The sequence below is a fragment of the Acaryochloris marina MBIC11017 genome, from assembly GCF_000018105.1.
Lineage (GTDB): Bacteria > Cyanobacteriota > Cyanobacteriia > Thermosynechococcales > Thermosynechococcaceae > Acaryochloris > Acaryochloris marina.
In genome coordinates this window covers 230,686-288,356 of record NC_009926.1, presented here as the reverse complement: position 1 = coordinate 288,356, position 57,671 = coordinate 230,686, and the positions used below count along the sequence as shown (strand labels likewise).

The window sequence follows — 57,671 nt, the reverse complement described above, 5'->3', positions numbered from 1 at the left end:
ATAAATTTACAGATGGTCTTTTTCTATATCTGCATTTATTGAACATTTCAAACAAAAAATTCGATAAAGACCTGAATAAACCTGAATATAACGAGATTTTATCTGCTGATGGATTTGCCGATAGTAGAGACATCAACGAAGCGACGACCGATATTCGCAGCTTCTAAGCACTTAACTCTTCAACCTGATTCACACAGGAAATCAATCATGACAACAACTCTCCGCGAAATCGCTCTAAAGCAAATCTTAGAAGCATCTGAAATAGAACTCTTAGTTCCCGTGAGCCATACAGCAGCCCCTGAACCCCCAGACTATGAAACCGTGCAATCTACATCTCTCAAATAACTGCTGATAGCGCAAGCATGATGCAACTTGGGGCAGAAAAGCGTGCAACACCTCAAGCTAAGCAGGATGGAAACCCCATTTCTCTTAGGGCGAGGTCATTCAAGTCACCCTCTCTATTAAAAGTATTTTAATATGAAACCCGCTCAGCCGATCATGGATAACACTGTTCAATCCGCTGAATTAATTCCTTTACTTGGGCAGTATCAGCTTCTCCCTCAGTTGCTGAAAGAACTGATCACTGACCAAGCCATTCAAGAGGTGCCATTAAGCTCAGAGGAAAGGGTGCAGGCAGTCGAGCAGTTCTACCACCAATATCAAATCGGGGATGATACCCAGCGCGAAGCTTGGTTAAAGCATTACTGCATGACGCTTCAACAGATGGCAGCACAAGCCCAACGGCAGTTCAAATTGCAAAAGTTCAAGCTCCAAACCTGGAATAACCAGGTGGAGTCTGATTTTCTCCAACACAAAGGACAGTTTGATCAATATGTTTATTCGCTGATCCGAGTGGCGAGTGCTGAAGTCGCTCAGGAATTGTACTTTCGCCTGCAAGGGGATGAACAAGCATTTTCGGATCTCGCCACCCAATATTCTCAAGGTCCCGAAGCCCAAACGGGGGGACTGATTGGCCCTGTGACGGCGACCCATATGCACCCGACCTTGGTGCAACTCCTCACCAATGCTCAACCTGGGCAAGTTCGCCCTCCCATTCGCCTCGGTGAATGGTTTGTGATTGTCCGTCTGCAAACCTTTATCTCAGCCCAACTGGATGCCCCGCTGCGACAACAGCTGTTGGAACAGCGTTTTAATGAGTGGCTCCAAACACAGATGGAATCGGTTGCAGTATCTGACACTTCTATTGCTGTTTCTGTGCAAACACCATGACTTTAACCCACTTATCCCTGGAATCCTTCCTCAAGGATCTCCCTGGCTTTGATCAACTTTCAGAAGCGGTTCTATCTTCGGTAGCGACAGAGTTCCAACCGCTGCGCTATCCCATGGGTCGTCCCCTCGTATCCAACCGGGCCATGCCCCAAGACTTGATCCTCATCTATCAAGGACAGGTGCGGCTATTGGGCTATGATCCTCGCACCGACACGCCAGTGACACTCAAACTATTGGGACCGGGGGCTGCAGTCGGGTGGATCAGTCTCGTGCGCCAAATCCCTTGCGAGACAGCCATTGCTTCAGTAGAAACCGTTGGTTTGAAGTTGCCTGCTGCGAACTTCCTAGAGCTGTTGAGCCATGAACCCAGTATGGCTCAAGTGTATGAGCAGCAGCCGAGTATCCTAGAAGTCTTTGATGTCCTCGGCCAACAGTTATTGCGCCGTGCGGATGGCTCTACGGACCTCAAAAATTTGGCAGAACGAGCGTTGCCAGAGAGCCTCGTTCAAACTCGTCCCCTACGAGATATCTCCATTGACCAGTTACAACCCCATTTGGAATGGTTTGTCAGTGGGGGGTCCATTCCTGATTTAGAGATAGGTCAACCTTTGGAAGCGTGCCTAGAACAAGTCAACGGCACCGTCTCCCGGTCTGAAACATTACGGCTGATTGGATTAACCCCGATCAAGGCGTTTCAATCCTCGATTGAGCCAGTCGCTGCAAGTCCTCAATCAGAGGTTTGGGATGAAATCCCAGAAGCGCCTACACTGCTGCCTGCAGTGGATGATGCCCCTGTTAAACATGGCAAATATCCGTTCAAGTCCGGTCGAGGTCCTGTAGATGCTCCCTTAGCTTGTTTCCAGATGTTGGCGCTGCATCTGAATTTGCCCTTTCGCAAGGATGTGCTTCGGCGGATTCTCAAGAATCACTCAGAGCGCAATGGTCCGGGGGTATCGCTGCCCGTCTATGGTGCAATCTCAGAATCGATGGGATTACGAGCCCAGTTAGTGGAAACCCCCGCCTCTGCGTTTTCTCGTCTGCCGACTCCAGCACTCGTTAACTGGCAGGACCGGATTGCCCTGGTGTATGAAACCAGCACCAAAGAAATTGTATTTGCAGTGCCAGAGCAGACCTTACTTCGCAAACATCCCGATGATTTCTTGGACGCCTTTGAAGACAAGGTACAGGTGCTGCTGCTAGAGCGCACCCATGAAACGCCTCAAAGTCGGTTTAACCTGAGCTGGTTTTGGCCGTCCATTAAGAAGCACCGCAAGGTTTTGACTGAGGTGTTAATTGCTTCCTTCTTTGTGCAACTGTTTGGCCTGGCGAATCCCCTGATTACCCAGGTCATCATTGATAAAGTCCTATCGCAAGGGGCACTCGGTACTCTGAATGTCCTGGGGTTGTTGTTAGTGGGGGTAGCTATATTTGAAGCCCTGCTCACCAGTTTTCGTACCTATTTATTTGTAGATACCACCAATCGAATTGATATGTCGCTGGGTGCGGAGGTGATTGATCACCTCGTGCGGTTACCCCTGCGCTATTTTGATAAACGTCCTGTGGGAGAACTGGCAACCCGAGTTAATGAGCTAGAAAACATCCGTAAGTTTCTAACGGGAACGGCCTTGACGGTAGTTTTAGATGCGGTGTTCTCGGTCGTGTACATCGTCGTCATGGTGTTTTACAGTTGGCTGCTGACGATTATCGCCCTAGGCACAGTGCCGTTGTTTGCCTTACTCACCTTTATTTTCGCTCCAATTATTCGCCGTCTGACCCGGACTAAAGCGGAAGAGAATGCCAAAACCCAGTCTTACTTGGTGGAGGTGGTATCGGGAATTCAAACGGTCAAGGCTCAAAACATTGAGTTGAAATCCCGCTGGCAATGGCAAGATCGCTATGCCCGGTATGTCAGCTCTGGGTTTAAGGCGGTGGTGGCCTCCACCACGGCAGGTTCTATCAGTGGCTTCTTGAATAAGCTATCCAGCTTACTCTTACTGTGGGTCGGGGCCTATCTATTTATTCAAGGGCAATTGACCGTGGGTGAACTGATTGCCTTTCGCATCATTGCGGGCTATACCACTGGTCCTTTGCTCCGATTGGTGCAGCTGTGGCAGAACTTCCAGGAAACAGCCCTATCCCTAGAGCGCTTGAGCGATATTCTGGACTATCCCCAAGAGGTGACTGAAGCGGATCGCGATTTGATTCCCATGCCGTTGATGCAAGGGGCGGTCAAGTTTGAAGATCTGTCCTTCCGATTCAAAGACAGTGGACCGATGCAGCTCCAGCAGGTGTCTCTGGAAGTGCCCGCTAAGACGTTTGTGGGGATTGTCGGCCAGAGCGGTTCGGGTAAGAGTACCTTGATGAAGCTGTTGATGCGCCTCTACAACGCCAACAGCGGTCGAATCTTGGTGGATCAGTACGACATTAGCAAGGTGGAACTGTACTCCCTCCGTCGTCAAATCGGCATGGTGTTACAGGACAGTTTACTGTTTGATGGCACGGTACAGGAAAACATTGCCCTTTCTGCCCCAGATGCAACGGCGGAGGAAATTGTGGCCGCGGCGAAAGTGGCCTATGCCCATGATTTCATTATGGAATTGCCCCAAGGGTATAACACCCGTGTGGGTGAGCGGGGTTCGGCCCTGTCGGGGGGACAACGGCAGCGGATTGCGATCGCCCGCATGGTCTTGCAGAATCCCCAACTGATTATTCTGGACGAGGCGACCAGCGCCCTCGACTACAACGCTGAACGCCAAGTCTGTCAAAACCTGGCAGAAGCCTTTGGCGACCGCACTGTCTTCTTTGTCACCCATCGCCTCAAGACCTTAGAGTCGGCAGACATGATTTTGATGATGGACCAGGGCCACCTGGTTGAACAAGGCACCCATGCCGAATTGATGCAGCAAAAAGGCCGTTATTACTGGCTATACCAGCAACAGGAGACTCAATCATGACCAGTATTCAAACCTTCGCGGGAGGCGACCCCAAACAACTGAATTCGACCCTCACCCCCGAATCAGATCAAAACGTACTACCCCTCACGAAAGCTCATCCCAAGAAAGAAAAACCCTTTGATCGGCCTGTGATTCTGCAGCAGTCCCCGGTCTGGTCAAGAGCGATTATCTGGGGAATTGTGGGGGCTGCATCCGCTGCACTGGCCTGGGCCTGTTTATTCCAAATCGAAGAAGCTATTCCGGCAACGGGACAGCTCGAACCCAAAGGGGCCGTCAAGGAGATTCAATCTCCCGTCGCTGGCGTGGTCAAGGAGATCAAGGTTGAAGAAGGGCAGCTCGTCAAAAAAGGAGAGGTTCTCCTCGTCCTGAATCGCCAAGGGACGCGGTCTGAGATTCAATCCCTTGAACACCAACGCCGCAATCTAGTACAAGTCAATGACTATTATCGTCAGCAGCTGCAGGGGCAATCTAATGCCCCCTTACCGGATGTGATTGATTCAGCATTGATCAATTCCACTCGGGATCGTCAGTCCCTCGTCGCTGAGAATAAACTTTATCGGGCTCAGCTCAATGGTGCACAGGAATGGAGGCATTTCTCAGCCGAAGAACGGCAGCGACTTCAATCTGGCCTCACTCAAGGTTCCAGCAGTGTGGCTGCAGCGCAAGCGCGGATAAACCAAGCTGATAAACAGCTTCGTCAAATAGAAGTCCAGCTGGAGCAGACCAAGATTCAATTAGCGAGCGCTCAACAGACCTTGGCCCTCAATCAAGAAATTGTCCAAGATATTGAAGAGGCTTATAGAAAAGGCGCGATTGCTCGGGTGCAATTCAAACAGCAACAGAATGAAGTGCAAACTGGCACGGCAGAAGTCTCACGCCTCCAGCAAGAGCAGATTCGATTGTTACGGCAATTGGAGCAAGTCGGCCAGGAAAAACAACAAGCCCAAGCCCAAGCCCTGAACACTGTTGCCACGAACCAGCGAGAATTACTGGATCGGATTGCTGCCAATAAAAAGCGGATTTCGGAAATCGACAGTCAGCTCACCAAAGCCATCGTGGATAATCAAAGAACGATTGCTGACTTAGAGAATCGGTTACAACAGGCGAAACTAACCCTAGATTATCAAGAGTTAAAAGCCCCCGTAGATGGTATGGTGTTTGATTTGAAGCCGAGCACACCGGGGTTTGTTGCGAATGCGAGTGAACCCGTCTTAAAAATTGTGCCTGCTGATAACCTGAAGGCAAAAGTCTATATCACCAACAAAGATATTGGTTTTATCCAGACTGGCATGGCCGCTGATGTGAGGATTGATTCGTTTAATTTCAGTGAATTTGGTGATATTAAAGGAACGGTTGAGTCCATTGGTTCAGATGCCCTACCCCCAACCGAAGTGCGGCAATTTTACAGCTTCCCCGCCGTCGTCAAATTAGACTCACAAACCTTGAAGACGAAGGAGCGGCAATTAGCCTTGCAATCAGGGATGTCGGTCAATGTCAATATCAAGGTGCGCAAGCGACCTGTCATCAGCTTGATCACGGATCGCTTTTCGAGAGAAGCTGACGGCATCAAACATTTACGGTAGTGAACTGTACTATTCGAATATATGCTCACCCCAAAACTGTGATCGTTGAGTTAGAAGTATTGATGTTAAAGGGTTGTAGGAGATAACGGGAAAGTCAGCTAAAGGATGGGCTTTATGATCAGGTCTCTTTTGTAAATAGCTGTTTGAATAGTTCTCGGCTTCTCGCTAGTCCTTCAGGTGTCAGAATTACAGATTTTGCCTTGGTGACAGGGTTACTGATCCATCCTTTTTGATGCAACCGATTAAGAGCCTCCCAATCGTAACCTTTCCAACTGCGTGCACCCTGCTCAGTTTCATCATGAATATTGAGGGCTAGTAATGCGAGAACGACATCATCGATTTTGTCATTGTCGGGCTGCATAACAATTTAACTAACATCGTTAGCTATCAATGGTGCTATTCAATATCCACTATAAACCGCCACTCTTCTGGAGCTACTTTCATTCAGTAGAATAACTGGAACGACGCAGAGTAATCTCGCCCTTTGAAAACAGATTCAATCTTCTATCGCATCTTCCAGGCAGATCCCGGCATCTTGTTCGAGCTGCTGGGACAATCCTCACATAGAGCTCAAGGCTATGAATTTAAGTCTGTTGAAATCAAGCAGGTTGCCTTCCGCATTGATGGCGTTTTCTTGCCTACTCCAGAGGCTGCAGACCAAACAGTCTGGTTTGTGGAAGTTCAGTTTCAACGAGACCCGGCGTTCTATCAACGGTTCTTCTCTGAGATTTATCTGTATCTCAATCTTCACCCTGACACGGTGGACTGGCAAGCCGTTGTTATCTACCCCAAACGCAGCATTGAACCAGACTATCACCATGTATTCCGGGCCAACCTGAATAGCGACCAAGTACATCGTATTTACTTGGAAGACTTGAATGAAGCCGTTGACTCTGTTGGTGTGGGTCTAATGCAGTTGATTGTGGCTGACTCAGCAAAGACCGTCACCCAGGCCCAAGCTTTGATTTCAAGGGTTCAGCCTCAAGAACAGACAAATCCAAGATTTGCCACGATAATAGAATTAATTGAGACAATTGTGGTCTACAAATTTCCACAACTGAGTCGGGAAGAGATAGAGAGTATGTTGGGCGTAAGCGAACTCAAGCAAACGAAAGTCTACCAGGAAGCCTTGGATGAAGGCCGCCAGGAAGGAAGGCAAGAAGGCAAGCTTGAAGGTGAACAATCGCTCATCCTTCGTCTACTCAATCGACGCATTGGTGACGTTGCTCTAGAATTGAGATCGCAAATCCAAGCCCTCTCCCTCGATCAACTCGAAACTTTGGGCGAGGCACTACTCGACTTTACGGAATCTGCTGATCTAGTGAACTGGCTCCAGAAAAATCGAGCATAGGCGGCAAGTCGGCATGTTGAGCCAAACGCGACATAAATTGCACCACAGAGCATGAACTTGCAGATTACTCTATAAGATCGGTGATTTTAATTCCAGATTTGTGGCCAAAAATCGGAATTAAAATGCTATTTGAATATCAAATTCTTGCTGTGTATTGTTTTGCACGAATCTCAAGGTCTGAAGATTTTGATGATTTAGTGTAATATCTGCTTGCTGCTTAGAGGGCAGGCCGAGGAGCAAATAGCACTCGCTTAAACGTCTTTCTCAAAATCAAATCGGTTGACGCTCTGCGGGGGAGCGGCCATACAACTGGGCTAATTGACTGTTGGAATATAATTTAAACAGCAGTTTTGGAAAGATTACTATCCGAGAACTCGCGTGAACTTGGCCCGATGACATTGTTCGCGCAGAGTCATGTCAAGGAAGTGCAGTCGTGAAAAAGCTCGTTCGTGGTCTGCAAGAGTTTAAGCAAAAATATGTTGCTCAACATCAAGAACTCTTAAAAGAACTCTCTCACGGTCAAAAACCTCGTGTATTATTCATCACCTGCTCTGATTCGCGGGTTGACCCCAACCTCATTACCCAGACAGATGTGGGGGAATTGTTTGTCATCCGTAATGCTGGGAATATCGTGCCCCCCTATGGGGCAGCAAATGGTGGTGAGGGCGGCACGATTGAATATGCCATTGCTGCTCTAGAGATTGAGCAAGTTGTCATCTGCGGCCATTCCCATTGTGGAGCAATGACAGGTCTGATGAAGCTGAACAAGCTGCAAGCAGATATGCCGTTGGTGTATGACTGGTTGCAACATGCTGAAACGACCCGGCGAGTAGTTTCAGAAAACTACCCAGAATCTCAAGGGGAAGAGCGGGTTGAAATTTTAGTCGCTGAAAATGTCTTAGTGCAGATTGATAATTTGAAGACTTATCCGATTGTGCGATCACGGATGCTGCAGGGCAAACTGCAAATTTACGGCTGGATTTACCATATCGAGACGGGTGAAGTCCTTGCCTATGATGAAAAGACCCATACCTACATTCCGCCGCAAAGCCAGCTTATAGAAAAGCCACCCAGCTTGCCCTCTCGTCTAGAGCAATATCTGATTAGCACCCATGCACCTCCTGTTGCTTGTGAATTGCCTGTTCCGCGACTACAGTCTGCGTCTTCGATTCCATCGACTTCACCCGTCAACGGTTCCACTGCCACGGATCGCATTCGATCTCAATTAAATGCCTTATTAAAGGCATCACCTGATTCATGGACGGATGTTGACGACTCGATGCGGTCTATGAGTAAGCTCCTTGAAGATGCCCAACATGAAGGGATGAGCGCTAATGAAGCAAATAATTATCATCATCAATTTTCAGAACAAATCCCTAAATGGCTTAGGCAACTGGAATAAACTCCATCAACAACAAATTAGAGAAGGTTACAATCGACTACACCAAAAATCTAGTGTTTATCAACGGCTGTTTCCGTACTCTTGGGTATACATACTGCAAATCAAATTTGGATCAGGTGGTGGCTAAGCGTTTGGAGAAAAAGCAGCAAATGCGATGGAGCAAGAAAGCGTATCTCCTATTGCAGGTCAGGACGAAGGTATTGGATGGCGACTGGCGTGAAACCTTTGAACGGTGGTATCCAGAACTGGCTGCTCCAGCGGCTTGAACGCTTGATCAAGGAGTTTCCAGGCTTTCCCACACTTGTTTTCGGTCTCACAGTTTTCATACTGCTAATCCCAATAGAGATGCACCATGTATTCTTATTTTTAACATTCCTTGATGCCTATCTCAGCAAAAATGCTCAAGATGGTACAACAATATAATTAAAAACAATTATCATTATCAAACCGTGCTAATTCTTTCCTGATGGCAACTCTGCAACTGACGCTCTCTTCTAGCAACCTCTATGAAATGCTGGCAGAATCCCAGCAGCAGATCGATGCTGACTATCAAATCCAAGCCGATCCCGTTACTTGGTCACTTCAGCAGTCCTTCGGAGACTGGCTAAACCATAGTTTCCAACTGCGAGAAGGATTAGATCTGGTGTTTACCCGAGCAAACTTACGAGAGAATCTGCATTTCACTGAAAGCTTTGAAAAGCTATCCATATGGGGACTTCGATTCCACTTAGCTGGCCATTCTCGACTACAACTTCACTCCAATCAAGCTGAGATTTTGACCCGCCCCCATACTAATATGCTGGGCTTTATGTCTGGAGAGATGCAGGTTAACACCACCTATCCAGCCCATCAATGTGTTGAGATGCTAACCCTGGTGATACACCCACAACTCTTTGCCACGTTTATCCCTGAAGATTGTCCTCTAGGTAGCATTGGTCATAATATAGCTAGACCCTTCTCAAGCGATTTCAATCTTGTGGGTCATACCTCTGCCAGTATGCTCACCCCGCTTCAGCAAATACTCCACTGTCCTTACCAAGGTGCTATCAAAAGAACTTATCTAGAGAGCAAAGCCCTAGAACTCATTGCTTTAAAACTAAATCAGGTCAGCGAATCACGTTTCTACCCTGAAGACATTAACTTAAAAACAGATGACATTGAGCGAATCTATTTGGCAAAAGAAATTTTGCTAGACAATATGGATAATCCTCTCTCGCTAGTCGCGTTAGCCAAGCAAGCAGGGATAAACGATTTCAAACTAAAGCGTGGGTTTCGCCAGATTTTTGGAACTACGGTTTTCGGTTGTCTGCGTCAACATAGGATGGAGCAGGCACAGCGACTGTTAGAGTCCTATGACCTTTCGATTTCCCAAATCTCTCAGGCAGTTGGCTATGCTAGTCCGAGTCAATTTTCAGCAGCCTTTAAAAAAACATTTGGCTATTCTCCTAGTAGCTACCGAGCACTGTAATTCCGATCCAATCATTCTTTCTAAGTGTAGATAATCAAAATAATCCGTTTAGAGACGAAAATAATCCGTCTCGACACAAGATCGTTATTACTTATTGAGTATAGTTATCAACTGTATTGTCTTTGTAGGTAATGGGGTGTCAAAAGCTTATAGTGCTATCGAAGTATCTGGGCATGAGATTACCCTGATACTTCTCTGTAGTGTATCGATAGTTCAACCTCAGCACGTTTTAGCAGCGCCAGAACAGCATCCAACTTTAGACCAACCCCAAGCTCATCCAGCTACTACTGTGACAGATTGGCTTACCCAGATAGAAGGAGACCTCGTTAAGGTCACGAACGTGCAGATTGAGACGACAGAAACAGGATTATCCGTGCAATTGAACACTTCAGCGGGACAGCTAGCAACACCTCAGATTCAGAGTATCGGCAATCGGCTGATAGCGGTAATTGATAATGCGATTCTCGAAGATCCCCAGGGCTTCCAATCAATTGATCCTGCATCTGATATTACTGAACTGACCGTGATTCAAGCTACTCCTACTCAAATTCGAGTGCTAGTGACCGGTGTAGAGTTGGCCCCTATTGCTCAAGTGACAGTGGGGACAGAAGGGTTAGCTTTAGTCGTTACTCCAATAACCGATGATGCTGAAACAGAGATTACTGTAACGGCAGAACGATCTCAAACAGGTTATTTTATCCCTAAAGCGACCACTGGAACGCGAACAGACACCGCCATACGCAATGTACCACAGTCGATTCAAGTACTGCCTAAAGAAGTGCTGAAAGATCAGCAAGTCACGCGTTTGGATGAGGCCCTTCGCAATGTCAGCGGCATTACTGGAGATACCACGGAAGGAGCGGGCTTTCAGTTTAGTTTGCGTGGGTTTTCGGCTGCCAAAGTATTACGAAATGGATTTAGCCTATCGGGATCAGATGCCCTCTCGAACACTGGCCTATTGACCTTGCCCGAAACTGCCAACCTAGAGCAGATTGAAGTTCTCAAGGGTCCTTCTTCCATCCTGTATGGAGAAATTAATCCAGGCGGTGTGATTAATTTAGTCACCAAAACACCCACCTCCCAGCCTTTATACGAAGCTGAAGTTCAGGTCGGCAGTCGTACCTTTTTTCGACCTCGGATCGATTTTTCAGATACATTAACTCAAGATGGTCAACTCCGCTATCGTCTTAATGCTCTGATTCAGCGTGATGAAGGGTTCCGAGACTATGACCAAAATATTCAGCGAGAGTTTGTCGCTCCTGTTCTGAGCTGGGATATCGGAGAAGAGACCAATCTAACCCTCGATTTTGAATATCTCCATGATCAACGCCCAAATGATAGTGGTTTGCTAGCCTTTGGACGAGGGGTTGTGGATGTGCCACGGGAGCGGATTGTAGGTGAACCGGATGATGTCATAGATCGAGATTTCATCACGACTGGTTATACCTTCAAGCACCAGTTCAACGAGAATTGGTCCGTTCGCAGTGCCTTTCGCTATAGCAAACAGGATTATTTATCCAACTTCTTTTTACCCCTAAACTTTAATGAAGCCACTGGTCTAGTGGCTCGCATTAACGGAAGTACAGACTGGTTTCAAGATTATCTCGGCTTGCAAACAGAGGTAACAGGTAAGTTTAAGACTGGCCCTATTCAGCACACGCTGCTATTTGGCGTTGACCTTAGCCAAGACCGCAGTGGTATTGACGCACGAGTCAATTTTGCCCCTTCACTGCTTGATATTTTTAATCCTGTTTACGGTACACCCACGCGCTTAAGCTTCAATGATTTTGCTACGGTAGCCCGAGCACAAGATGTCACCACCCGCAGGTTAGGAATTCTATTACAGGATCAGATTAAGGTGCTAGATAATCTGCAGTTTGTGGTCGGTGGTCGCTACGATACCGTTGACCAGCAAGTCACAAATTCTCCTTCTTTATTTGATCCAGCAGGTCGTCAGGGAGAACAGACCGTGGATGCCTTTACCCCTCGCGTTGGGGTAGTCTACCAGCTGATTCCTGAACTATCCTTATATTCCAGTTTTGCTCAATCCTTTACCCCTAGTGCCTCAACGACAGCAGCAGGAGATTTTTTAATCCCCGAAACGGGTGAAGGTTTTGAAGTAGGGTTCAAGGCTGAGGTGGTGCCGGATAAACTGTTTGCCACCCTAGCTTATTTTAATATCACGAAACAAAATGTTGCGACGCCTGATCCCAATGCTCTCGGTGTTTTCAATGCTTTTGTAGCGACAGGGGAACAGCAAAGTCAAGGAATTGAATTGGACCTATCCGGCGAAATTCTACCGGGCTGGAATGTGATCGCCTCCTATGCCTATACAGATGCTGAAATCACTCAGGATAATGTCATTCCTATTGGCAATCAACTGACTGGGATTCCCAAGCACAGCGCTAATTTATGGACAACCTACACCCTCCAACAGGGTGATCTCCAAGGGTTAGGATTTGGGATTGGTTTTACCTATGCCAGCGATCGCCAAGGTGATTTGAGCAATACCTTTGTCCTCAATGATTACTTCATTACCAATGCTGCTATCTTCTATCAGCGTCAGCGCCTCAGACTCGCCGTGAACTTCAAAAATATTTTTAACGTGAATTACATTCAGGGCACCCCTATTTCAAGAATTAGAGGCATTGAACCAGGTGAACCTTTCACTGTGATTGGCTCGATTACCTATCAATTTTGACTGAGCAAAGACAAATGAACATGATTTCAGCTCAAAGAATTCAGAAATTGAGCCTTTTGGCGAGTTTGTATGTCTCCCAATTCCTACCGTTTTGGTTTCTATTTGAAGCATTGCCAGTCATTCTCAGGCAAAGAGGGTTATCCTTAGCAGCTATTGGCTTATTGCCAATGCTACTGCTGCCCATTGCCTTCAAGTTTCTCTGGTCTCCCGTGATCGACTTTTACGGATTTACGCGGTGGGGACACTATCGTTTCTGGATTATTTGCTTTCAATCTGGGGTTATTGGTGTGACCGTTTTCTGTAGCTTTTTGAGTGTTGAGCACAACTTACCTGTCCTCTTGGTGGGACTAGCCTTGATGGCATTACTGTGCAGCAGCCAGGATATTGCTACGGATGCCCTGGCATTGGGCCTTTTATCTCCGAGAGAACGGGGAGTGGGCAACGCAGTCCAGGGGATTGGCGGCTCTCTAGGCAAAATGATTGGCGGAGGTGGCATGTTAATCTTGCTCAACAAGTGGGGATGGTCAAAAAGTTTATTGACTCTTGCTGCTTTGATGCTGCTGGCGTTGATGCCGCTCTTATGGCATAGAGAGACAATTAGACCTATGGGCCGAGTGACAGGCAAATCAATCAACCCTGCCTTGGACCCGCTCATTGCCTATTGCAAAATTTTTATCGAGTCTTGTCAGCGTCCAGGAATCAGAATATGGCTCTTGACACTGGCAGTGATCACGGCTGGCTACAATTTTTCAGCGGCAATGTTTCGTCCACTATTAGTCGATCTCGGTTTTTCCATCGCAGATATTGGCCGCATGATTGGTATTTTTGGCATTGCCATGACGATGCTGGGTTCAGCAGCGGCGGGTTTGCTAATGGCTAAGTTAGGCCGTCAGCGAGCGCTATTAATTGCAGCAAACACATTAGCAGTAGGCACCTTCAGCAATGTGCTACTAACCTACGGATTTACTCAGCTACCTGTGTTGAACACCATCATTGGTGTCACCTTCTTCGCTTTCGGAATACTGGGAACTACCGCATTCACAATTATGATGGATAAAAGTCGAATAGAGTTAGCTGGAACAGATTACACGTTGCAAACTTCTGTGATTGCTCTCTGTAGTATTCTTTCGGCAGCTTTAGGGGGTGTCATTGCTAGTATCGTAGGTTATCGAGGAATATTTATCCTTAGTACGGGAATTCTCCTGAACTGCAATTGGTTAATTGTTCAACATTTAGATCTCAATATCACCTCCTCAAAAAATTCTGAGACTTACGACTATGCTCACCATTGACCAATCTTCTTATCCCATTATCTCAGTGTATTTCGAGGGAGCGACGATAATGTCAGCAACGAAATCCTACCTTACACAATTTGAAGATTGGCTAATGAGATTACAGCCTTTTGGGATTATTTTGAGCCAAACCCAAAGCGAAGAAGTAGATCCTAAACAGATGCAGAGTATTCACCTGCTTACAGCACAGTGGGCCAAGCAATATCAATCTCTAATTACGGCTCACTGCCAAGGTATTGCGATAGGAGTGGAGACGGTGCAGGAACGAATAGCCCGCCAGACTAAAACCCCACAACTGATCAAAACGGTGTTTGGTTGTCCTGGTCAGATCTTTTTGCACTCGGAAGAGGCTAGACAATGGATACAGCAGCAGCTATCGCTTAAAACTTGAGTATTCCTGATGCATTATTGTGAACCTTATTAACTCAAGCAGGTGCAGTCTTGCGCTGAAGAACTCTATTCCTACTGGGATAAATGCAATCGATCTAGCTATTCAAGAATCACTAGCTAAGATTACGCAAAATCGAACAACTATTGTGATTGCCCATCGCCTTTCTACTATCCGCAATAGATCCTGGATCTATTGCGTCGATTTTCAGTTCCTATCAGAAAAGAGAAGATCCGTTTGGCGTCCAACAGATTCACTGTAGGTCATTTATAATTGAGCATATACAGTTGAGAAAATTTTTCATTAATTTATATCCTTGAACTCAACGGGGTAGTCCATCTATTTTTCGATAGCCAAACCTCTATGCTGTAGGAGAGGAAGAATGATCAGCCCTTCTGAGTCTAAACTGGCGGGTGTTCCCCGCACGATGCTGATGACCACTCGTGCCCGTGTTGAAGAGCATCAACGCCCTGATGCCATCTTGTATGACCCAAAAGTAATGGAATGGTGGTCTTCGCTCCAATGGGATCCTGAATTAGATATCTTCTATAGCGGTTCACTTGCGCAACTCACTTGGGCGGTACGTGCCCATCTATTTGACCAGATTACACAACGGTATCTAGCCAGTCATCAGGAAGCGATCGCCATTGAATTGGGAGCAGGGATGTCAACCCGCTACTACCGCGTGGGACAAGGCTATCGCTATTGGCTAGAGTTAGATTTACCGGAAATAACCACTCTCCGGCGTCAGCTAGATACAGAAACGGACCATCATCGATTCCTCGCTCAATCTGCACTTGACTTCACTTGGATGGACGAATTACCCGGAAATCCTGAAAATCTTCTGATCATCGCAGAAGGATTACTGATGTATTTCAAAGAAACCCAAGTACAGCAACTCATTGACCAATTGCACCACCGGCTTCCAGGAGCAACGCTAGTCTTTGATGCATTGGGTGGTTCTTCAAATAGCAAAGGAGCCAAACAGTTGGCTCAACTCGGTGCCCCCTTGAACTGGTTTATCAAAAATGAACAGGACATCGCAGCGATGGGATTGTCCCTCACAAGTGTACAATCCTTGATTCAAGCAAACTGCCGATATCCGCATCGCATCGGCTTTTTTCGCTGGGTCCCTTGGCTGAGTCAATTACCGCCCTTACGCAATGCTTGTTTGATTCTAGAAACAACCGTTTAGCCATAGCCCGCCCTAACTTTGTGATGGATCATGCTAACTATTGATGATAGCCGCTGGCCCCTTGTCTCAACTCGTTTTCAAGGACTTGGTACACCTGAAGAGATGGCACAATTCTATGCCTGCTTCGAGGAATGGTTGGCGAAGGAAGAACCGTTTGCCTTAGTGCTACAGCGGGATAATGCTGAAGCGGCAGAGAAACAAGGGAAATCACCTGAGGCCAAGCAACTCCGCAAAGAGGGCATTGCTTGGACCAAAAAACATAAGCCCTTGATTTCTGAATATTGTGCTGGTGTGGCTATGGTCCCCGATTCCGCTAAGCTCATTGCCCTGTGGGGGCCAATGGTGGCCAAGGTCACTCAAAATTTGTATGGCTGCCCTGGTAGAGTCTTTAGCTCTCTAGGAGAAGCCAATCTTTGGGCGACCAAACAGTTGGGTGTGCCTGTGCAGATAGAGACAGCTGCTCCCCCATCTCTAGCCATCAGCCGATTGATCTTCCAACAACGCTGGATCCTGGTATTGTTAGGGATTTTGGCAGCGATCGGGGTTGCTTTAAGACTTATTCTCCACTAATGCCGCGTTTTACAAGTAGGACCGGCAGGGGCATTCGCCCAATAAGTTACGGTTTTGGATTTAAGGCATCCTCACTTTCAGTATTCCTCAGCATTGCGCATCAAGTCATCTGCTGATTACGACGATGCCGAATATCAGAAATAAAACACCACCTATGGCAGTGAGTAAACGCTCTGAAATCCGTCCGGCAATCAATTTACCACAGACGACTGCAATTGCGGCACAAATAGCATGACCCAAAATAGCTCCTAGAAAAACTCCATAGGGATTTTGAGCAGTTGCTAGAGTAATCGTCGCGACCTGGGTCCGGTCCCCCCACTCCGCCATAAAAGTCAAAGTAAAAGCTTCCATCCATATCGCTCTGCCTGACCAAGCGGTAACACCCTTCTCTCGACATTCGACAGCCTCTAATGCATCAGCTTGCTCATGAACCATCCCCTCATTACCTGACATTCGCATCGCATCGTTGAGCAGTTTGAGACCAAAGCCGATAAACAAGACCACCGTTACCCCTTTGACATACTGCTGAGGAAAGACTGTTGCTACCTGCCCAATCCAGACCGACAAGGCCGTCATTGTAGCTAGAGCGACGGTTACTCCCCCATAAACCCAGCGACGCGGATGACGCATCGCTAGAATGGCACCTATAAAAAAAGTTTTGTCACCCAATTCTGAAAGCGTAATTAGTAACAATCCGGCTGTAAATCCAGGCAAGAGGTTCATTTGCTGCTCCAGTACTGTATTGCATGAGCAGGCATGACAGGCATTTCCAAAGACCCCATCAAGCCCACTCTTGTTGTGGACTTAATGAAGGTCTCGCTTGCAAGCTAGAAAATTCTAAATTGCCGTCTGAACCAGGTTAAACACCAGTATGTTGACTCAGACGATGGGCCTTGTGCGGCTAAAGCTACTCCCCTTCGTTCAGGACGATAGTAGCATTATTTTGATGAATTAAGATCATCAAAAAATCAATAAATAGTATTAATAATAATTCAGTATTTTCATAATCATCTCATTTTTATAATCAACAGATTTTCATTTTTAATTCACTTTTTAATTAAGATTCTTCTAATCCATCTGACTTATTAATTACAATCCATCACAGAAACATGAGCCTAGATCATCGGAAAATTCTCATGATGGTGATGACTTCCTTTCCTCGCTTCAAACAATTTCCGTGCCATTCAACTCATTCGTTGGAACTAGCAAAATGTTCTAAGCCAGCAGAACTGAAAACTCGATATTCTGAGTTAATAAATTGGAAGTTTCGTTGTGTTATTTCTAAGATGAAGATCTGACAAAAGCAAGGCAAGCTTCTAAACGCATACTGGTCTAATCAACTTTGTGTAACTGACCGTTGACAGCTTGGACAAAGTGCATGAATGGTGAGCTGACAATCTAGGAGGTGAAATCCGGCTTCCTTGGCTTGACGTTTGCCTATTCTGAGGATCGAACTATTTTTGAATTCAATGGTCTGATTGCACTTGACACAGATGAGGTGGTGATGACGATGATGATAGGGTGGATTTAGCTCATAGAGTTTTCGGTCTGGGGGAAGCTCTAGCTCACGCAATACTCCCATCTGCGACATCAGCTTAAGGTTGCGATAAATCGTCGGCAGACCGATGGAATAGTCTTGTTTAACGAGTAATTGGTGTAGCTTCGCAGCACTTATGTGTTGCCCCTCGGGTAAAGCTTGGAAAGCATTCAGAATCATCTCACGTTGCGAAGAGATCCGCCCACCTAGCGCATTCAGTTCAGCTTTAAGCGTGTTAGCCGAATACATCAGTAGCCCAGTTCATCCTTGGTCGTCATTATCATCAAGCAATGAGTGTATGGATAACTACAATCAGAATACGTTCTCAATAATCAATTGTCTAGCAGTGGTCTTTGACGATTTCACTCCCGTATTTTGTTATGACGATATCGATGTTTATAGCATTAATATCAATCCATGACTAGGATTCAGCTCAATGGAGCCCTTCGATTCCCCGAGAAACGGGTGAAGCAACCCCAATCGATTATTGAGTTAACAGTTTAGATTTATTCTCAATAGCTTTTTAATTAGCTCCCTTAGATATGGGCTGGTTCCACGGTTCATTGCCAGCAGGTATTACTTTGTAATTTCGAATGGATTGACCTGATCTCAAACCAATGACATCAAACAGTGAGAGGGTCTTTGATGTGCCTTTCAGTCTAAGCCGCGAGAGACGGTAGGTGTATAGATGCTCTGCCAAGCCTTAACGGTTTTTTGACCAATTTTGCTATCCACCGAAGCCCCACTTTCCGTGACCAAGCGAATTTGTATCTCCTGTTCCGGGGCACTACGAAGGGCATTGGCTAATTCTGTACTCACGGGGAAGGTGTTTTGCTGGCCTGATACTTGATAGATTTGCTCATCGATCTTGAGGAACAATTTGCTGATTTTTTTGGTGTCGATTACTTCACTGCAATAGGATGATGATAAAAAGCCGTGATGGCCATAGCAATCGCGATCCTTGGCTGTGAACAGTAGGCGAACATAATCTTGAGTCCATAGGCTTTGGACTTCGATCCGCATATGGGTATTTAAGAAGCGATCGCTAAAACGATGCCGATCAAAAACGGCGATAAATTGACCTTCAAAGGGATCTTCAACCTGAACAGGCTCAGACCAGGGTGGATTTTTACCAATCCCTAATGCAGCAGATTCTACAATCGGCAGCTCCGATGCTTGACTCACCAGTGGACTCATCACCATTAGTAGCGAAGCACTCAGGCCTGTTAGGTAGGGACGTACCATCTCGATGCCTCCGGCAAAATAGACCGATGCTTTCACGATAGCGCATCTCCTTTGAAAGCTAGGCCATGACTGATCAGACTTAAATCATTGGGCTGAGAATATAACCATGACTGTATCTAGCGCGACGATCTACCACATTCGTAATGCCACTCTAGAGGACACACCCAATCTGCAAAAGTTGCTGATGGCGTTTATGCAAGAAACGTTTCAGCGCCCTTGGGGGGGAACGCCCCAAAAGTTAGAACAAGATGGTCTAGGTGCTGAATTTCAAATGGTGATTGCAGAAGCTGAAAATTATCAATTGGTTGCGTTTGCAGCTTGGATATCATCCTATGATTTGCACTACTGCATGAAAGGTGGCCAGGTTATTGACTTGTTTGTTGAACCTGCCCATCGAGGGCGAGGCATAGCAGTCCGTTTGATTACAGAGATCACCCTTCAAATTCAACAGCAGGGCGGTGTGTATATCACTGGACAATCTGTTGAGAACCCCAGTGTCCGACGACTCTATCAACGCTGCGCCCGATGTTTTCCGGGAGCCGAATGTCATGTATCTGGACGTGCGTTTCGCCGACTTACGGAGTTATCGGATTACAGTCTACGCGACATCGTGAAAAACCTGCCTAAACCCGAATGGAACTATGAGCCTTAAGCAAACGACTTTTTGAAAACAATAGAGTACACCTTCAGATGTTGGTAGTTGTCTGCGGTTGGTTGCGGCACAATGATTCGATACGCAGACGATGTTGCGGCTGTGTTTGAACATGAAGAAGATGCCATTAGATTTATGCGGGTACTGCCGCGACGGCTGGAGAAATATGGCTTACGACTAAATGCAAAGAAAACCCACTTGGTAGTCAGGTGAGATTATCTCAGCCCCTCTAGCTAAGAGAGGCCTGAAAAAGGTTCTACTGAAGGGAGTCATTAGCCAAGATACTCCCATGAAAGAGAGAAAACGGCCTTTACTCTCAGTGCTAGCTTGCGTGAACTCAAAATGTGAGAGCTATGGTCAAGCGGGCCTTGAGAATTTAATCGTGCGCAAAGTCTATGGACAAGATCAGATTCGGTATCTACGCTGTCGTTGCTGTGGAGCAGCGTTCAGTGAACGCAAGAACACTGCCTTTTGGAATACAAAAATTCCTGAATCTCGTGCAATAGAAGTAGGTCGTCAAATTGCAGAAGGGACCTCTATCAAAGGAACTTCACGCTTGACCTACACTCACCGAGCAACAGTGAAACGTCTAAGCCTCAAATTTGGTCAACATGCCCAAGACTTTCATGAGCAGGAAGCTCAGCAATTGGACATCGACGTATTAGAGATGGATGAGCGTCATGGATACGTCGCAATCAAGCAGCAGCAATGTTGGGATGCCGTTGCCATTGATGCTGCGAGCAAATTCATCATCCAAGTCGAAGTTGGCCCCCGTAACACAAACCTAATAGATAGGCTGATGCGAGCCACTCACAAACGACTGGCCCATCCCCGAGACCTGGTGCTGATGACCGATGGAGACGCGAGTTATCGTACCCTGTTCCCCATCATCTTCGGGGTATCCTACCTCCCCCCCGTCAGAGCAACATGGGGCGCCCGCCCAACTCAAAATACCGGATTCCTCGACCCCTTGCCCACGTCCAAATCATCAAACATCGTCAGGGGCAAAAGTTAAAAACTGTAGAGGTGAGCAAAGCCCATGGGAGCTGGCAACGCATCAATCAAGCATTAGACAAAATGGGTTACAACACTCCCAATACTTCAACTGTGGAGCGTTTCAATGGTACTGCACGACGGATGAATGCTCATCAAGTCAGACGCTCACTTGCTTTCGCTCACCGCAGTGACACTCGTCAAGCCGTTGCCTGGTGGAGTGCAACAGTCTACAACTGGGTGAGAGAGCATCGCAGTTTACGTTCTCCTCTTGAAGTACCTGAGGGTAACAAGCGCTTTCAACAGAGAACTCCTGCCATGGCAGTTGGATTGACTGAACACATTTGGACCGAAGCTCAGATTCTCAGAACACCTGTTTATATAGCCTCCAAAAATTAGGGGGGTGAGATTATCTCACCTAACTACCCTAGCATCAGTAGTCAGGTGAGATTATCTCAGCCCTCTTTCTCGAACAACTCGAAGTCCTCTGTGAGGCATTGCTCGACTTTTCGAAATCTAGTGATTAGGTGAAATAGTTGCAGGATCATTGAACTGAGTAGCAAGGGACTGCTTCTCAAAGCAAGCTTGGTGTAGGGATTTCAGGCCAGATGATTTTTCTATAGACTTAGCATCTTCATAACTAAACTGGTTGCAGTAATATTAATCTGAGGTTTGATTCCAAGTAATCTTCTCAGCCAATTTTGCAGAAGCCTTCTTCTGAAGCTGCTTGCGATTGTCATCATAGAACTTGAGTGTATTGAGATTGGCATGTCGGGAATAGGCTTGTGCCCCCCGCAAATCTCCACCCGTCATTTCCAAATAAGTTGTTGTGCCGCTGTGACGTATCTTATGAGGCCCAAAGTTCTCGCTCACCCCAGCCTTCTTTGCTAGAGCCCGGACAATCCGATACACCGATGTCCCCGACAACCGCGACCCCCAATTCGCCCGATCCAACGAGATAAACAACGGCTCCGTGAGGCCATAAACTTCTCGCAGTTCCAGCCACTCTGATATGGCTCGTACCCCACTTTCCGTCAAATCAATCCACTCCCTTTCATTCCTTCCTTTCCCTAAAATCGACAAACGTTTTTGCTCCGAGTCAAAATGACGGACATCACAGCCCACTAGCTCAGACCGTCGCAATCCCGCCTCCCAGAGTAGCGTCATCATGGCGAAATCCCGAGCCCCAGCTAGGGAAAACCGATTGATGAATACCATCTATTAGACGACAATCGAGCTGACGGATTAATGACGATGTCACGTCGGCTATAGCTATGAAGAAACCAGGCATCCCCTGAGAAGGATAAAACTAGATCTCAATTCCCTAGAAATGATGTGTGAGATCGCGTTTCTAGAATTCAATCTCAAGAAAAAAGACACTTTTTACATCCCTAATCAATAGAGGGCTGTACAAGTGCCTAACAAAAGAATTGATTCCTATCATACTCGTGTTTATATGAACGGAAGAGACCTCGGCTTGAAACAAGCTGAAGCAGCTTACATTGCCGAAATATCTACAAGAACCGGACAACGAATTGAGGCCGGCACCCATCAACCTAATCGCGGCCGCCTTCAGGACCAACGCACCGTTCCCGACCCCTTAGCTGATGTGTGGGAAGACGAGCTAGAACCAATGCTGCGTCGAGACCCACGCCTCAAACCCATGACCCTGTATGAGTACCTGCAGGATAAGTATCCAGGCCAGTATCCCCAAGTCCTGCGGACCCTACAACGTCGGGTGAGAACGTGGAAAGCCTTACATGGACCAAGCCCTGAAGTGATGTTTGAATTGCGTCATGAACCCGGGGTACAAGGGTTTTCCGACTTTACAGAACTCAAGGGCATCACGATTACCATTGCCGGCAAACCCTTTGAGCACCTGATTTACCATTACCGTCTGGGATACAGCGGCTGGCGATATGCCCAGATCATCGAAGGAGGCGAAAGCTTTGTCGCCCTCTCAGAAGGATTGCAAAATGCCTTTGCAGCCTGTGGAGGTGTTCCTACACAGCATCGTACTGATAGTTTGAGTGCAGCCTATCGCAACATGGGCGGCCGCCGGTCCAAAAACCTCACTCGTCTGTACGACGAACTGTGTGACCACTATCGGCTAGAACCCACTCGTAACAACAAAGGTGTAGCCCATGAGAATGGCTCCATTGAATCTCCCCATGGTCATCTGAAGAACCGAATTAAGCAGGCGATCTATCTGCGCGGCAGTGCAGATTTTACGAGCGTTGCTGAGTATCAAGCCTTAATTGATGCACAGGTTGCCAAGTTGAATCAGCAGTGCCAAACCAAGTATGAGCAAGAGAAAGACCATCTACAACCACTGCCCAAATATCGAACCCCTGACTATGAAGTGCTCACGGCTAAAGTCAGCAAACGCAGCACCATCGATGTTCGCTGCATTCTATACACCGTCCCTTCTCGACTGATTGGTCGTCAATTGGAACTGCATCTATACCATGACCGGATTGTCGGCTATCTGGAGCGACACCCGGTGGTGGAATTGCCGAGGAAGCGCGTCAGTGGCAAAGGCAAACGTCGCGACCGTTGCATCAACTATCGCCATGTTATTGGTTCAATGCGATTGAAGCCTCGTGCTTTTATCTATTGCACCTGGCAATCAGACCTACTTCCCAATCCTGAATACCGCCAAATCTGGGAACAGCTCAAAGCCCAATTTGACCTAGAGCAGGCTGCCAAGATCATCGTGGAAGCCCTGTATATTGCTGCGGTTCAAGATAAAGAACAGGCCGTAGCAGTGTACTTACAGCAGCAGCTTCGCTCATCCAGCCTTACCCTCAATCGCCTGAAAAAACAGTTTGAGCCGCCTCAGATGAAGCAGGTTCCTGACCTCAGCATTGAACAACATTCACTTGAACTTTATGACAAACTCCTCCCCTCCTGCTCAGTCCCCGCTGAGCCCCTACCAGCACCTGAGCCTCTATTTAAAAAAGCTCAGGCTCTCCCACATGTTGACCCATTGGGAATCTATCGAATCCCAAGCCATGCAGGAAAACTGGTCTTATGCGGAATTCTTACTAGCCTTGTGCGAAACGGAGGCCCAACGAAGAGAACAAGCTCGTCTAAAACGTGCCCTCACCGAAGCCAGGCTCCCAAACGCAAAAAGTTTTACCAACTTTGACTTTAGCCATTGTCCCCAGCTCAATCCAGCTCCCTTGATGCAATTAGCCGCAGATCCGGGTTGGTTGGAGCGCGCCGAGAATTGCCTTATTCTGGGGCCCTCGGGTGTTGGAAAAACACATCTGGCCACTGGGGTGTCCAAAAAGATGCTGGAATTCGGTAAGCGGGTGAAGTTCTTTGCAGCCAACGCATTGGTCCAGCAACTGCAACAGGCGAAGCTCCAACTGCAGCTGCATCCAATGCTCAAAAAACTGGACCGCTATGATCTGTTGATCTTGGATGACTTGGGCTATTGCAAAAAGTCGGAAGCGGAAACGTCCGTTCTGTTTGAATTAATTGCGCATCGCTATGAACGAAAAAGTTTGTTGATTACAGCGAATCAACCCTTCAGCCAATGGGATGACATTTTCACTGATTCGATGATGGCGGTGGCTGCCATTGATCGCTTAATTCATCATGGCTTGATTATCGAAATTCAAGCCGATAGTTATCGGCGCAAATCAGCGACTCAGAGAACGGCTCAAACTCAGTCTCCACCTCAAAAATCCCAGTCCAAATAATCGAGCGATCACTGGTTGTCATTTCGATCACGGGTTGTCGTTTTGTTCTGAAGGTATCGTATGAGGTCTGAAAAAGAGCTAACGCAAAGGGAGTGTACGCCAAATAATACGGTTCAAATTTGGGGGTTGATCCGCCTTGTGGTTGTCGCGACATCGCCTATGGGGTTGACATCCAATAACCATCATCAGTCGAAATTTAGAGGCTGTAATCCCTCTGGTATCTCGATAAGGTTTCACCGTTAAACCATCAACTTCCGCCAAAGTCCAATCACACATCTCTAAACGACGGGCCATCCGCACCATGGACTTCACTGCGGACAACCGCCGATTGATAGTATTCGCTTGTAACCCTCGCTGCATCATGCATTCTCGATACCGAGCGGCTAATTCTAAAGCCTTCAGTCTGCCAATCCCCACAAAGGATTGACTCAGCCTAGATAATTCCCTCTTCACCTGCGCCTTTATCTCACTTTTTCGCTTCGGTCCCTCAACTCCATAGACCATTTCCCCTTGGGTCACGAATAAAAAGAAGTCCACCAGATCCTTGGTATACCCTTCCCGCGTGGAGGGTTTGGTTTTCTCCACCAAGATTGCTCTAAGCAAATCGACATCAAGGCCCAATTGAAGGGTTGCTGACACCTGGGGCAACGAAAGCTACAACCCTTTCTCAGTAATAGTTACAGGCATTAAGAAGTGTAAATACCATCGACTTACACTACTCTTAAATCATAAGTTTTATTTATAGTACATTAGCTTGCCTTACGCTCTAGTGAATTCACTTTTAATAGGAGCGTAATCGCATGAAACGGAAATGGCATCCAGAAGAGCTGATTGAGCATTGGTCCATCCAGCCCGATGAAGCACATCTATTGGCTAGGCGTAAAGGCGTTACTCTTTTAGGATTTGTCCTGCTGCTTAAATTTTTCCAATATGAAGGACGTTTCCCCGAACAGAAGTATGAGATTCCTCGCATGGCGATAACTTTTGTGGCAGAGCAGTTAGACTTGCCGCCAGAGCAGTTTCAAGACTATAAGTGGCGAGGGAGAGTCGTTAAATATCACCGGGCCCAGATTCGCCAATTTACTGGATTTCGACAAGCCACTCTTTCAGATCAAAATCAGCTACGTACTTGGTTAGTCGATACAGTCCTGAGTCAAGAGCAGGATTACCATCATCTGAAATTGAAAGTCTATGCTCAACTGCGTACTCTTCAGATTGAACCACCCACCCCTGCTAGAATTGAGCGTTTAATCCGGTCCGCTCAGCGTCGGTTTGAGCGTCAGCTTTTTTCCTCAACCCTCAAGCAGCTGTCCAAGCAAACTCAGACTGAGCTTGATGAATTGATCCAAGAACCCAAAGTGACGCCGGGTAAAGAGATACCAGATCCGCCCCTGAGTGCCTTAAAAAAAGATCCTGGACCCGTGGGTCTCAATAGCCTGCTTTCAGAAATCATCAAGCTCCAACGCCTCCGCCAAGTGGCTTTGCCAGATACCTTGTTTTCTCATCTGACCCCACGAGTTCTGGAGTGTTATCGGCTCCGAGTGGAGACAGAAACCTTATCAGAGTTGAGGCATCACCCCAAAACCATCCGACTCACCTTACTCGCGAGTTTCTGTTGGCAGCGGTGCCAAGAGATTATCGACAACATCATGGATTTATTGATTCAGATCGTTCATCGCATTGATACACGCAGCAAGAATAAAGTGACGTCAGAGGTGATCGCTAAAGTCAAAAAAACCGACTCTCATACCCAGCTGTTTTATCAGGTGGCCACCGCAGCCCTGGCCACACCAGATGGCTTGGTCAGAAATGTTATCTACCCCGTTGCTAGTGAGCAAACTCTGGAAGCATTTGTTGACTCCTACAATGATGGCGGTCAGACTTACCGACAACTTCTACACTCGAGGATCCGTTCTTCCTACGGTCATCATTATCGGCAAATGCTTCCTGCGGTACTGGAAGTGATTGACTTTCGGTGCAATAACAAGCAATACCAGCCCATCCTCCAGGCTGTGGATTTACTCAAAGCCTATGTGGACACCCCCCGAAAACCTTATGCCTCAGCAGACGACGTTCCCATCGAAGGGGTCGTTAGTGCAGACTGGCAAGAGACGGTATTGGGTCAGGATGAAGACCAGCCAGACAAAGTAGATCGCATCGCCTATGAGATGTGCGTCCTCAGGGCCCTGCGAGAGAAACTACGGTGTAAGGAAATTTGGGTCGCCGGTGCCAATCGCTATCGAAACCCCGACCTGGATTTACCCCAAGACTTTGACGAGCGGCGAGAGGAATATTACCAGGATCTACAACAGCCCCTAGAGGTGGAAACCTTCATCGCTCAAATCCAGGCTGATATGGAAAACGCCTTGACCCGTTTAAATCAGGGGATGCCTCACAACTCCAAAGTTGAGATCTTGAGTAAGCGTGGAGGACGAATTAAGGTATCCCCGCTTGAGGCTCAACCGGAACCCATGAACATTCACAAGCTCAAGGAAGAGATCAACCAGCGGTGGTCATTAACGCATTTGTTGGACGTCCTCAAAGAGGCAGACTTTCGGATTGATTTCACCCAGCATTTCAAGAGTGCGGCTAGTCGTGAAATATTGAGCCCCCAGTCCCTGCGCAAGCGCCTACTGTTGTGTATTTACGGACTGGGCACCAATTTAGGAATTAAGCGCATCGCTCATTCAGAAGCCGATGCAGGATACTTTGAATTGCATTATGTCCGACGCAAGTTTTTAAGCAAGACAGCTCTCAGCTGTGCGATTACGGATGTGGCCAATGCGATTTTCCGGATTCGCCTTTCTCATATCTGGGGGGAAGCCACCACGGCTTGTGCGTCTGATTCTCGGCACTTTGAATCTTGGGACCAGAATTTGATGACGGAATGGCATGTTCGCTATGGCGGCCGGGGTGTGATGATCTACTGGGTGCGATTCGTTGGCTAGAAACTAGACCTGAATAGGGTTTGAGGGGATTAGCCGCAAGCGTAAAGAAGGGGAAAATATCCCAACTGTACCTTGACAACTTAATAGCCATATAGGTGAGAGTCAGTATCCTAGACCGCTCTAGTCCTATCCCGCAGGTGCAGCGGTGACAGCATTTCCCCCAGGTTCGCGACTAGCCATCAACGCCTGAAGCGGGGAAAAAAGGAGGTAACAGGGAGCCTAGCTCTGAACCCCTTCGAGCAAGAACTTATGAGTAGCGAAAGCGAAGATGTGGTTAACCCACCGTAATCATTAACCAGCGAAATTAGGTTGATAACGCTGGGAGTCCCAAAAGGGCAAGGATATACGGAGCTGGCGTGTCCAGTAGCGACCAGTTAGCACTTCCAATAAACCCGGTGGAGCGCATCACTCTAACAGTTCAATCAATGGCTATTAGGAACGAAGTAACCCCCGCCTATCTCTCTTGGAGGTCGATTGGCTAAGAGTAGGTGCTAACCAGAAGTTAGGCGGTGGGAAGGATTGGGTCAAAAGCAAAAGCCCCACTGTAATGGTGAGGATAAGCAGACAGACTCACGGTGACTTGGAATGAATAGGAACAAGTAGCAATAAATATGTCTAAAGCACGGGTCAAACCGATGATGGAATGGAGCGCAATCCCCTGGCCAAAACTAGAGCGGAAAGTGTTTAAGTTGCAAAAGCGCATATTCAGAGCCAGACAACGTGGCGATGTCAAAGTAGTACATAGACTCCAGAAAACTCTGATGAGGTCCTGGTCAGCCAAATGCCTTTCAGTTAGACGGGTCACACAAGACAACCAGGGAAAAAAGACGGCAGGTGTGGATGGAGTTAAATCTCTGTCCCCAGAAGCTCGTCTGCCCCTAGTGGGTCAACTTAAACTCGGCTCAAAGGCCCCTCCCACCAGACGGGTGTGGATTCCTAAACCAGGAAAAGACGAACAACGTCCTTTGGGTATACCGACCCTGTATGAAAGGGCAAGAATGACACTAGTCAAACTAGCCCTGGAACCTGAATGGGAAGCGGTTTTCGAACCAAACTCCTATGGTTCAAGACCAGGCCGTTCATGTCATGACGCGATAGAACAAATTTTTGCAGCCATTAAACAGAAAGCAAAATATGTGTTGGACGCTGATATAGCCCAATGTTTTGACCGAATAAACCACGAAGCACTGCTCAAAAAGCTGAAGACCTTTCCCACTCTACGCCGACAAATAAAAACTTGGCTAAAAGCTGGGGTAATTGATGGTCATCAGTTCTTACAGACATCTGAAGGAGCACCTCAAGGGGGGACTATCTCTCCTTTGTTGGCAAATGTAGCCCTCCATGGCCTAGAGTATCGAATCAAGCAAGCCTTTCCTATCAGAAAGATTGCCGACGGGAATAAGCGAAAAAGAATTGCTACTCCTGATGTCATTCGATACTGTGATGACTTCGTGATTCTTCACGAGGATTTATCCGTAGTTCAAAGATGTCAGAGCTTAGTTCATGAGTGGCTAAAAGACATGGGGTTGGAACTAAAACCTAGCAAAACGCATATATCCCATACTCTCAAAAGGTATGAAGCTGAAAACCCTGGATTTGATTTTCTAGGATTCTCAGTTAGACAATTCCCGGTCGGTCAACATCAATCGGGGAGATTATGCGGGACATTGCTGGGATTTAAGACCATCATTACCCCCAGTCGAAAGAAGCAAAAAGTACATTACAATCGGCTCGTTAGTATCATCAACGCCCATAAGGCAGCGCCGCAAGCGGCATTAATCCGCCACCTCAATCCCGTGATTAGAGGATGGACGAGATATTATTCGACCATGGCTAGTAAAGAGACCTTCTCCCGTCTAGACCATTTACTGTATCAAAAGCTTCAAACATGGGCTAACCACCGCCATCCTGGCAAATCCAGGAAATGGGTGGTGAATAAATATTGGCAAACTGTCGGGGGAGATAAATGGGTCTTCGCGACTAGAGTAACTAAATCTAGAACCGAAAAATTACTCAAACATCGACAGACTCCAATTATCCGCCATGTCAAAGTCAAGGGGGATGCAAGTCCCTACAATGGCAATCTAGTTTACTGGAGTTCAAGGACTGGGAAGCATCCAGAAGCTCCGAAGAGAGTATCTATGCTCTTGAAGAAGCAGAAGGGGAAATGCGCTCAGTGCGGCATGTTCTTCCGAGAAGAAGATTTACTTGAAGTGGATCACATTCTCCCTACATCAATGGGAGGATTGGACGTATACAAGAATCTTCAACTACTACACAGACATTGTCATTATGTTAAAACGGCCAAGGAGAAGTCCTCTCAGGCCAAATGGTATGTATGACAAGCACCAAGCCACTGAGGAGCCGTGTAAATCGAAAGATTTACGCACGGTTTTGAAGCCAAGTCGGAGGAGTGATCCTCCGGCTTAGGTTAACCATGTCGAGAAAAAATCCGTGTGTATCTACTCGCAACTGAAGAAGTGTTCTTCCTCGGAGGTGGCCTTTATGGTGAAGGGCGTACTTCGCCACTGTACGCAAATGTCCGTGAATAAAAGCTATGTGGATACCCATGGCCAAAGCGAGGTGGGGTTTGCCTTTTGCTATTTGCTGAACTTTCAGCTGATGCCCCGCTTCAAGGGCATCAACAAGCAGAAGCTCTATTTACCGATGTCCGGGCAGAAGAAGAAGTATGTCTATCTCAAGGCGATTGTGAAGCGCCCCATGCGTTGGGATCTGGTGCGGGAGCAATATGAGCCAATGATCCAGTTCACCACCGCAATGAAGCAAGGGACCGCCGAACCTGAAGCGATTCTGAGTCGGTTCACTCGCAACAACATTAAGCACCCCACCTATCTTGCTTTGGCTGAATTAGGCCGAGCTATCAAGACCATTTTCCTGTGCCAGTATTTGCACGATGAAGCCTTACGGCAAGAGATCAATGAAGGTTTGAATGTGATTGAAAATTGGAATAGTGCCAATGACTTCATCTTCTATGGCAAGAATGGTGACTTTGCCAGTAATCAAACGGCGATGCAAGAGCTGTCCATGCTTTGCCTGCACCTACTGCAAATCAGCCTGGTTTACATCAATATTCTAATGATTCAAAAAGTACTTTCTGAACCCACGTGGATGAATCGTATGCAGGAAGAAGATTTGAGGGCGTTAACGCCGTTGTTTTACCTTCATATCAATCCTTATGGACGTTTCCGCCTCAACATGAATGAGCGTCTGGTGATTGAAAACTTGGCTGCGTAGGGAGTAGCTGTAATGAGGTTGCTGAGTTGGGGCCCATCTCCACAAGGCAACCTTTGCTCCAATATCGAGTAGTACAGCGACAAAAAATACTTAAGCAAAACTTATTGATTAGCGGTAAATTTGCCCTGTTTTGAGGGGTGATTTGGTTTGATTGCCCCTGGTGTCAGCAACCCTTCAATTGGGCCATGAGCGCACAGTGGCAGAAATCTATTCCGGGGGGACATCGGTAGGACTTCAGCTTGTACGGGAAGGTTATGCCGTGGTCTACCACCGATACTTGGATGGGTGTTCTGAGAGTGAGGATCAGTATATTGCTGCTGAGGAAGAGGCGAGAACGCAGCGGCTTAACTTTTGGAGCCAGAGTAATCCAGTTATGCCGTGGGAATATAGACGGGGTAAACAGTAAACAAGAATGAATAGTTTAAGTTAGAGATTACAACTTCATTAATAAGGATTTAGCTCTTCCTGGTGTGAGTTTACTAGAAAATTTATATCCATTTTTTCTAACTGCATATTCTCACTTTCTTCGCCACCCTTTGGGAAGGCAACCTAACTTCATCACGGGTAAATTTCTTCAGATACTTTCCTTCTCGTGATTTATTTCTTTCACAATGCATATTCTCACTTTCCTCGCCACCCTTTGGGAGGGCAACCACAATGCAACTTTTCGACTTCTAACAAGAATTCGATATCTTTAATTGCCATACTTAGTAATTTTGAAAGTTTACCTCCATCAGCAATTTTCTTCCCGATGATACTGGCTGCGATCGCAGCAATTAGAGAGCTAATTATTGTACAACCGCCACCAATAATCGCTGCTTGTACTGGAGGGTCATTAAAATTCATAGATTAACATTTTCCTCATCTACATCGTTGCTATGGGTATGAGGGCAAGGTAATCGGTTGCTCCAATAGAGACTCCTTTATCAGTAAAAAAATAAGTACTATGACTCCAATAGCTTCTCTAACTGCTCTAGTATTTTCCTTAACTTCTTCTGCTTGGTAGGTGAATTTATAGCCTTTGACTTTTTCAATGCCTTGAGACACCCAGCAGTTTTCTTTCTCAATTCAGTGTCAATATCAGGATTGTTTGAAATCTCTTTTTGTGCAAACTCCGAGATTCTTGTCCTTATCTCACTTAAGGATAATTCTTCTGTGACAGCTACATTTAACATTTCTTTTCGGAATTCTTGGTCTTTGATTCGTGCAATTAACTGAGCTTTCGTATATGCCAACTTCCCTTGTCGTAAGAATTCCAAGATATCTACAGGAAGTTTTCTCAGTGGTAACCGATGCTTGACGAAAGATTGCCAACTCAACCGCCCCAAGTAGTTGAATATTTTTTCTACAGTCTCTTGATTCTCCTGAACCACAACGTTGTGGTTCACAACTTGTCTAGTGAGGCTATTCTGCATTTGATAAAGGAGCGAAACAACTTCATCCTCCCTTAAGTGCAGCTCTCCAGCTAGTAGTTTAATAATTCCATCCGTCTCTTCAACTGGATTAAGATCTTCTCTCTGAAGATTTTCAATTAGGCTAATTCTAAATGCATCAAACTCATCAAGGTTCAGAATTTTTACAGGAACTTCAGTTAGCCCAACTTCTTTCGCAGCCCGAAGTCTGCGTTCTCCAGAAATAAGTTGAAATTTACCATCATTTAATGATGAAACGATGAGATTCTCAAGTATTCCATCAATTCTGACAGAAGAAACCAATTGATTCATTTTCATGGGATCAAAGTATCTTCTTACTTGATCTGGAGTACGCTTAATCTTATCTATTGGAATTACAGCTATCTTGTCGCTTTCTTGATCTACATCATTATCGAGTGACTCTAAAGAACTTCCATACAAACGGCTAAGATCAATAGTTGCACCATACGCTTTATCACGTTTACTAGTCATAGCGCTAAACTCTCTAACTGTTCTGCAAGTACTTTGATGGGTTCCAAGGCAGGATGCTTGTTATCAAACAATGCAAGTGGAAGATTTTCTTCGGATGCATCAGCAAATGTAGTAGTTCTTGGAATCGGAGAAAAAACTTTGGCTACAGGTGTTAGTTGTTGCTGAATTGCAGCTAATGTTCTTTCATCATGAGAATTTCTTTGGTCATACATCGTAGGAATAAAACCAGCAATTTTGAGTGACTTATTAGGACGGGCAGAGACCAATCTAACAGTGTCAAAGAGGGGCTGGACACCCTTAAATGCCTTGTACTGAGATTGAATGGGTACAAGTAAGTGAGTAGCAGCTACAAGAGAGATATAAGTTAGGTTGCCAAGACTTGGCGGGCAGTCAATCAATATAAAATCATATTCTTCTTTAATTGGTTCTAATGAGTCCCTCAGCCTAAAGTCTTTCATAACTGCTGTCATTAGTTCTTGCTCAGCTATAGCTAAGCCCAAATTTGATGCCACCAGATCCAATCCATTGCTATCCTCCATTCCCTGACCTGCATACAAAGCATTTAGAATAGGTAATTCTTCGTCTTTGAGAATGGCATTATATATAGTTTTCTCTTGATCGTAGGGTTCAATCCCCATAAATGTTGTTAATGAAGCTTGAGGGTCCATATCAACAAGCAGTATTCGATAGTAGTCACCCTTTTTTCTACTTCGTTTACCCTTTACTCTTCTCTTGCATTGAGAAAGATGATAACCAACCTGTTGTACTAAGGTAGTTTTACCCACCCCTCCTGCGTGGTTAAAAAACGCAAGTATTTTTGCCATCTGAATCTCAATTAACTAATTTTGTCACTGAACTAGATTGCTGGTTCTGAAAGTCTTCTTATGAACCACATCGTTGTGGTTCAACTCAGCCAATTGTACTTGCATTAGTAAATTTTGCAAGCAAAACGGATAATAATTGTTATCCCAAATAGATCCATAAGTTAGAGAATAGTAGGAATGAGCAACAAGCCCGCTTACCAGCCAGACACGCTGGTTAGGTTGTTCCAGGTTCGCTCGATAACCTTTTTCCTAACTGGATCTCGTGCTGACACATATCACCAAATCATACAGGCAGGTGACTAAATTCGATTGGCGATTTTAATTCCAGATTTCATCCTCAAAATCTGGAATTGGAGCTTAGATGAAGTTTGAAAGACTTTCTATATAATGCTTTCAAGTTTTCGAACAGAGTCTAAATCGGCTTGTTAGTACACTGTCGCTTTGGGTAAGGGTACAGCAGCATTACCTGGATTCCTAAAGCCCAAGAGAGTTGGGCATTGCCCTTAGCTGTGAACGCATCACCAGTTTTGAGACTCCACTAGAGAAAACTGCTACTCAACAGCAGCAAGTATGCGTCCATCTGGCGGGTCCGATTTACTTTTTGGCAGATAGTATAGCTATGCCCACTTTCTCAAATAGGGGTCAGAGACACCTTTTAACCAACTCTTACGATTACGTCCCAACCAAGTCCTCTATCAGGGGGGGGAAAGGGCTACTTCCAGCTCTTTTAGAATATTTCTCAAGTTAATCCCTGTAATCCATGAAGAGCGACCCCATATACCAGGAATTAATTAGTAGCAGTGTGTTTATCCCCAATAGAGTCATGGTCGGCTAAGAGTGTTTCGACATCTCGCAACTGTGGAATCTTGAATCCTATAATGCCAATCAGTACCGTACCCATCCCGCTCATCGTGATTAACAATGCCATACCACTTCCGGGGCCTGTTCCAATCCATCCCCCTAAATGTAAAGCCATCCATTCACCAGACTGCAGGGCAGGTTCGAGTAAGCGATCAGCTAATAACCCCGCACTCAAACCCGCAGTAGATTCAATCACAATTCCCACCAGATAGTCAGCAGCGAAGATACGTCCTTGGTGTTCTGGGGCAATTTTGGCATACCAGACAGCCATGTAAGAACTCATAACGAGTGGATTATGGAGTGATGACCCAAACCGAGCCACCGCCCAGAGTCCAGGGAAATGTCCAAGTCCCAGAATGAGATTGCTCACGCCTGTTCCAATAAATCCGACCAATATGCCAGATATTCGCCGCCGGAACCCACCCCAAATACTCAAGATAATTGCCCCGAACACTCCTCCGAGTCCGGAGGCAGCGACGATCAAGCCTAAGACCTGAGTGTTGCCACCCGTGCGGGCTAAAATCATCGGTTGATAGAGCGTTTCACCAAGCTGATGGAGAAAAGCGAAGATGGAAATGGTGATAACCATTGTTAATAAGCTTGGTTGTGAGGCAATGTAGCGAAACCCAAACGTCACTTCACGCCAAATTTTCCGTTTTGCTCCCTCAACACTTGGGAAAGCCAATCGTTGTTCGTCGTTATGTTTGTTAACTTTCTCGATTGCTGGAATTGGCACTAACACTAGGGTAAAAATCGCGATCGCAAATGTACTCATGTCAATCAAGGTAATTCCTAGGAGTCCAATGAGTGGATACAGGAGTCCAGCGAGGGCAGGGGAAAAAATATCGGCTCCATAACCCACCATGGCTCCCATGCTACTAGCCCGCGTATGATGCTGTTTGTGGACAATCAGGGGAATCAGAGTTGAATAGGTGAGTGCTTGAATGTTCCCAAAGCAGCCAATCGCTGCCGCAATCAGGTAGACATGCCAAAGCTTCAGAATTTGGAAAGCGGCCAGTATGCCCACGGCAAGGGTGCAGTAAGCGGATGCCGTATCGCTAAAAATCAGCAGGCGTTTACGAGAAACACGATCTGCCAGCAGACCAGAAAGGGGAGCGATCACAATTTGAGGCAATTGATAAAAGACTAAGATGAGAGCAATCGATGTTGCCGACTGAGTTTGCTGCCATATCCAAAGGTTGAGCGCAAAATAGGTCATGCTGCTGCCAACCGAAGAAGACAGTTGTCCTAGCCAGAGAAAGATGAAAGTACGCACGCTAGAATTAACCCATTGCTACGCAACACAGATTAACTGGTTGATGCTGTACTGCTTCACCGCTTCCGGCTTCTCACCGGAATTCCAGACTGTCAATACTGAACCAGTCACTTCCACCCTTGCCTCATACGCTCCTTTAACGAGACCATCCGGCGAGGCAAACTCTAGGCGCACGTCGGCCCAGTCCGCGTCCCATTTTTCATGATCAGTATCTTGAGCCATGATGTGCCCCAATTTGTTGTAAGCCAGCCAGTCCCATCCCTGCTGCATCCAGACTTCACGTTCCAAAATTTGGGCATACTGAGGCAGACCTGACCAGCCCCGATAAAATCGCCGCAATTCCGTAACGGGACGATGCCGCTGTATTAGCGTGTCGAGCATCTCCATCTCCAGATGTCCCCAGACTTGGCCAGTAGGCAAGTCCACCAGGGTTGGCGCAAACTGATGGCCACCAAAATGAGAACAGCGCCAGACACGGAGGGTGGAGGAGTTAGAGGAAGGTGGGGAGTAGAAAGATTTTGGATTTTGGATTTTGGATTTTAGAGAAAATTTTCCATCGCCTTCGGTTTTCCCACAATATTTTCGAAGTTCAAAATAGACTGGAGTACCAAAGCGGGCGCAGGCCACATCGACATTTCCGTGGGTACAAACAAAGAGATCGCGGGTCAACGAAGTCGGCTGTTTATAGCAGTCAAAAGTTTTGAGATTGCTGGGCTGGGTGAGAGCGGTTTGCATCAAATGGGGAAGCTGCTCAAAAGGAAGGAGGAATTCCTGTTTGTTGAACTGGGCAAAGAATGGAGCTGGGCGCTGGAAAAGCAAGACACGCGTGTACTCGGGAACAGAATAGTTATGGTCAGGCGCAATAACCATTGGCATCATCTGAAATGGTTGTTCATCGGCATCGTAGTAGTCATGAAACAACTGGTAAAGTTGTCTTAGAATCGGTTCCGTCATCAACCGTTCTTCTGTCCAAGGCAATGAAATCTCGACCATTATCCAGATATCACAGGGATGAGCACTCCCAATAGGATCTTCACCATTGGATTTAGAAATGACTGAACAAATTTGACAGTCATTAAAGAGTTGAGGGCGGATGAAATTCACAGGGAGACTATAGGCGAAAGATTTATCAAAGCGATCTATCAAGTGTAATCATTACACTCTGCCAATTTCTTAGCGAAACGGACTTTTTTCTTTGTGAAACGGACTTTTTAGCCGTGCGATCACACTGGCTGCTGCATAGGTTGATATATGGCTGATGCTCAGTAGCCAGTTGTTAAGGTGAAGATCGGCGGCCAATTTTTGACAGTAGCCATCAAGCGTCACAAAGGGTTCACCATGAGGCCAATTTTTAATCTCAATGTCGTGCCATCGATCAAAGGTCTCAAGTTGAATGTGGAGAATTTGTAGGATTGTGGCTTTGGCAGCAAAACGGCCCGCCAGATATTGAGCATAGGGCGCTCGGATCTGGGTCCGATGCCGTTCTGCGATGGAAAAGTACTGCTGTTCAAACTGCTCACCTGATTGAGCTAAGCAAGCTTCAATCCAAGCAGTTTTGACAATATGTAAGCCCTGTCGATAGGGAGCTTCATGCTGATGAGTTGGCTGGTTCATTTCAGTCAGTCATTTCAAGACTAAACTGGTCAGCATTGTGTTCATTTTGTTGACTGATTCCACATACTCGTTTTGCGTATTGGATTCAGCCACGATTCCGGCTCCAGCGTTAAGGCAGATGGTGTTGCAATACTGATAGACCGAGCGAATTGCTATCGCTAAATCCGCCATTCCCTTGCTGTCCACCCAACCAATACCACCTGCATAAATACCGCGTGGCTCACTCTCTAGCTGGTCGATCCAATCGAGTGCCTGAGATTTATTAATGCCCGTCACAGTGACCCCCGGAAATATAACTTTCAAGGCATCCCAAAGCGTTTTACCTGTTTGCAGTTGTCCGCCTACTCGCGAGGACAAGTGCTGTACACACCGATACTTTTTGACTTCCATAAAGTTAAACACTTTCACCGTCTGAGGTATGCAGACAGAGTCTAATTCACTTTGAGCAAGCCAAATAGAAAGCGCATGTTCTTTGACCTCTTTTGCATCAGTAAATAGCTCGTTCTCTAACTGCTGATCTGCCTCATGATCTTTTCCACGAGGGCGAGTAGCAGCCAGGGGATTGGTCACTAGCATTCCCGCCTGATTGACCTCCATCAAAATCTCAGGGCTAAAGCCTACAGCACCTACATCTGCCAGCTTAAAGCAATAGGAACGAGCCGAATTATTGTTCTTTACTCCCACAGCATAGGTGCCGATTAAATCTAAATCACCAGTCAGCTTTTTTGAACGAGAGATAATGGCTTTGTGCAATTCATTCTGTTGGATGGCCGCGATTAGAGTCTTGATTTTGTGGGAATAGGGCTCGCAATCAGCAGCATCTTGCTCCAGCGGAATTGGCTGGTAATCAGCGAGGGAGCGATCGCTTTCCAAAATCTTTAGCAGTGGATCGAGTAAGCCTACCCGCTTAACATGAACCCCTGCATGGGTAAATTGCAGTTCGGTTTCTGGTACTAGAAAGTGAAGCAGCGGCTGCTGTATCGATTTGGAATAGGAGGAATAGAATCTGGCCATATCGAAAGCAACATAGCCATAGGCTGTCCAATTTTTAATTGCTAATGTCTTTAGTAATGCGCCAACTTGCTGAAAAGGATCGGTGGCGGGTTCAGTATGCGACTGCCCCTGACTCTGGAGCTGAATGACATCTGGACTGACTGATATAGTCGCCAGTTCATTCCCTGCAATGCGAACGTCGCCATCTTTCTTGTATAGCATGTAATTGGAAAAGAGTCCTGCATCCAAACAGGATTTTAGAGTTGCGATCTCGCTTCTTTTTCCTGGAACAAATGTTTCCTGATAGGTGATTGTTGGGTGCAATTCTGTAACCATCAATATCTCCTTGCAATAGGTTTAAATGTTTCGAGGTGCTGACGTTACGAATGCACAACACCCAGCGATTTGCGATGAATTTTTCCGGTTGGCGTGCGCGGTAAGGCATCCACAAACTGAACAGTTTTAGGCGCCTTAAAATGGGGCAGATGCTGTTTAGCAAACCGACAGATTTGGGTTTCTAATTCTGGGGATGGAGGGTTTCCGGCTTTGAGAGTAATGTAGGCGATCACCTGGGTAAGCCGTTCCTCCGCCTGGGATTCAGGCAACACAGCTACCTCTAGTACCTGGGGATGCTGGTGCAACACATCCTCAATTTCCATCGGCGAAACCCACTGGCCATTCACCTTAAACAGGTCGTCCTTACGTCCCATAAATTTGAAATAGCCCTCGGCATCGCACTGATATTTATCTCCTGTGTGCATTGTGCTCCCATGAATCGCCTGTCGGGTTGCTTGCAGATGATTCCAGTAGCCCCCCATCAGGCTCTCTCCTCCGACCACTAGGTTGCCGATTTCCGCCACTGCACAAGAGTGTCCCTCATCGTCCACCACCCGCACATCATAGCCAGCAACGGGCCGTCCCGAGGTCCCTGGTTTGCAAGCTCCGGGTTGATTGGAAAGGAAGATATGCAAAAACTCTGTGGTGCCAATCCCTTCGTAAATCTCTTGGTTATGCGTTGCCCGCCATTGATACCAGAGACTTTCAGGCAGTTGCTCTGCTGCCGAGACACAGAGACGCAAACCAGCCGGGTTAAGCGGTTCGATCTCATGGATGGCGAGGAGGTTGGCGTATACGCTGGGAATGCCGAAGAATACGGTGGGTTGGTAGCGCTGAATGTCGGCCACGATGTCGAAGGCATTGATGGCGTCGGATAGCACCGTTGCTGCCCCCACAGCCAGCGGCATATAAAGTGTGTTGCCTAATCCATAAGCAAAGGGAATGTTCGCCACTGAATAGGTAATGTCGTCGCGGCGGAGTCCTAAGGTCGTTTTGGCATAGTGTTCTACACAGACCACCATACTTTGATGCAGATGAATCACGCCTTTGGGCTTGCCGGTGCTGCCGGAGGTATAAAGCCAGAAGGCAGGTTCATCGCGAGACGTAGCGGCTGTGATCGCAGTTGCCGGCAACTGCTCTAATTGGGATAACAAGGGAGTTTCTCCAGTGTTTAACCACGTATGCTGCAAAAAGGGCGATGTAATGGGGGATAACTTAGCCTGCCAGTCTTCGGTTGTCACCAACAGTTTGGCTCGCGAGTCCTGTAAGATATATCGAACTTCATCGACACTACAGGCAGTATTGATTGGCACAGGAACCGCCCCCATCCAGATGGCTCCCCAAAAGGCAAACACGAGTTCAGGGGAATCCGGCAGGAGCAGAGCAATCCGGTTTTCTCGTTCAATACCCGCCATAAGCAGCGATCTCGCTGCCCGCTGTACCCACTGCTGGAGCTGGCCGTAGGTGTAGGTTTCTTCTTGATAAAACAGGGCAATTCGCTCACTATTTTCCTGGGCGACCTCGCCATCGAGGAAATAGGCCGCCACATTAAAAATATCCGGTAATTGTGCAGAAATGCATCCCATATGATTTTCCTTATTCCCTTAGGAAACTCAAGACATGAACCATGACGTGCCCATCCCATTCCCACCAGTTCACCTGCCAGCACTGGATATGATGATTCCGAGCGTGGACCCTAGCTGCACCAGATAGCATCACGGTGATCGGGTTATGAATTTTATCGGCTTCAAAGTAAGCTTCAATGTCAGTCCATTCGATGCCAACTAAACCAGTTGTGAGCGCTTTGGAAACAGCTTCTTTGGTGGCAAAACAGAGAGCGAAAGCGCGGTTTCGCTCTTCTTTTTCAATCCCTGCCGATTGGCACCAATCCAACTCATTTGGAGTGAAAAGCAGAGCCAAAGATTGGCAGTCAAATTGCTCAACTAAGTTTGCAATTTGGGCAACTGACACAATATCTATACCCACACCTTTGATGTCTCCATACTGAACATCAACATTCCGTGCTAAGCACTCCAATTTTCCCTGCACGTCAAGAACCATGAGCTGAATTTGAATTAGTAAGCTGAGCCACTTCGATCCGATCACAGACCTGAGCCAAAGTCATATCTTGCCGACCTTCTAGCTTGACTCGCACATCTAATCGGCGCTTGAGCGCCAAAGAAATTTCAACGATTTCAGTCGAATCCAGTTGCAGATCCTTATGTAATCGTGCTTCAGAATGCAGACAATCTTTAGGAACTCCCAAATCAGTCAGGATTGCGATTAGCGTGTTCATCAAACCCACATCTTTCATGTAGCAAACTCCCCTTACCTAGCGAAATGGGCAACCTGGAGCGGTTTTGCGCTTGGGGTCAATTAACTTCCAGCGATTTTTCGTAAATTTGTCCAAGACCTGAACGGCGGTTATATGATCACAGCGTAAACTGCCCATCTGATCTCCACCAAACTTTTGGCAAACTGCTCTGTGGGCATTGGATAAGCTGAAATAGGCGGAAACAAACTGCTGATGCTGAGCTGAAAAAGAGTCAGGTAGGTTTGCAAAGGTTGGGCGCAGCTTCTTCCAAATCTCGATAAGGGCGGCATGTTCCCACGACATCAGACCACTAAAGTCAGGGGTCGTGACATGAGGTGGAGCCATTGTTGGCCGAACTTGGTGCTCATACTCTTGGTGACTAAGGCACCCTGCCAATTCCATTGCTGAGCCAGAGGCCAGCATCAGATCAGTCGCCGTTTCCAACTCTACACGGGCTTGGGATAAGTTGTTTGCAGCCAGACTTCGCTCAAAGCGACGCAGGGAAAGAATTAGTCCCTGAATGTTGATGAAGAATAGCCAATGGCATTTTTTCCATATTTGCTGGGGATCAGCATTCGTGATAGTAGCATTCGTGATCATGGGAATTGAATTATTATTCACTCCAAATTGAGATCAAAAACTCTAGATAGTAAGTTTGTATAGCTCCTAAATCCCTGTTTTTGCTGGGTGATATGCTCCAGATAAAAGTCATGTTTTTGCTGACATAGTGTTAAAAATGCTTGGTAGGAAACTAGCAGACTCCAAATCATACAGGTAGCAGGTTCGTTAGTTTGTACGTGGTTGACTTCAAAGTAAGCATCAAAATCTTCGACTTCGCAGGGCTTAAGAGCAGTTTGAGTTGAGGTTAATGCAATGGGGGAGACAGAGCTGAGATCAAGACGAGAAAGTTCCCGATTGATAATTGCTTGAGCCACTTGATCAGAATCTTGATCTAGGGCAATCAAGAACTGTTTAAGCGATCGCTCCAGTTTGTCTTTATAAACATCATCTAGTGGGTGTTGAATCGGTAAATCCCAGGGAACGACTAAATAGAGCCTGGGAGGCAAAGCAGGGAACGTCATGAGGTCGGAAAAAAGCCTGCTGACTGTAGCTCAGCGATGCTATCTTTCATCGCCTGAGTGATAGCATTGATGTCGTCATCTGTATGGGCAGTTGATAGAAAGCCGCCACCTTCACCGCGCAGCAAAATGCCCCGATCAAGCAGGTGGTAGCGCAACAGTTCGAACCCCGGCATCAGCGCGGAAATTGTACATGGACTGGCATCTTGACGAAAAACGGGACTAAAGAAAGAGCCAAAATGAGCCATTTGTATAGGCAAAGAATTGACGGCTAAAAAAGCATTGAACTGTTCCACAAAACAAGCGGTGCGCTGATTCAATTGCTCTTGCAGGGTCGGCCCTTGCTGCTTGAGATGGTGGAGTAAAGCCCGTGCCGCTGCCATTGATAAGGGGTGCTTGCAGTGGGTACCGGCAAAAAAGGTCTTCTCTACTGAGGGGTAGGAGTCATCGCCATAGGCCCACTGACCGCCGTCAATCTTGTCGAGATAAGCGGCTTTACCCCCAATCACGCCGATGGGGAGGCCACCACCTACCACCTTGCCATAGGTAGCGATGTCAGCTTCAACGCCAAACCATGCCTGTGCTCCTCCTAAGTGGAGGCGAAATCCCGTCACCATTTCGTCAAAGATCAGCGCAATGCCGGAATCCTGGGTGATTGACCGCAAGTCATGCAGAAACGCTTTAGGCTGTAAGTCGGGCTGCTGACTCTGAACAGGCTCCACCAAGACGGCGGCTAGCTGATGGCGATGAGCTTTAATCACTTGGAGCGATTCCGGATTGCCGTAGTCTAGAACTAAAACATTTTTAGCGATCACCTTGGGAATGCCTGGAGCCATTGGCACAGCGCGGGCATTTAAGCGGGAGACGAGCCCCCCCAGCAATCGCTGTAGAATGCTGGGCAGGGGAAATCCAGGCTCTACCAAGACCCCATCGGCGTGACCGTGATAGGAATTGGTAAAGACGGCAATTTTAGTCCGCTGCGTTGCCGCTCGCGCCAGCCGCACCGCGGTCATCACCGCTTCCGTACCCGTATTGCTAAACGCGACCCGCTCTAAACCTGTCAGCTCACTAATCAAGGCCGCCACCTCACCCGCATATTCGGCCTGGGGGCCGAGCTGGATGCCTTTTTCCAGTTGTGCCTGCAATGCCTCTTTAATCAATGGTGGATTGTGACCCAGCAGGTTGGCTCCAAACCCCATAATTAGGTCAATGTACTCGTTCCCGTTGACATCCCAGACCCGCGATCCCTGCGATCGCTCGCCCACAACCAGGTAGCACAGCTCTTTGGTGGTTGGACTAAACCATTCCGATTGCCTCGGATCGGCCAGGACGGAACGAGAGAATTGGGCAATCGCCTTGGAGGTTTGAGTTCGTTGGGTGTAACGCACAATGAACCTGTCCAAATAGGCACGCTGAGGATCCAATTGAGGACTTTGCTGAGGATTAGATTGGGAGTCTAAAAGAGACTGGGTCATGACATCACCCTAATAGCAATCGAGAATTATTCTCAAGTAAATCTGAGACTATCATAGGAGGATGTAGCCTAGCTTTTCTTCGTAAAACGTACTTTTTTCTTTGCGAAACGTACTTTCTGGATATCTAGGGCGATTTCTAGGAAAGACCTCACATACTTCTGAGCACAGAATGTAATAGTGATGCATTGAATCTAACTCTGAGCATGCGTGACCAATTAACCTGGAATCAACTTGAAGATCTGAAATTTGCCTCCTCGAAAATGACAGGAGCCCGCCGCCGGGCTTTCCAGGCAGACATCGCCCTCAAATACTGTGACGGGAACCCCAATCTCACAGAAATTATCTTTGGCTGGGGTCGAAATACGGTGGCAACAGGTTTAGGTGAGAAGCGAACAGGCATGATTTGTGTGGGTGCTCAGTCGGGTTTCTGTGGCAGGAAACGTTGGGAAGACCTTCACCCAGAGGTCGCAACCGCCTTACGGGAGCTTGCAGAAGCCCATTGCCAACAAGACCCCACCTTTTCCAGCTCAACTGCCTATACCCGCTTAACAGCGGCTGCCGCTATCACCCACTTGAGAGCGCAAGGATTTCCCCCCAAGTCTGTACCGGCAAAGAGTACCATGGCCGTCGTCTTGAATCGGTTAGGCTATCGACTCCGTCGTGTCCTCAAAGCTAAACCCCAAAAAAACTGCCGGAAACCGATGCCGTCTTTGCCAACCTCAAACACAAAGACCTGAAAGACCATGACGGTACCGTCAAACGATTGAGCATCGATTGCAAAGCCACCGTTGAACTAGGGGAGTCCTCTCGTCGGGGCAAGACTCGAACCCAAACGAAAGCCTGTGATCACGATATGGGTAGTGGGCCAAAATATATTCCCTGCGGCATCCTAGAGGAGGATACCGATACATTACACATCATTTTTGGCCATTCTCACAAAACGAGCGATTTTATGGTCGATAATCTCCAGGATTGGTGGAACACCCTGGCCCCCACCGAACAGCAAACCCTGCAGCTCATCCAGATCAAGTTGGATAACGGTCCTGAGAATAGTGGGGTACGCACTCAGTTCCTCAATCGACTGGTGGCATTTAGCGATCACATCGGCACCGCTATTCAACTCCTGTACTATCCGCCTTATCACAGCAAGTACAACCCCATTGAGCGATGTTGGGGGATTTTGGAGCAACACTGGAACGGAACCTTATTAACCGATGTTGATACCCTGTTGGGATGGGCTAGCACCATGACTTGGAAGGGGAATCACCCCGTTGTAACTGTGACACAGAAGACTTATGAAACAGGAATTTCGCTTACTAAACAAGCAATGAAAGGCATTGAGAAACGATTGGAGAGACATCCTCAGTTACCCAAGTGGGACATCCTAATTCATCCAATTTAGTACGGGGCTTCTTTTCAAGAAATCACCTAGTAGGGATGAATGGCTATTGCCCCTACCTAATATCAATGATTTAAGCTTGACCACTGGGTTTTTGGGCTAGGAAGTAGGCGTAATCTTTCCGTTGAGGAGTGGCTCTCCTAGCCCGAAAATCATAGACTTCGACCTGGGTGAATCCCACCACTTCCAGAGCAGCTCGTACCTCAGCTTGAGAATAGGGCTTAGCCGTAAAGGTCATGGGTAAAGATTGCCAATACTTATCAATTAGCTGGGGTAAAAGGCCGGGACGCAGGACGCGCAGGACTCGATTGTAAACAAAGCGCTTGAGCCGTTGGGGGATGGAATGCGATCTCTTGTCCGAGTTTGTCAGGCTGGGGGATGCGTCGGAATCGGCAGGCTGAAACAGCGTGATCGTAAACGTGCCCGTTTTGTTGTCTGCATCATAAGTTTCTCCCACCGTCCAGGCGTAATCAGCTTGCAGTTCCCCATCATTCACCTCGATATTGCGATATCGATTTTCCAGACCCAAGTCGAATAGGAAACGTCCGCCCTGCTTCAGGGCGGCGTACACGTTTTGAAATACCTGCTGTAGCTCGTCTAGACTCATAATGTGGTTGAGAGAGGAGTCAGTTGAAATCGCCGCATCAAAGGTAGATGGCAGGGTAAAGGAGCGGGCATCGTCCAGCAAAAATTTACCCTGGGGTGCATTCTCACGCGCGTAGTGCAGCATCTTCTCCGAACCATCCAGCCCTGTAACCTGATAGCCCTGCTGGATCAGCTGTTTGGAGACCTGCCCCGTGCCGCAGCACACATCTAGAATCTGGCCGTTTTCAGGCAGGTGGGGAAATAGTAATTTGTCCAAAAGGGGCATGAGACCTTGAAGGGCCAGATGAGCCTCAGAGCGATTGTATAACCAGGCCCAGGGATCGTAGTCGGAGTAGCGGGAGGTAGAAGAGGTCATAGTTTTTGGCAAATTGGTTGTGAATAAGGAATAAGTTAGGTTTGAGGTTCAGATTGCTTGAGCCAGCCGTTCTGGCTGAGATAGGTGAAGTAAGTGTGTAAGAGCGATTGATCGAGGGGTGGACATGCGATCTCACTTTTAGCTAGTCCATTCAAGGTGTTTTGACAGTCGAATCGGAGGACAGCTTCCAGGGACGGTTCACTAGACGGTTGACTGGGAGCAGTCAGTAGGGGAATCAGCGGATACAATGGGTGATTGGGCGAGGTTTCGGCGATGTGCAGCAGTTTGCTCCGCCAGTGCTGTTCGGAAATCTGCTGAACGGTGTAGCCCTGCGATCTCAGGGCCTCGAATAGAATGCTGGACGAAACCGGCTGGGGATGAACTAGGTGGAACGGTTGCGTCTGAGAGCTGGGCTGCTGAGAGAGGTAAGCAATGGCACGACTAGCGTAATCCACTGGAATCATGTCGAGCAGCATCTCTGCGTCTTTCGGGACATAGCCCAGCTCAACACAGCCGATGATCAGACGATACAAAAAGTCATTGGGGTTAAATACCCCGGTTTGACTGTGACCCGAGATCCGGCCCAACCGATAAATCGCAACTGGTAGGCCGCGATCGCCCGCCATTACTACCAGATGCTCGGCCACCCATTTGCTTTGGTTGTAGCCGCCCAACGGTGCGTGATTTGTAATATCCTCCTGTTCTCGGATCACCTGGGGGTTGGCAACGTCAGCGGGGGCAAAAACGCTGGTTGCCGACATAAAATGCACGGGCTTGACCTTGGTATGACAGGCCAATCGCAGGACTTCTTCAGTGCCCAAAACATTGCTGGCTTTGAGCAAGGAGTAGGGCGAGGCATGGTGTACCCATGCGCCACTGTGGTAAATCATGTCAGCATCACGAGCCAGAGCCTGAAACTGCGATTCAGTGAGGCCTAAACGGGGTTGAGCTAAATCGCCAACGATGGGAATAATGCGAGATTGCCAGGCATCATGCCAGAGCTGATAGGATGTCAGGCTAGCTTGCAGCTTGTGTTGGGCTGATGCTTGCGAGTGTGAGCGAACCAAACAATAGATTTTGGCAGTGGTTTGTTGCAGCAGTTCCGCGAGTAGAAAAGCGCCAAGAAATCCGGTGGCTCCAGTTAAGAAGATGCCACAGGCTGGAGCGATCGCCCGACTCGATCCGGGTGCTGGGCGAATGGTGGGGTCGAGGACGGCTTCAGCTTTGAGGAACGCTGCGATAGTTTGATGGGTAGCCTCCTGGGAGGCTGATTGAGAACCAGATGCCTGCCGCAGCGACTCAATGCGTTCAGCCAAACCGGCAACCGTGGGGGACTCGAACAAATCTGCGATCGCCAACTCGATTTGAAAATCTTTCAACAACCGAGCAATCAGCTTAGTGGCTAGCAGAGAGTGCCCCCCCAACTCAAAGAAGTCATCGTGAACTCCCACTTGCTTGACCTCAAGCACGTCAGCAAACACCTGAACCAGGCAAGTCTCAGTCGAATTACGGGGAGCCACAAAGGTCTCGGCCAGGGCAGGCCGCAACGTATCCGGTGCGGGTAGCGCCTGCCGATCGACTTTGCCATTTGGATTGAGCGGGAGAGCCTCTAGTCGCACGAAGACCGCAGGCACCATGTATTTGGGCAGGGTTTTAGCGACAAAACGGTGTAGCTCACTGGTGGTGGGTGCTGGGTCTGAGCTGGTTGCAACATAGGCCACCAAGCGGCGTTCGCCCGGTTGATCTTCGCGTACAATCACCACACTCTCCTGAACCGCCGGATGTTGAGCCAGGCGGGCTTCAATTTCGCCCAATTCAATCCGAAAGCCTCGAATCTTCACCTGATGATCTAGCCGCCCCAGCAGCTTGATATGACCGTCACGGCGGTAGCAGGCTAGGTCGCCGGTTTTGTATAAACGAGTTGATTCTGGATTTATAGCCTCAAAGGCATGGCTCTGCTGCGCTGCGCTAGGGATTTTGGAGTTTGGAGATAATAACTGACCCGTATCTAATCCAGCATCGAAAAGCGGCAATCCAAAATCCACAAAGGCTGCTGCCGTTTTTTCAGGCCGATTGAGATAGCCTCGTGCTAGGCCGATGCCACCGATATACAATTCGCCCGGTACGCCAATGGGCAAGAGTTGGAGATGGCGATCAAGGATATAGAGCTGCTTGTTGGCCGCTGGTCGCAGGGTTGGTTCTGCTCCAGCCTCACAAGGCACCATGCTGGCGTTGACGGTGGTTTCAGTGGGGCCATAGGCGTTGATGAACAGTCGTCCTTTTGACCACTGGGCAATCAGTTCCGGCGATGGCGCTTCGCCGCCCACCAACACCATCTGCAGCGCGGGTAAGTCTGCTGGTGGTAATGCGGTCAGGGCAGAGGGTGGTGCGGTGATGTGGGTGATGGCCTGTTCTCGCAGTAGCTTTAGGAGTCCCGGCCCTGGTAGCAAATCCTCTGGGGGAGCTAGATGGAGGGCAGCACCACAACCCAAACTCATGACAATTTCGGGAACGGATGCATCGAAGCTGAGCGAGAAAAATTGCAGGACGCGACTATCGGGGCGCACCTGGCAGGTGCGAATCTTGTCGTCGGTTAGATTGACCAATCCGGCATGGGGCACCAAAACGCCCTTCGGTGTGCCAGTTGAGCCGGAGGTATAGATCAAGTAGGCTAGGTTTTCGACCGTAACCGCACTGCTGGGATTGTGTTCCGGTTCCTGAGAAATGGTCGGCCAATCGGCATCCAACTTGATCACCTGGGCGGTAGGGTTAGGCAGATGGGTCGCTGAGGTGGAGGTCGTCACCAGCAGCGGCACTTGCGCATCCGCCAGCATAAAAGCCAGCCGCTCAGGCGGATAGGTGGGGTCAAGCGGCAGATAGGCACCTCCGGCTTTGAGAATGCCGAGCAGTCCCAAGATCATGGCAGGTGATCGCTCTACGCACAGCCCTACTACAACCTCAGGTTTCACGCCTTGGTTTTGCAGATAGTAGGCAAGCTGGTTGGACTGCCGATTCAGTTCAGCATAGGTGAGCTGCTCATCTTGAAAAACGAGTGCGATCGCATTGGGTGTTTGTTCAACCTGAGCTTCAAATCGCTGATGAAAGCATTCGTCCTGAGCATACTCAACCTGAGTATCGTTCCAGGTCACGAACTGCTGATACCGCTCGGCTTCTGTTAGCAACGGCAGGTCAGAGATGCACTGATCGGGATGGGCAACGATGCCAGTCAGTAAGCACTGGAAATGTTCGGCCATTGCCTGAATCGTTGCTTTGTCAAATAAATCGGTACTGTACTCGAAGGTACCTCCTAAACGAGCCGCCCCAGTGTCAGACACCTCTTCGCTCATGTCCAAACTCAAATCGAGCTTGGCCGTCGAACTTTCGAACTGAAGAAAGCTCATTGTCAAGTCAGCAAGATTGAGATCGCTTGTAGGTGCATTTTCAAGCGCAAACTTGACCTGAAATAGTGGACTGTAACTGAGGTCTCGCTCCGGTTGCAACTCTTCCACTAGTTTTTCAAACGGCAGATCTTGATGTTCATAGGCCGCTAGAGTCGTCTGCTGCACTTGCTGCAACAGCTCACGAAAGGTCGGGTTGTCGGCCAGGTTACTCCGCAGCACCAGGGTATTCACAAAGAATCCGATCAGCCCCTCAATTTCAGAGCGATTGCGGTTGGCGATGGGGGAACCGACCAACAAATCTGCCTGCCCGGTGTAGCGATGGAGCAGTACCTTGAACGAGGCCAGCAGAGTCATGAATAGGGTGACACCTGCTTGCTGGCTCAAGGCTTTGAGGGCTGCCGTCAGCTCAGCCGAAAGTGTAAAGGTGTGCTTGGCTCCCCGGAAGCTTTGAACGCGAGGACGGGGGCGATCGCTGGGCAGTTGCAAAATCGGCAGGTTTCCACCCAACTGCTGGTGCCAATAGGATAGATGCCGCTCTAGCACCTCCCCCTGCAACCATTGGCGCTGCCAGACCGCAAGGTCAGCATACTGAATCGACAGCTCTGATAAAGGAGACGGCTGTCCAGCTGAAAACGCCCCATACAGAGCGGTTAACTCCTGCAGCAAAATATCCATTGACCAGGCATCCGAGATGATATGGTGCATCGTCAACAGCACCACATGCTCAGTATCCGTTAGCCGGATCAGAGTGACTCGCAGCAGTGGTGCCTGGGTGAGGTCAAACGGCTGCTGAGCCTCTTGCTGGGCAAGTTGCAGCACTCGAACTTCCTGCTCCGCTTTGTCAAGGGTACTGAGGTCAACACGCTGTAGAGGCACGGTTAATTCGGGCACAATCATCTGAACGGGCTGACCATCTACGGCTTGAAAGGCCGTTCGTAAACTCTCATGTCGCTGCACGATGGCATTGAAGCTTTGATCGAGTGCGATCGCATCCAGGGTACCCGTTAAACGAGCCGCTGCTGGAATGTTGTAGAGCGGACTATTGGGTTCCATCTGATCGAGAAACCACAGCCGCTGCTGCGCAAACGATAACGATACATGCTCTGGACGGGCGATCGCTTGTATCTCGGGAAGGGACAAATGGGAGGCGGCATGAGCCTGATTGAGAAAGGCAATGATTTCAGCTTTACGAGCCGAGATCTGGGCGCTGAGGTCGGCAGTCAGAATGTCCTCTGGAGCATTGCAGCGCAGTCGAGTCTGTTCTGAGCCGTCCTGACGTTTGTCATCGGTCCCTTCGACCCACAGTTTGACATCTAGGCGATACAGATCGGATAAGAATGATTCAATCGGTTTCATAGTTCAATTTCCTTTCGACCCGGTTCGGTTGTAGTAGCAGGGATGGGGGCTTGGGCAATCGCCAACCGGAGAACGTCGATGTGTTCTGCCAGTTCAGCAATGGTCGGTTTTTCAAACAGGCTACGCAGAGAGAGCTCCAGTTCAAAGGTTTCGCGCAGACGGGAGGTGAGGCGGGTAGCAAGTAACGAATGTCCCCCCAGTTCAAAAAAGTTGTCATGGACACTGATTATCTCTACCCCAAGAATTTCGGTATAGAGGGTAGCCAATGTCGCTTCGGTGTGGCTGCGGGGTGGGACGATTTCATCCTGCGTCCGGGATAGGTCGGGAGCAGGTAGCGCCTTGCGATCGACCTTGCCATTGGGTGTCAGGGGCAGAGCCTCCAGCGTCATATAGGTCGCAGGCACCATGTAGTCTGGCAGTTTCGCCCGTAAGAATTTGCGTAGCTCACCACTGTCTACCTGTCGTTCTGGCTGGCAGACCAAATAGGCCACTAACTGCGACTCTCCGAATAAGTCGGGACGGGAGATCGCGACCACCTCATGGACATCTGAATGCTGACGCAAGACGGCTTCAATTTCCCCCAGTTCAATCCGGAAGCCGCGAATTTTCACCTGATGATCCAGGCGACCTAGATACTCGATTGAGCCATCCGGACGGTAGCGGGCGAGGTCGCCAGTTTTGTATAAACGAACGGATTTTGGATTTTGGACTTCGTCGTGAGCGCTCAGTCGAACGATTTCGGATTTTGGAGGGATTTGTGAGTCTGGCTCTAATCCAAAATCGGCAATTGGCAATCCAAAATCAATAAATCGTTCTGCCGTTAGCTCAGGTCGATTCAGGTAGCCCCGTGCGAGTCCGTCGCCGCCGATGTGCAGTTCACCGGGAACGCCGACAGGCACAGGCTGTCCGTGGCGATCGAGGAGATAGATTTGGGTGTTGGCGATGGGGTGGCCGATAGGGATTGATCCCCCTAAATCCCCCTTGGTAAAGGGGACTTCGGAGTCGGTGTGATTGTGTGGCTGGTTCTTTACTGGATAAATCGTAGACCAGATGGTGGTTTCGGTGGGGCCATAGAGATTCCAGACGGAAGTTCCCATGTTCATTAACTGCTGAGCCAGATCGCCACTCAGGGCTTCACCGCCACAGAGCATTTTTAGTCCGGCTTGTCCAGACCAGCCTGCGGTCAGCAGCATCCGCCAGGTGGCGGGGGTGGCCTGCATAATGGTTGCGCCTGTGCGGCTAAGCAGTTCACTGAGTTGTTCGCCATCGGCGGCTACTGTACGACTAGCGACGACGACCTTTGCCCCGGTAATCAGGGGAAGATACAGTTCCAGTGCCGCGATATCAAAGGAAATCGAGGTGATAGCCAGTAATGTGTCATCCGCAGTTAAACCGGGCTGTTTGTGCATCGAGCAGAGGAAATTAACCAGACTGCGGTGAGTAATCTGCACCCCCTTAGGCTTGCCTGTTGAACCGGAGGTGTAGATGACGTAGGCGAGGTGGTCTGCCGTAGCCAGATTAGCGAGATTGTGTCGGGGTTGCTGGGCAATTGTCTGCCAATCCCCATCCAGTTCAACGACCTGAGCCTGATGGGGAGGTAGCTGATCCGTTAGAGAGCGTTGGGTGAGCAGAATCGCTAGGTGGGCATCACTCATCATCCAGGCCAAGCGATCGCTCGGGTAGTCCGGATCAATCGGCACATAGGCTCCTCCCGATTTGAGGATGCCCAGCAGTCCAATCATCATGTCGAGGCTGCGATCGCAACAAATTCCCACCAAATCATCTGGCTTCACCCCTAGGGTTTGCAGATAGTGAGCGAGTTGATTAGCTCGGGCATTGAGTTCGGCATAGGTCAAGTGTTGGTCTTCGAAGATGAGTGCAATCGCATCTGGCGTTTGTTCAACCTGGGTGGCGAACAGCTCAGATAAACACCGATCTTGGGGATAGTCAGCCTGTGTCTGATTCCATTGCATCAACTGGTGGAACTCAGATTCAGTCAGGAGGGACAGATCTGCAATGTGCTGGGCTTGATTAGCTACCATCATCTCCAGTAGTTTCTGGTAATGGCCGACTAGACGGGCGATCGTCCCTACCCCAAATAGATCCGTGTCATATTCCACCGTGCCCATCAGACCTGCATCCGTTTCTGTCAGTGAGAGGATGAGGTCAAACTGCGTTGTGCCGCTATCGCTCTCCAGCGGGGTCAGGGTCAATTCTGGCAGATCAACCTGTGAGAATGGAGCGTTTTGCAACACGAACATTACTTGAAAGAGGGGAGAATAGCTCAGCGATCGCTCAGGCTGCAATTCTTCTACTAACTGCTCAAAGGGTAAATCCTGATGAGCATAGGCTCCCAGGGCTACCTCTCGGACGCGGCTCAAGAGTTCGGTAACGTTGGGGTTATCCGACAGATCCGTCCGCAGCACCAGGGTGTTGACGAACAGGCCAATCAGTCTCTCGGTTTCAGCCCGGTTGCGGTTGGCAATCGGTGTGCCGACAACAATATCATCCCGGTTGCTATAGCGGCTGAGCAGAAGATTGAACCCTGCCAGTAGCGTCATAAACAGGGTGCAGCCTGTATCCTGGCTCAACTGTTGAAGATGACTTGACAGTTCGGTCTCTAGGTTAAAGGTATAGCTGGCCCCCTGGAAACGCTGTACGGCTGGACGAGGATGGTCAGTCGGTAATTCCAACAGAGCTGGAGCACCCCTTAGTTGCTTGCGCCAGTAATCGAGCTGTTTTGCCAATACTTCGCCCTGCAACCACTGACGTTGCCACGCGGCGAAATCTGAATACTGAATCGGTAATGGAGATAATGGAGAGGACTGTCCAGCACAAAAGGCGGGATAAAGGGTTGCCACCTCATTCACTAGCACCCCGAACGACCAGCCATCCGTAGCAATATGATGCAGGGTAATCAGTAGAATCTGTTCGTTGTGACTCAGGCACAGCAGACTCACTCGCATCAGCGGATCACGACTCAGATTAAAGGGGCGCTGGGCTTCTGCGTCCATCCACTCTTGAACGTCAGCATCCTGTTCCCCTTGGCTCAAAGTGACTTGAGTGAGAGAGACAGATGACGATGGTTGAAGAACGGCACTGGGTTCTCCCAGCTGGGTTACGATCGCCGTTCGGAGTACCTGATGACGACGGATAATTTCGGTGATAGTCTGCTCCAGGGCGTTGATATTCAGCGTTCCCTGGAGGCGGACGGCCACTGGCAGATTATAAAAAGGATTGTCCGGTTCAAGCTGAGCCAAGAACCACATTCGCTGCTGAGCGAAGGAAAGCTGGATTGGTTCTGCCGGAGAGCATGGCTGGATGGGAGGCAAATCTGGCACTTCTCCTCCCTGAATTGCCGCTGCGATGGCCTGGGTAAGCTGGGCGATGCTCGGACATTCAAACAAACGACGTAGCGGCAGCTCTACCTGAAACACCTGCCGGATCTGAGAAATCACCTGAGTGGCCAGTAGCGAGTGGCCGCCCAGCTCAAAAAAGTTACTGTGCAGACCAAGGTGTTGACTGGCCTCGACTCCAAGCACTTCTATCCAAATCTGCTCCAGGCGCATTTCCATCGGTGTTGATGGCAGTTCACCCTCAGAGACTGTATCTAGGGACAACTCTGGCGCAGGCAGCGCCTTGCGATCGACCTTCCCGTTGGGGGTCAACGGCAGAGCCTCCAGCGTCATATAGGTCGCAGGCACCATGTAGTCTGGCAGTTTCGCCCGTAAGAATTCGCGTAGCTCACCACTGTCTACCTGACGTTCTGGCTGGCAGACCAAATAGGCCACTAACTGCGGCTCTCCGAATAAGTCGGGACGGGAGATCGCAACCACCTCATGGACATCTGAATGCTGACGCAAGACGGTTTCAATTTCCCCCAGTTCAATCCGGAAGCCGCGAATTTTTACCTGATGATCCAGGCGACCTAGATACTCGATCGAGCCATCCGGACGGTAGCGGGCGAGGTCGCCTGTTCGATACAGTTGACCCCACTGAGAATGAACGACGAATTTCTCCTCAGTCAAATCAGGTCGATTGAGATAGCCGCGCGCGAGTCCATCGCCACCGATGTGCAGTTCGCCGGGAACACCGATGGGCACAGGCTGTCCGTGACGATCAAGAAGATAGATTTGGGTGTTGGCAATGGGGTGACCGATCGGCAGGGTGGCGGGGAGAGATCCCCCTAAATCTCCCTTACTAAGGGGGATTTCAGAACTTGGATCCTTGATTGGATAAACTGTAGACCAGATGGTGGTTTCGGTGGGGCCGTAGAGATTCCACACGGAAGTTCCGGTTGTTACTAACTGCTGAGCCAGGTCTCTACTCAGGGCTTCACCACCGCAGAGAATTTTCAGCCCAACTTGTCCTCGCCAGCCAGCGGCCAGGAGCATCCGCCAGGTAGCTGGGGTCGCCTGCATCACCGTTGCGCCGACAGCTTCTAATTGGCGACTTAAAAGTATCCCATCCATTGCCACTGTTCGGCTAACTAGAGCTACGGTAGCTCCTGTGATTAGGGGGAGAAATAGCTCTAGGGCAGCGATATCAAAGGAAACTGAGGTGACGGCCAAGAGAATATCTGTAGCCTCCAATCCCGGCTGGCGTTGCATTGAGAAGAGGAAGTTAACCAGACTCTGGTGCTCAATCTGCACCCCTTTGGGTTTGCCTGTCGAGCCAGAGGTGTAAATGACATAGGCGAGATGATCTGCTCCCACTCGTCGCTCGGGATTAGGGTCTGGCTGTTGGGAAATTGCCTCACTATCAAGATCCCAGCACACCACCTGGGACTTATGCTGAGGCAGTTGATCGCGCCAGTGCTCCTGAGTCAATAGAATCGGCATCTGGGTATCAGTAACCATCCAATTCAATCGCTCTTGGGGATAAGAGGGATCAAGGGGGACGTATGCTGCACCCGTTTTAAGGATGCCAAGCAGTCCAATCACCAGTTCCGGTGATCGATCTCCACAGACTCCGACCAAATCATTGGGTTTGACTCCCTGCGATCGCAGGTAGTAGGCCAGTTGATTCGCTCTGGCGTTGAGTTCAGCGTAGGTGAGTTGCTGATCTTCAAAGATGAGGGCCGTTGCTTCGGGTGTCCGTTCCACTTGGGCTTCAACGAGCTGATGCAGGCACAGGTCTATGGGAAAGTCCACCTGCGTCTGATTCCACTGCACCAACTGACGCTGCTCCACCTCCGTTAGCAAGGTTAGCTCTGACAAACGCTGTTTGGGGTTGGCAACGATGGCGGATAGCAGTGTTTGGTAGTGACCCACCAGTCGCGCAATTGTCGTCTCTTCAAATAGGTCAGTGCTGTATTCAACCGTCCCCACCAGTCCTTTGGGCAGCTCCTCCAGTATGAGGGTGAGGTCAAACTGAGACGTGCCGCTGTCGCTCTCCAGCGACGTTAGCATCAAACCTGGTAGCTCAATCTCATCTAACGGAGCATTTTGCAGAATAAACATCACCTGGAACAGCGGCGAATAGCTCAGCGATCGCTCTGGCTGCAGTTCTTCCACCAACTGCTCAAAGGGCAAGTCCTGATGGGCATAGGCTCCCAGGGCTACCTCTCGGACGCGGCTCAAGAGTTCGGTAACGTTGGGGTTATCCGACAGATCCGTTCGCAGCACCAGGGTGTTGACGAACAGGCCAATCAGTCTCTCGGTTTCTGCCCGGTTGCGGTTGGCAATCGGTGTGCCGACAACAATATCATCCCGGTTGCTATAGTAGCTGAGCAGAAGATTGAACCCCGCCAGTAGCGTCATAAACAGGGTGCAGCCTGTGCTCTGACTGAGTTGTTGCAAGTCCGTTGATAGTTTGGTATCTAAAGTAAAGCTGTAGCTGTCTCCTTGAAAACGCTGTACGGCTGGTCGGGGATTATCAGTAGGTAACTCCAACAGTGCTGGAGCATCGGCAAGCTGCTTGCGCCAGTAGGTGAGCTGTTGTTCCAATACCTCACCCTGTAACCACTGCCGCTGCCAGTCGGCGAAGTCTGAATACTGAATTGGTAACTGGGGCAGAGGAGATGGTTGTCCAGCACAAAAGACTGGATAGAGAGTAGCTACCTCGTTGACCAGGACGCCAATCGACCAACCATCGGCAGCAATGTGATGCAGGGTAATTAGCAGAATATGGTCGTGTTGCTCTAGGTGCAGTAGGCTAACCCGCATCAGTGGCTCACGACTGAGATTGAAGGGACGCTGGGCTTCTGCCGTCATCCACCATTGGACTTCCGCCTCCTGCTCTGGTTGAGAGAGTCCGCTTAAGTCTATCTGTGCGATCGCAACATCTGAATCCACTGAAAGATTGGCAACAGGTTGACCCGCAACGGTTTCAATCTGAGTTCGCAGCACCCGATGGCGATACAGAATCGTGCTGAACGTTTGTTCCAGCGCCAGCTGATGCAACTCACCCTGGAGGCGAACGGCCACAGGTAGGTTGTAAAAAGGGCTATCCGGTTCAAGCTGAGCCAGAAACCACATCCGCTGCTGAGCAAAGGACAGCACTAGATTGTTAGTATCGCTCTGAGGTTCAATCGGCGGTGCTGCTAAACCCGATTGAGACTCGCGTTCAATTGCGATCGCAAACTGGGAAATAGTGGGATATTCAAACAACCGACGCAACGGTAGCTCTAGCTGAAACACCTGCCGCACCTGAGAAATGATTAGCGTGGCCAGCAGCGAGTGGCCACCTAGCTCGAAAAAATTATCGTGAATCCCAGGCCGATTGCACCCCAAGACCGTAGCCCAGATGCCTATCAGAATGTCTTCCACAGGGGTTGCAGCCCGACTGGCCTCTGCAGAGGCCAGGGCATTCCCTTCTGGAGCAGGTAGAGCTTTGCGATCAACCTTGCCGCTGGGAGTCAGGGGCAACCGCTCGATCAGCACGAAGGCTGAGGGCACCATGTAGTCGGGTAATTTTTCATTTAGGAAACGGCGTAGTTCCAGCGTTTCAAGCGTCTCAACGGCGGATTCCGCATTGGGTACACCGTAAGCCACCAGACGCTTATCACCCGGTCGATCCTCCCGCACCATAACGACGGCCTCTTTCAAAGCCGGATGCTGGCTCAACGCGACCTCAATTTCACCCAGTTCAATCCGGAAGCCGCGAATTTTGACCTGATGATCTAGGCGACCCAAATACTCAATCGAGCCATTCAGTAGCCAGCGGCCTAAGTCTCCTGTTTTATAGAGACATGAATGATGCTGGGTCGTAATGTGACCTGAGTTCAGAAATGGATTGGCCACAAAGCTCAGCGTTGTTTTCTCAGAATTCTGCCAGTAGCCCTCACCCACACCAATGCCGGAAACACAAATTTCACCCGGCACCCCCACCGGAACCAACTGCATTTGAGCATCCACAATGTAGAGATTCAGATTCGCCAACGGCTTACCGATGGACACCGAT

At 48.5% G+C, this 57,671-nt stretch carries 43 protein-coding genes and 5 pseudogenes (1 of these 48 running past the window's edge); 25 read left to right on the top strand and 23 right to left on the bottom strand.

All coding sequences use genetic code 11. The features are described from left to right. Positions 1-207 precede the first annotated feature (207 nt). The 4 genes from AM1_RS42500 to AM1_RS29990 all read left to right on the top strand — a co-directional run bounded on the left by AM1_RS42500 (position 208) and on the right by AM1_RS29990 (position 5,767). On the top strand, positions 208-345 hold the full coding sequence (locus AM1_RS42500) for a hypothetical protein (protein WP_012166778.1): 138 nt from the start codon (positions 208-210) through the stop codon (positions 343-345). A 132-nt stretch (positions 346-477) separates the two neighbouring features. Beyond that, positions 478-1,230 carry a peptidylprolyl isomerase gene (locus AM1_RS30000; RefSeq protein WP_012166776.1) on the top strand — a complete coding sequence of 251 codons (753 nt, stop codon included), beginning with the start codon at positions 478-480 and terminating at the stop codon, positions 1,228-1,230. After that, positions 1,227-4,184: a peptidase domain-containing ABC transporter gene (locus tag AM1_RS29995; protein WP_012166775.1), complete on the top strand. Its 2,958-nt coding sequence runs from the start codon at positions 1,227-1,229 to the stop codon at positions 4,182-4,184. Before AM1_RS30000 ends, AM1_RS29995 begins: the two co-directional genes overlap by 4 nt. Continuing rightward, a complete protein-coding gene (locus tag AM1_RS29990) occupies positions 4,181-5,767 on the top strand; it encodes an HlyD family efflux transporter periplasmic adaptor subunit (RefSeq protein ID WP_012166774.1) in 1,587 nt (528 codons plus the stop codon). The genes AM1_RS29995 and AM1_RS29990 overlap by 4 nt, the downstream gene beginning before the upstream one ends. Positions 5,768-5,885: 118 nt before the next feature. On the opposite strand, the gene AM1_RS29985 is transcribed toward AM1_RS29990, so the two are convergent. Beyond that, a complete protein-coding gene (locus tag AM1_RS29985; protein WP_012166773.1) occupies positions 5,886-6,128 on the bottom strand; it encodes a DUF6429 family protein in 243 nt (80 codons plus the stop codon). Between the two features lie 123 nt (positions 6,129-6,251). Between AM1_RS29985 and AM1_RS29980 the strand changes: the two genes are divergently transcribed. The 9 genes and pseudogenes from AM1_RS29980 (at position 6,252) to AM1_RS42495 (ending at position 16,134) form a co-directional block, all read left to right on the top strand. After that, complete coding sequence (locus tag AM1_RS29980) at positions 6,252-7,118, top strand: Rpn family recombination-promoting nuclease/putative transposase (protein WP_012166772.1); 867 nt, start codon at positions 6,252-6,254, stop codon at positions 7,116-7,118. Between the two features lie 433 nt (positions 7,119-7,551). Beyond that, positions 7,552-8,520, top strand: coding sequence for a carbonic anhydrase (locus AM1_RS29975; RefSeq protein ID WP_012166770.1), 969 nt, complete (start codon positions 7,552-7,554; stop codon positions 8,518-8,520). 113 nt (positions 8,521-8,633) lie between these two features. Continuing rightward, positions 8,634-8,786, top strand: a pseudogene (locus AM1_RS39045) (ISKra4 family transposase); the annotation flags it as partial. Between the two features lie 200 nt (positions 8,787-8,986). Then, a complete protein-coding gene (locus tag AM1_RS37915; RefSeq protein WP_012166768.1) occupies positions 8,987-9,988 on the top strand; it encodes a helix-turn-helix transcriptional regulator in 1,002 nt (333 codons plus the stop codon). A gap of 136 nt (positions 9,989-10,124) precedes the next feature. After that, on the top strand, positions 10,125-12,689 hold the full coding sequence (locus AM1_RS29960) for a TonB-dependent siderophore receptor (protein WP_012166767.1): 2,565 nt from the start codon (positions 10,125-10,127) through the stop codon (positions 12,687-12,689). Positions 12,690-12,703: 14 nt separating this feature from the next. Continuing rightward, positions 12,704-13,981: an MFS transporter gene (locus tag AM1_RS29955; RefSeq protein WP_012166766.1), complete on the top strand. Its 1,278-nt coding sequence runs from the start codon at positions 12,704-12,706 to the stop codon at positions 13,979-13,981. 49 nt (positions 13,982-14,030) lie between these two features. Continuing rightward, a complete protein-coding gene (locus AM1_RS29950; RefSeq protein WP_012166765.1) occupies positions 14,031-14,372 on the top strand; it encodes a hypothetical protein in 342 nt (113 codons plus the stop codon). 379 nt (positions 14,373-14,751) lie between these two features. Beyond that, positions 14,752-15,564, top strand: a complete 813-nt coding sequence (locus AM1_RS29945; protein WP_012166764.1) for a class I SAM-dependent methyltransferase — start codon at positions 14,752-14,754, stop codon at positions 15,562-15,564. 30 nt (positions 15,565-15,594) lie between these two features. After that, complete coding sequence (locus tag AM1_RS42495; protein ID WP_012166763.1) at positions 15,595-16,134, top strand: hypothetical protein; 540 nt, start codon at positions 15,595-15,597, stop codon at positions 16,132-16,134. Between the two features lie 105 nt (positions 16,135-16,239). On the opposite strand, the gene AM1_RS29935 is transcribed toward AM1_RS42495, so the two are convergent. From AM1_RS29935 to AM1_RS29925, 3 genes are all read right to left on the bottom strand, one after another. Further along, positions 16,240-16,857, bottom strand: a complete 618-nt coding sequence (locus tag AM1_RS29935; protein ID WP_012166762.1) for a TMEM165/GDT1 family protein — start codon at positions 16,855-16,857, stop codon at positions 16,240-16,242. 613 nt (positions 16,858-17,470) lie between these two features. Next, the gene (locus AM1_RS29930; RefSeq protein WP_012166761.1) at positions 17,471-17,920 is read right to left on the bottom strand and encodes a Fur family transcriptional regulator; all 450 of its coding nucleotides are present in this window, start codon (positions 17,918-17,920) and stop codon (positions 17,471-17,473) included. Positions 17,921-18,325: 405 nt separating this feature from the next. Then, complete coding sequence (locus AM1_RS29925; RefSeq protein WP_012166759.1) at positions 18,326-18,952, bottom strand: hypothetical protein; 627 nt, start codon at positions 18,950-18,952, stop codon at positions 18,326-18,328. Positions 18,953-19,022: 70 nt separating this feature from the next. Between AM1_RS29925 and AM1_RS29920 the strand changes: the two genes are divergently transcribed. The 5 genes from AM1_RS29920 to AM1_RS44525 all read left to right on the top strand — a co-directional run bounded on the left by AM1_RS29920 (position 19,023) and on the right by AM1_RS44525 (position 21,088). Next, positions 19,023-19,568: a GNAT family N-acetyltransferase gene (locus tag AM1_RS29920; protein WP_012166758.1), complete on the top strand. Its 546-nt coding sequence runs from the start codon at positions 19,023-19,025 to the stop codon at positions 19,566-19,568. Between the two features lie 72 nt (positions 19,569-19,640). Then, positions 19,641-19,781 (top strand): reverse transcriptase domain-containing protein, encoded by a 141-nt coding sequence (locus tag AM1_RS39035; RefSeq protein ID WP_012166757.1) that lies wholly within the window; start codon positions 19,641-19,643, stop codon positions 19,779-19,781. 118 nt (positions 19,782-19,899) lie between these two features. Beyond that, positions 19,900-20,583 (top strand): transposase, encoded by a 684-nt coding sequence (locus AM1_RS29915; protein WP_238549318.1) that lies wholly within the window; start codon positions 19,900-19,902, stop codon positions 20,581-20,583. Between the two features lie 11 nt (positions 20,584-20,594). Then, complete coding sequence (locus AM1_RS29910; protein WP_012166755.1) at positions 20,595-20,960, top strand: integrase core domain-containing protein; 366 nt, start codon at positions 20,595-20,597, stop codon at positions 20,958-20,960. Between the two features lie 50 nt (positions 20,961-21,010). Beyond that, positions 21,011-21,088 (top strand): DUF4351 domain-containing protein, encoded by a 78-nt coding sequence (locus AM1_RS44525; RefSeq protein WP_071820006.1) that lies wholly within the window; start codon positions 21,011-21,013, stop codon positions 21,086-21,088. Positions 21,089-21,221: 133 nt separating this feature from the next. On the opposite strand, the gene AM1_RS29905 is transcribed toward AM1_RS44525, so the two are convergent. Next, the gene (locus AM1_RS29905) at positions 21,222-21,779 is read right to left on the bottom strand and encodes a tyrosine-type recombinase/integrase (RefSeq protein WP_012166754.1); all 558 of its coding nucleotides are present in this window, start codon (positions 21,777-21,779) and stop codon (positions 21,222-21,224) included. 238 nt (positions 21,780-22,017) lie between these two features. Here AM1_RS29905 and istA point away from each other — a divergent pair. Then, a pseudogene (gene istA, locus AM1_RS43430) lies at positions 22,018-23,022 on the top strand (IS21-like element ISAcma26 family transposase); the annotation flags it as partial. A 430-nt stretch (positions 23,023-23,452) separates the two neighbouring features. Continuing rightward, on the top strand, positions 23,453-24,271 hold the full coding sequence (gene istB, locus AM1_RS29895; RefSeq protein ID WP_083776804.1) for an IS21-like element ISAcma26 family helper ATPase IstB: 819 nt from the start codon (positions 23,453-23,455) through the stop codon (positions 24,269-24,271). 78 nt (positions 24,272-24,349) lie between these two features. Here the strand turns inward: istB and AM1_RS29890 are convergent, their stop codons facing one another. After that, the gene (locus AM1_RS29890) at positions 24,350-24,910 is read right to left on the bottom strand and encodes a hypothetical protein (RefSeq protein WP_238549317.1); all 561 of its coding nucleotides are present in this window, start codon (positions 24,908-24,910) and stop codon (positions 24,350-24,352) included. A gap of 161 nt (positions 24,911-25,071) precedes the next feature. Here AM1_RS29890 and AM1_RS29885 point away from each other — a divergent pair. Further along, a pseudogene (locus AM1_RS29885) lies at positions 25,072-27,201 on the top strand (Tn3 family transposase); the annotation flags it as partial. A gap of 520 nt (positions 27,202-27,721) precedes the next feature. Here AM1_RS29885 and AM1_RS42490 read toward each other — a convergent pair. Further along, positions 27,722-27,922 carry a hypothetical protein gene (locus AM1_RS42490; protein WP_187152965.1) on the bottom strand — a complete coding sequence of 67 codons (201 nt, stop codon included), beginning with the start codon at positions 27,920-27,922 and terminating at the stop codon, positions 27,722-27,724. On the opposite strand from AM1_RS42490, the gene ltrA reads away from it, so the two are divergent. The 3 genes and pseudogenes from ltrA to AM1_RS29870 all read left to right on the top strand — a co-directional run bounded on the left by ltrA (position 27,831) and on the right by AM1_RS29870 (position 30,880). Beyond that, positions 27,831-29,561 (top strand): group II intron reverse transcriptase/maturase, encoded by a 1,731-nt coding sequence (ltrA, locus tag AM1_RS29880; protein WP_012166345.1) that lies wholly within the window; start codon positions 27,831-27,833, stop codon positions 29,559-29,561. The genes AM1_RS42490 and ltrA overlap by 92 nt on opposite strands. Positions 29,562-29,655: 94 nt before the next feature. Continuing rightward, positions 29,656-30,474: pseudogene (locus AM1_RS29875) on the top strand (Tn3 family transposase); the annotation flags it as partial. Between the two features lie 160 nt (positions 30,475-30,634). Beyond that, positions 30,635-30,880: a thermonuclease family protein gene (locus tag AM1_RS29870; protein WP_238549316.1), complete on the top strand. Its 246-nt coding sequence runs from the start codon at positions 30,635-30,637 to the stop codon at positions 30,878-30,880. Positions 30,881-31,095: 215 nt separating this feature from the next. Here AM1_RS29870 and AM1_RS29865 read toward each other — a convergent pair whose 3' ends face one another. From AM1_RS29865 to AM1_RS29805, 13 genes are all read right to left on the bottom strand, one after another. Continuing rightward, the gene (locus AM1_RS29865; protein ID WP_012166751.1) at positions 31,096-31,320 is read right to left on the bottom strand and encodes a hypothetical protein; all 225 of its coding nucleotides are present in this window, start codon (positions 31,318-31,320) and stop codon (positions 31,096-31,098) included. 98 nt (positions 31,321-31,418) lie between these two features. After that, positions 31,419-32,378: a ParB/RepB/Spo0J family partition protein gene (locus AM1_RS29860; RefSeq protein WP_041661145.1), complete on the bottom strand. Its 960-nt coding sequence runs from the start codon at positions 32,376-32,378 to the stop codon at positions 31,419-31,421. Continuing rightward, positions 32,375-33,202 carry a ParA family protein gene (locus tag AM1_RS29855; protein ID WP_012166749.1) on the bottom strand — a complete coding sequence of 276 codons (828 nt, stop codon included), beginning with the start codon at positions 33,200-33,202 and terminating at the stop codon, positions 32,375-32,377. Before AM1_RS29855 ends, AM1_RS29860 begins: the two co-directional genes overlap by 4 nt. A 787-nt stretch (positions 33,203-33,989) precedes the next feature. Then, positions 33,990-35,339, bottom strand: a complete 1,350-nt coding sequence (locus AM1_RS29850) for an MFS transporter (RefSeq protein ID WP_012166748.1) — start codon at positions 35,337-35,339, stop codon at positions 33,990-33,992. An 18-nt stretch (positions 35,340-35,357) separates the two neighbouring features. Beyond that, positions 35,358-36,443, bottom strand: coding sequence for a sucrase ferredoxin (locus AM1_RS29845; protein WP_238549315.1), 1,086 nt, complete (start codon positions 36,441-36,443; stop codon positions 35,358-35,360). 69 nt (positions 36,444-36,512) lie between these two features. Next, on the bottom strand, positions 36,513-36,953 hold the full coding sequence (locus tag AM1_RS29840) for a holo-ACP synthase (RefSeq protein WP_012166746.1): 441 nt from the start codon (positions 36,951-36,953) through the stop codon (positions 36,513-36,515). A gap of 9 nt (positions 36,954-36,962) precedes the next feature. Beyond that, positions 36,963-38,282 (bottom strand): anthranilate synthase component I family protein, encoded by a 1,320-nt coding sequence (locus AM1_RS29835; protein ID WP_012166745.1) that lies wholly within the window; start codon positions 38,280-38,282, stop codon positions 36,963-36,965. 44 nt (positions 38,283-38,326) lie between these two features. Next, entirely contained in the window at positions 38,327-39,868 is a 1,542-nt protein-coding gene (locus AM1_RS29830) for a benzoate-CoA ligase family protein (protein ID WP_012166744.1), read from the bottom strand. A gap of 10 nt (positions 39,869-39,878) precedes the next feature. After that, positions 39,879-40,343 (bottom strand): holo-ACP synthase, encoded by a 465-nt coding sequence (locus AM1_RS29825; protein WP_012166743.1) that lies wholly within the window; start codon positions 40,341-40,343, stop codon positions 39,879-39,881. Beyond that, on the bottom strand, positions 40,333-40,596 hold the full coding sequence (locus tag AM1_RS29820) for an acyl carrier protein (protein ID WP_012166742.1): 264 nt from the start codon (positions 40,594-40,596) through the stop codon (positions 40,333-40,335). Before AM1_RS29820 ends, AM1_RS29825 begins: the two co-directional genes overlap by 11 nt. 18 nt (positions 40,597-40,614) lie before the next feature. Further along, the gene (locus AM1_RS29815; RefSeq protein WP_049783864.1) at positions 40,615-41,196 is read right to left on the bottom strand and encodes a hypothetical protein; all 582 of its coding nucleotides are present in this window, start codon (positions 41,194-41,196) and stop codon (positions 40,615-40,617) included. Between the two features lie 17 nt (positions 41,197-41,213). After that, the gene (locus AM1_RS29810; RefSeq protein WP_012166740.1) at positions 41,214-41,678 is read right to left on the bottom strand and encodes a hypothetical protein; all 465 of its coding nucleotides are present in this window, start codon (positions 41,676-41,678) and stop codon (positions 41,214-41,216) included. Next, a complete protein-coding gene (locus tag AM1_RS29805) occupies positions 41,675-43,150 on the bottom strand; it encodes an aspartate aminotransferase family protein (RefSeq protein ID WP_012166739.1) in 1,476 nt (491 codons plus the stop codon). Before AM1_RS29805 ends, AM1_RS29810 begins: the two co-directional genes overlap by 4 nt. A gap of 203 nt (positions 43,151-43,353) precedes the next feature. On the opposite strand from AM1_RS29805, the pseudogene AM1_RS44520 reads away from it, so the two are divergent. After that, a pseudogene (locus tag AM1_RS44520) lies at positions 43,354-44,552 on the top strand (ISAzo13 family transposase). A 70-nt stretch (positions 44,553-44,622) separates the two neighbouring features. On the opposite strand, the gene AM1_RS29790 reads toward AM1_RS44520, so the two are convergent. The 3 genes in view from AM1_RS29790 to AM1_RS29780 are tightly spaced (at most 35 nt apart) and all read right to left on the bottom strand, a layout consistent with a single transcriptional unit that may run on beyond the window. Next, a complete protein-coding gene (locus AM1_RS29790; protein WP_012166735.1) occupies positions 44,623-45,510 on the bottom strand; it encodes a class I SAM-dependent methyltransferase in 888 nt (295 codons plus the stop codon). 35 nt (positions 45,511-45,545) lie between these two features. After that, positions 45,546-50,267: a non-ribosomal peptide synthetase gene (locus AM1_RS29785; RefSeq protein WP_012166734.1), complete on the bottom strand. Its 4,722-nt coding sequence runs from the start codon at positions 50,265-50,267 to the stop codon at positions 45,546-45,548. Next, positions 50,264-57,671, bottom strand: partial view of a non-ribosomal peptide synthetase gene (locus AM1_RS29780; protein WP_012166733.1) — the 3' portion only. It continues 1,838 nt past the right edge of the window; only the last 7,408 of its 9,246 coding nucleotides appear in the window; its start codon lies beyond the right edge, outside the window; the stop codon is at positions 50,264-50,266. The genes AM1_RS29785 and AM1_RS29780 overlap by 4 nt, the downstream gene beginning before the upstream one ends.

Bases quoted from the DNA above. Each gene is read 5' to 3' on its own strand.
- AM1_RS29935 (WP_012166762.1), bottom strand. From the start codon at position 16,857: ATGAACCTCTTGCCTGGATTTACAGCCGGATTGTTACTAATTACGCTT.
- AM1_RS29905 (WP_012166754.1), bottom strand. From the start codon at position 21,779: ATGGTATTCATCAATCGGTTTTCCCTAGCTGGGGCTCGGGATTTCGCC.
- AM1_RS29990 (WP_012166774.1), top strand. From the start codon at position 4,181: ATGACCAGTATTCAAACCTTCGCGGGAGGCGACCCCAAACAACTGAAT.
- AM1_RS29790 (WP_012166735.1), bottom strand. From the start codon at position 45,510: ATGACCTCTTCTACCTCCCGCTACTCCGACTACGATCCCTGGGCCTGG.
- AM1_RS29830 (WP_012166744.1), bottom strand. From the start codon at position 39,868: ATGGGATGCATTTCTGCACAATTACCGGATATTTTTAATGTGGCGGCC.
- AM1_RS37915 (WP_012166768.1), top strand. From the start codon at position 8,987: ATGGCAACTCTGCAACTGACGCTCTCTTCTAGCAACCTCTATGAAATG.
- AM1_RS29860 (WP_041661145.1), bottom strand. From the start codon at position 32,378: ATGACTAGTAAACGTGATAAAGCGTATGGTGCAACTATTGATCTTAGC.
- AM1_RS29810 (WP_012166740.1), bottom strand. From the start codon at position 41,678: ATGACGTTCCCTGCTTTGCCTCCCAGGCTCTATTTAGTCGTTCCCTGG.
- AM1_RS29840 (WP_012166746.1), bottom strand. From the start codon at position 36,953: ATGAACCAGCCAACTCATCAGCATGAAGCTCCCTATCGACAGGGCTTA.
- AM1_RS42500 (WP_012166778.1), top strand. From the start codon at position 208: ATGACAACAACTCTCCGCGAAATCGCTCTAAAGCAAATCTTAGAAGCA.
- AM1_RS42495 (WP_012166763.1), top strand. From the start codon at position 15,595: ATGCTAACTATTGATGATAGCCGCTGGCCCCTTGTCTCAACTCGTTTT.
- AM1_RS29855 (WP_012166749.1), bottom strand. From the start codon at position 33,202: ATGGCAAAAATACTTGCGTTTTTTAACCACGCAGGAGGGGTGGGTAAA.
- AM1_RS29985 (WP_012166773.1), bottom strand. From the start codon at position 6,128: ATGCAGCCCGACAATGACAAAATCGATGATGTCGTTCTCGCATTACTA.
- AM1_RS30000 (WP_012166776.1), top strand. From the start codon at position 478: ATGAAACCCGCTCAGCCGATCATGGATAACACTGTTCAATCCGCTGAA.
- AM1_RS29950 (WP_012166765.1), top strand. From the start codon at position 14,031: ATGTCAGCAACGAAATCCTACCTTACACAATTTGAAGATTGGCTAATG.
- AM1_RS29820 (WP_012166742.1), bottom strand. From the start codon at position 40,596: ATGAAAGATGTGGGTTTGATGAACACGCTAATCGCAATCCTGACTGAT.
- AM1_RS29815 (WP_049783864.1), bottom strand. From the start codon at position 41,196: ATGATCACGAATGCTACTATCACGAATGCTGATCCCCAGCAAATATGG.
- AM1_RS29995 (WP_012166775.1), top strand. From the start codon at position 1,227: ATGACTTTAACCCACTTATCCCTGGAATCCTTCCTCAAGGATCTCCCT.
- AM1_RS29955 (WP_012166766.1), top strand. From the start codon at position 12,704: ATGAACATGATTTCAGCTCAAAGAATTCAGAAATTGAGCCTTTTGGCG.
- AM1_RS29865 (WP_012166751.1), bottom strand. From the start codon at position 31,320: ATGAATTTTAATGACCCTCCAGTACAAGCAGCGATTATTGGTGGCGGT.
- AM1_RS29825 (WP_012166743.1), bottom strand. From the start codon at position 40,343: ATGGTTCTTGACGTGCAGGGAAAATTGGAGTGCTTAGCACGGAATGTT.
- AM1_RS29945 (WP_012166764.1), top strand. From the start codon at position 14,752: ATGATCAGCCCTTCTGAGTCTAAACTGGCGGGTGTTCCCCGCACGATG.
- AM1_RS39035 (WP_012166757.1), top strand. From the start codon at position 19,641: ATGATTCGATACGCAGACGATGTTGCGGCTGTGTTTGAACATGAAGAA.
- AM1_RS42490 (WP_187152965.1), bottom strand. From the start codon at position 27,922: ATGCGCTTTTGCAACTTAAACACTTTCCGCTCTAGTTTTGGCCAGGGG.
- AM1_RS29930 (WP_012166761.1), bottom strand. From the start codon at position 17,920: ATGTATTCGGCTAACACGCTTAAAGCTGAACTGAATGCGCTAGGTGGG.
- ltrA (WP_012166345.1), top strand. From the start codon at position 27,831: ATGTCTAAAGCACGGGTCAAACCGATGATGGAATGGAGCGCAATCCCC.
- AM1_RS29805 (WP_012166739.1), bottom strand. From the start codon at position 43,150: ATGACCCAGTCTCTTTTAGACTCCCAATCTAATCCTCAGCAAAGTCCT.
- AM1_RS29920 (WP_012166758.1), top strand. From the start codon at position 19,023: ATGACTGTATCTAGCGCGACGATCTACCACATTCGTAATGCCACTCTA.
- istB (WP_083776804.1), top strand. From the start codon at position 23,453: ATGACAAACTCCTCCCCTCCTGCTCAGTCCCCGCTGAGCCCCTACCAG.
- AM1_RS29785 (WP_012166734.1), bottom strand. From the start codon at position 50,267: ATGAAACCGATTGAATCATTCTTATCCGATCTGTATCGCCTAGATGTC.
- AM1_RS29835 (WP_012166745.1), bottom strand. From the start codon at position 38,282: ATGGTTACAGAATTGCACCCAACAATCACCTATCAGGAAACATTTGTT.